Here is a 52,295-nt window from a genome sequence, read left to right as displayed (position 1 = left end):
TGGCTCGAAATTGCACCGCGCCGAGCCCTCTCACCCCCCTAATTCGGATTCTTGCCCAGCCTCGTCGGGCAAATCAGGGTCGATGCGCCCGCACGATGGTCCGTTCATGGCATTCGATCGCCTGCAGACGATGTGTGCGGAAACGCTTGTTTTGGGCGAGGCTTCAACGCATTGCCCCGGTCTGGCCCGCCGGGCCGAAAAATTCTTTCTTTCTCTTTTTCAGAATTCATGATTGTCTACGCGCATCCCGCCTCATGGAGAGGGGCGTATCGCGGTCGTCACGACACGTGGAGGCGGGGAGTGATGGGCGAGCCGGTTTGCAGCGTGGTCATTCGCGCCGACGAACAACACCGGCTCGTACGGTCAAGTCGCGTGGTCCTGATACTCCGATGCCGGTATCAAGCCTGCGCCGGCGCTGACAGCGCCGCGTGGGTGACGGTGACCAACAAGCCCGGCGCACCGGGGAGAACGCGAAGCAGCCGTGAAAACCATCGCGCAGGGAGGGCCGGATCGTTCCGGCTGGACCTGTGGTACCTGCCGCCTGCGTTTTTTGAGCAGGCGGGCCACGGGCCTCAGTCGAGGTCCGGCCTTCCCTGCACCCTCTCGTTTGAAGAGGGTGAGACCACTGTATCACTCGGACGCCTGGGCGCCGCGAGGCTAAGGACGCACATCCCCATATGTCGCTCAGAATTGTTGATCACGACGGCGCCACAGGCGCGGTGCCCACCCTTCCCTGGAGGGGGCCTGGAGGGGGGATGCAGGGGGAGCGCCTCGGCGTCCCCCGCATCCGGTCTCGAGTCTTACTTGTTCGCCGCGCGGGCGCGCGACTTGGCGGCCGCCTTGGCGCGGATCCGCGAGATCTGGCCGCGTGGCAGGGTGACGAAGATCTCGCCGATCCAGTCCAGCTTGACCCCCACGATCGGCTTGGCGTTGAAGCTCTTCAGATTGACCACGGACGGCGATTTGCCGCGTTCGATCGTCTTCAGGTAACGCTCGCCGGACTTGAGGCGTACCACCGCCTCCTCGCCGTAGAAGCTCGACAGCGGGTGGCGCTGCTCGCGGTAGACCACGATCACGTCGCCATTCTCATATTTCGGCAGCATCGAATCACCGGAGACCTCGAAGGCGATGGTCTCCTCGGAGATCGGGAAGGGCAGGGCGACCTCGCCGAGGCCCTCGACCGGCACCTGCTCGTAATCCGGCTCGATCACCGAGCCGGCGCCGACCCGTCCCATGACGGGGACCGAATTGAGCTCGAGATACTCCGTAATGAGCGGAATCTCGGCCGCCTTGATCAGGCGCTGGCCGCCGAGGATCTCGGAGACCGCGCCCGGCCGCACGCCCATGGCGCGGGCCAACCCTCCTTTCGTCTTTCCTGGCTTCTCGAGTGCACGCTCGATCATGGCGACGTCCAACATGGCTTTGACCTCTTTTGCGAATCTCGGAAGGGATTATATGTTTCGAATAATCAGAACTCAAGCTTGACTTTTTGTTCGGAATATCGGAAGATTTGGCCGTCGGGTGAGCCGGCGGGTCCGGCGGCCCCGACCCAGAAGGAAGAGGCGAGAATGCAATCCACCGATTGGCCAGACCAACATTCCAAAATGCTGTGCGAGCTTCATGCCCAGGGGCGGTCCTATGCCGAGATCGCGCGCGCCCTCAATGCGCGGTTCGGAACCGCCTATACGCGGAACGCGACGCTTGGCCGCGGCAAGCGGATCGGGCTGGTGGCGCCGGGCAGGCCGAAAGCCGCTCGATCCGAGCCCCGGCCGATGTCCGCGGCGACCCGAACCCGGCGGCGAAGCCCGGACGCGGCGGCGTGGCCGATGCCGTCCCCGCCGAAGCCTGCCGCGCCGGTCAGGCTGCGCTGCGTCGGCCTCAGCCCGCGCCTGCTGTCCCTCGACCAGCTCGAACGCAACGATTGCCGCTACCCCTATGGAGGCGACCGGGACGACGATCCCATCACCTTCTGCGGTCATCCGCGCCAGCCCGGCTCCTGCTACTGCACGCCGCATTACCATCTCACGCGGCTTCCGCCCGAGGAGACCGCCGTGCGCTCCGCCGGCCCTTTGATCCTGCGGCTGGTCGCCGCCGCGTAGAGCGCGGCAAACCCGACCCGAACTGACCCCATCCATTTTCCGGAGACGAGACATGGCGCGCCCCAGACGCAGCAAGCCCCATCGCATGTCCAAGACCCACGACCGGAGAGCTCACGACCTGCCGCGAAATGCAGACGTGATTCCCGTAGAGATCGACGATCCGCTGGCGCTCGAGCCCGGCGATAAGATCGTCGCATTGCGATCGGTCCGCAGCGACCCGCTCGGCCGGCTGCACGCGCACAAGCAGCTGGATGACGCCCAATACCGGGCCGGACGGGCGTTCCAGAATGATTGGGAGCGGGCCGAGCGGGGCCCGCAGGCGATCGATCCCTCGCGCGAGCACGTCGACGGCGCCCGTGGGCGCGAGCCGGTCACCGAGGGCCAGAGGCAGGCGGTGCTGCGGCTCAACCGCGCCGAGCGCGAGCTCGGCGCCGACGGGGGGGCGATCACCCATGACGTGCTGGTGCACGGCCTGACCATGGAGCAGGTCGGACACAAGCGGGGGCTCGCCAGCCAGCGCTGGAATGATTATTTCGCCCGGCGCTTCAAGGAGTGCCTGGACCGGCTGGCCGTGGTCTACGGGTTTTCCACCGACAGGATCGCCAGGAAATGCGATGGGGCCGTGCGATCGGGCCGTCGGGGCGAGAGCTAACGGCCGGCACGACCGGCGCTCGTACCGTCGTCGACGGGGTACGAGCGCCGGTCGGACAATCGTTTTCCCTCAGGGATGCGGCGTCACGACATAAGTGGTGCTGTAGGGCTCGACGCGCAGCGAGGCATGCGACAGCAAACCGATCTTGGCCGAAGGCGTCATCTGCAGCTCGCCGTTCGGGCCGCGATGAACGTTGTACTGCCAGGCCGCGAGGTCGCCTTTCTGCGCCAGTGCGCGCGCAACGGCGCTGGCATCGCTGCCGCCGATCGTCGCCAACTCGTCGCTATTGAGACCGATGACGATCTCGTCCTTGACGGTCACCACCTTGAACAGCGAGGTCGCGCTGTCGCCGGCCTTCGCCATCGAGGCAGCGAGCGACAGTGTGGCGACGGCGATGAAGATCGGGCGTGTCAGTCTGGAAGGCATGAGGACTCCTGTTGCCGATGGCATGATGGACGGCGTCGGTGTGCAGCCATTGGTTCCCGACGGGCGGCCATCGGTTCGCAGAAATCGATGCGGCGGTGGGTTGAACCAGGGGGCGTGACGTCGCGTCTAAGCGCGATTGCGGGATGCGTACGTGCCGCCTGATGGCCGGGTTGGTCCTGAGTTGACACAGGTCAAGCTGCGCGCCCGGGCATGTTGTATCTGGGAACGAGTGAAGTGAAGGGTGATGCCATGTTCAGCGGGAAATATCGATCTCCTTCGGCCGGTGGAAAAATCGCGATTGCGGCCGTCGCGGCCATCGCCGCGGTGGCGAGCGCGCCGGCGCCAGCCCATGCGGGGGCGGCGGGTCCGGCCAACAAGAGGGCGGTCGCGACGGCGACAGCCGGCGATTTGACCGATCTCAGCGCTCGCCGGCGCTATCGCCGCGTCTACAGGGGCAATCCAGCCGCCGGCTTGGCCATCATGGGTGCAATGATCGGCACCATCGGCGCAATCGCCGCGCATCAGCACGACGACTACTATTACTATGGGCCCGGCTATTATCCCGGACCCGGCTATTACGGGCCGCCGCGGGTGTACTACGCACCGCGGCCATACTATGTTCGCCCGTATTACGGCCCGCCCGGTTACTACTACAGTCCGTACTGACGTGACGCGGCGCTCCGTCCATGTTGCGGTGTCGGCTCAGAAGCCGCCGGCGCTGAAACGGAGCGGCTGCACGACGTCGTACGCCGCCTTGCTGATCGGGACCGCATAGTCGATCGTGAGCGGTCCGAATGGCGATGCCCAGGTCATGCCGACGCCGACCGAGGAGCGCAGCACGTTCCTGTTCGCCACCTGGACATTCTGGGTCGGGCCGCGATAGCCGAACACGGTTCCTGCGTCGACGAAGGCCGATGCACGCAGGCCGTATTCCTGCGGCAATCCAGGAATGTTGCCCTGCAGCTCCGCCGTGGTCGCCCAAAACAGGCTGCCGCCGACATTGTCCATCGTCGATCCCGGCGTCAGATCGCGCGGCCCAAAGCCGCCCGGCGCGAAGCCGCGCACCATGGTGGGACCGCCGAAGAAGCTGTTGAGCAGCGGCGCCTGCTGGCCGCCCCATCCGGTGATATAGCCGCCTTGCGCGCGCACCATGCCGGTCAGGTCGCTGTTGATCGATCGATAATAGCGGACGTCGCCCGTGGTCCGCAAAAAGCGAACGTCGCCGCCGAGGCCGGCGAGATCCTGCGTCAACTGTGAGCGAATGCCGCTGGTCGGCGTCTTGTTGTTGTCGAGGGTGCTGTAGGTGACGGTATTGCCGAGCGAGGACACCGTCTGCCGTCCGGCCGCGACCGCTTGGCGGACCGGCAGGGACACCGCCGCCGGCGAGATCCCCGGCGCGAGCACCACCCTTTGGTCGTAGAGCGAATAGCGCCACAGCATGGCAGTCTGCTCGCTGACCGGCATGCCCAGGGTGAGGGCACCGCCATAGGTGTTGCTGCCGAACGATTGGAATGTGCTGACCATGCTCTGTCGCGCAAACAGCTCCATGCCGGGTGTCGTTCGACCGAGGGCGTAGGGCGAGGTGAAGGACAGGCTGGCGCCGCGCGCGAACTGGCCGTAGGTGAAGGTGGCCTGCGCAGTGTTGCCGGTGCCGAGCACGTTGCGGTCACCGATCTTCACCTCGGCGAGCAATCCGTCCGTGGACGAATAGCCGCCCGAGACGTTGAAGTCGCCGGTCGCCTGATCGACTGCCTCGACATCCAGCACCACGCGATCCCTGGCCGAGCCCGGCCGCGTCGAGATCTTGACGGTCTTGAAGTAGTTGAGGTTGCGCAGGCGACGTTCGGCGCGGTCGATCAGCGTCCTGTTGTAGGCATCGCCTTCGCTGACGTCGAACTCGCGCCGGATCACGTCGTCGTGCGTGCGCGTGTTGCCGTGGATCTCGATGCGCTCGACATAGCTGCGTCGTCCCTGCTCGATCTGGAAGGTGACGTCGGCCAGCCGATCCTGCGCATGCCGATTGATCCTGGGCTCGACCTGCGCAAACGGAAAGCCGAGCTTGCCAAGTTCAGCCGCCAGGACTTCGGAGGTCTTGTCGATCTTGCTCTGGTCGAACGTGTCGCCCTGCTGCGTCAGCAACAATGTGCGCAGGCGGTCGCAGGCCAGCCCCTGCACGTTGCAGGAGACGTCGACTGCGGCGAATTTATAGAGTCCGCCTTCCTCGATCGCAAAGGTGAGGTTGTAGCCGCTATTTGCCGCGTCATAGTCGACGCTCACATTGGAAACCTCGGCATCGGCGTAGCCGTGGTTACGATAATATTGTCGCAGCAGCTCGCGGTCCTCGTTGACGCGATCTGCGTCGTAGACGTTGCCGCCGGTCACGAAGCTCAGCACGTTGGTGGCCGAGGTCTTGATCACCGCGTGCAATTGTCGGGCGCCATAGGCGCGATTGCCTGTGAAGTTGATCGCCCTGACCGGCGTCTTCTTGCCTTCGGTGATGGTGAAGACGAGATCGACGCGGTCGTTGCCGCGATCGATGATCTCCGGGACGACGCGGATGTCGTCGCGTCCAGCGCGATGGTACGTCTGGATGATGCGGGCGACGTCGCCCTGGACGGTTGCGCGCTGCAGGCCGGCTCGCGGCTTTGATAGCACCGCGCCCGTGAGCTCCGCATCCTTCACCTTCTTGTTACCTTCGAAGGCGACGCGATCGAGCACTTTTGCTTCCGAGACGCGGACCACGGTCCGTCCGTCGGCGCGGCTGATCTTCACGTCGTCGAACAGCCCGGTCGCAACCAGCGCCTTCAGGCCGGCGTCGAGCGCGGCGGCGTCGTAGCGCCCGTTGGCGTCAGTGTGGAAATAGGATCGCACGGTGTCGGCATCGACGCGCCGATTGCCCTGTACTGCAAGGGCTTCGGCCGCCACTGCCGACGGCGCGGACGTCACCACCAACAGCGTCGCAACGATCAACGCGACATGTCGCGATCTGCTGTCTCCACGGTGACGGCTGTCTCGGGCGGTCAACATGCGCGCATCTGCCTGCTCGTCATGCCGGGATGCAAGAGCCGGTGGGCGGCCAAATCATGTCGAAGCCGTGGAGACTTGGCGGCCTGCGATCACGCCTGCGAAGGGTGACCGGCAGGGAATCGAGCGCGGCCGCAGAATCGACGCAGAGTCGATTCAAACGGCGTGCAGCATCGTCCTCATCCGTACGCGCCAGCAGATGCTGATGCGGCGAACGTTTGTCGGGAGCAGACCATGCGCGCGATCGCCTTGGCCCTCATCGCTTGCACTTTCGTTCAATCAGCCCTTGCTGCTGCGGTCGTCCCAGAGATCGACCCACGCGCGTCGCTCGGTGTCGTCCAGAATTGGATCTACAACTATCGCACCAAACCCGACTACGCCCATGTGCCGGCGGCGGTGCGGGTGCTGTTTCACTCGCAGACGTTCAAGGAGCCGGAGAACGCGGGCATCTATCTCGGCTTCATCGCGGGGGCGATCGGCTCCAATCCGGCCAAGGCGGAACAACTGGTCAACAGCTTCTTTCCCGTGCCTCCCGAGGAGGAGTGGGTGGTCGTGCGGGCCATCGCCTATTCGGGTCTGCCGGACTGGCGCAATCTCATGCGCAAGGTCGCGCCGAAGATGCCGGGCCGCCGCGTGATGATCGACGGTTATCTCAGCGGCGCACAGCCGACCTTGATGGACATCCCATTGGAGGAAACGAAGCCTGGCGTGATGGACAAGCTGCGTGGCGCATTGACGCAGAATCCGTTCAAGAAGGAGGAGCGCAAGCTCGACACGCGGCTCAGCTACGCGACCCACCAGGATCTGCTCGACATCCTCTGGGGTTATTACTTCGCGACCGGCTCGCGCGTGCCGATCCAGCGCATCGTGCAGATGCTGCCATGGTCGAAGAGCCGCGACACGGTCGACAAGCTGACCATCGGTAGCATGGCGCGCTATACGCTTGCCAGCTACTCGGTGCGCGATGCCAGCCTGCGCGACTATCTCCGGGAGGAGCTGGCGCGGCAGTCGGGACCGGTCAAGGAGCCGCTCAGGGAGGTGGTTGAGGCCGCCGATACGGTGCAGCTCGGCGCCGTCCGCAAGGATGCCGTCGCCGCGGTCGAGGAGCTGAAGACCAAGGGCTCTGACGCCCGGCGCAACATGGATTTCTGGGGACAGCTCGGCGTCGGCGCCCTTGCGCTCGGCTGCGTCTCGGCTGCGGCGCTGGGGCAGGTCGCCGTCGGCATCCCCTGCGTGATCGGTGGCTCGGCCTCGCAGGGCTTGCTCTCGTTCTGGGAGAAGCAGCAATAGGCCGTCGGTGGCGCAGCGGTGGCGTTCGTTGGCGACCGGGGGAAGGGGAGAGCCGGTTGAGCGGAGCGGCGGGGGGCTGACACTCAGGGCGCTCTTGATGCCGAAGCGGCCTGATCGCGCGCCCAACATACACACTCAAGGGTTGTTCGGCTTTTCGTTTCCTCTACGAAAAGTAGAAAAAGTAGTCAGCGCGCAGTCTCTGCTGGCACGCCTATGAAAAAATCAGGACAAGCTGGCCTTCACTGCAGCCGGATAAACCGGCTCACGGTGAACCTCCGCGCCAGATTCGTCGACGACGACGATGGACAGCCTGCGGTCGGTGATGCGCGGGTCGTGCCGGAGTCGCCGGGCCAAGTCCCGGCTGTGCTCGATCGCCCCCGCACTCGTCGCAAATTCCAGGCCGGTCCGGTCTCTGGTCGGAATGCCATCCTTCATATCGAAATAATAAGTGCGCATGGTCTTCCTGCAGCCGCTGTGTGGCGGGAGTGGGCGCGGAGCCCGAGCGGGATCCGCAACCCATTCTTTCCCCAAAGCAAACTATAGAAGACCTCTAATGTGGAGGACAAGCTTACCGCTGCCGTAATCCCCTCGCATTGTTCGGTAAACGACCGTTTCCACTGGTATCGTCAGCCAGAAACTGCCAGAAGACCCAAATTGTGACGCCGAAATCAACCTACCGGTCAGTTCGGCTTGCTGCGAGAGTTGTTCCCTGGCATACTTTCAACCTCATCGGGTTCCGCACGGTCGATTTCCAGGCGGGCCATCCTGAGGATCAGGGTCGCAGTCGTCAGACCGAGACTTTCAGCCTCGATTGCTGCAGTATCTACCTTGCGTGCAAGGCCTTCACGTTTGCTAAGGACTGGCATTACCGTTTCCTGCCAAAGGTGCGAGATGAAGAATTCAACATTCATCGCGGAGCTGCACACGAAGCTCGGAGCCCCATCGAGCGAAGCCGTGGAAAGCCTTCGTCTGCTGAAGGCGTTCCTGAAGCTGGCTCCGGGCCAGCGCATCGAGGTGATCGAGATAGTCGAGCGGTTGATCGCAGACGCCCTTTCGGAGACCGACCGCCCTCTGTCCTGACCTCATCCCTCCCGATTGCATGCAATGGTTGCGGGTGGTCGCGTGGCGATCGCGTAGATTGCATCATCCAGCGCTTCCGATTCGTGCAGCGTCCCGGCCGGCAACAGGATCTTGTCACCGGCGGTACAGATGCGCTCGCCGCCTTCCCAACGAAACGTGAGCCGTCCCTTGATCACGACGAGGATTTCATCGACGGGGTGGGTATGGAAGGCGTGAACCTTGCCGGCTGCATCGTGCTGCAGCTCGATGCAGCCCTGCGCCGGCAACAGCGCCAGGATGTCGGGATCGATCGCGAAGCTGGTCTTGGTTCCTGCGATGATCTGGGTCATGCAGCCTGCTCCTTGTCTGCGATGGACGATGGTTTGGTCTGCGCCAGCTTGTGGAAGGGACAGGCCGGCGGCGGCTGGTTGTCGTCATAGAGGAAGTACTGTTTGAACTCCCGGCCCTCCGGATTGCCGTAGCGTCCGAGCTGGGGCGAAGGCGCCGTCGTGTCGAACGGGACCAGCCGTTTGCGCACCTCGCCGAAGGCCTTGGCCGCCGCCTCGTCCGTGCCGAGCATCCGTTCGAACACCCAGCGCGGCTGGAAGGTCAGCATGAATGCGCTCGATCGGCGGCTTTGCCGCATCACGTGTGCGGGCGTGCTGCAGACGACGAAGATCGGCTCCCCGGCGAACGAGAACTCCCACATCGGATGATCGACGGTCTCGGGAATTTCGGCGGGCCACGGCTGGCTGTCGACGCGCGCCAGCTGATCGAGGATGTGCCAGAATTTCTTGTAGTAGGAGTCGATGGTCTGGACCGGGCGCGGGCGCGTGAACAGCACCAGCGAGGTGTTGGGCCCGTGCGAGCGGCTCTCCGAGACGAACAAGGCGAGCTGCTGGCCGAGCACGTCGATGTCGATGGGGTCGAGAAACAGATAACGAAGCTGATCGTGACGATAGCCCGCGACGCCGAATACGCACGGAAAGGGTCTTGCTTCGCTGCTCATCTGAGCCTCGAATTCCGAAAACAGGACGCTCTGCCAGGTGCCGGCCTGATGGCCGGATCGGACTTCGTCCCTTCTCAAATACAAACGCGGCATACTGACCCTCTCTGTTCTTATGCTTAAGTACGAAGTATCAATTCGCGCCTCATCATCAGCGGCCCAAGGAGTCCAGGAAGCGACATCAGGAGAAGAATCTCGATCAGGGCCGCGTAGCCGGAATCGCTGGCGGCACTGCGCAGGCTTGATCCGATGTCGGGGTCGAGGCCGCTTGCAGTCACCATGGCAAAGGCGATCGCCGGCTGAGCCAGCCCGGCAAAAATGCCGGCGGCTGTCGTATTGATCGATGCGCCGACGCCGATGCGCTCCGCCGTGTAGAGATGCTTCGTGCTTTTCAGGATCAGCGGCACGGTGCCCCCGGCCACCAGACCGAGCACGGCGAACACCGCGCCGACATAGAAGAAGCCGAAGCTGTGCGCCAGTGCCGGCAACAGCATCACGACGAGCACCATGCGCAGCAGGGTGATGGAAATCAGGGCTGCATTGAGCGACTGCATCCGGTCGGCGGCATGGCCGAGAAAGATCGATCCGATGGCGTTGCCGACCATGAAGGCGAGCAGAGGGCCTCCGGCCGCTGACGGCGAGATGCCGAAATAATGCGCGACCATCGGGATGCCCCACACCCCCGCGAGCGTGGTCACGACCGCGAAATGCGCAGCGAAGCTCATGGCGCAGCCCCACGTCGCGGCCGATCCGAGCGCATGCCAGCTTGTGACCAGGACGCTCTTCAGCGTCCGGCTGGTGTAGTTCGCAGGTGCGGATTTCAAGGTCGCGGACGCGCAGGCAAAGTTTGCGACGCCGACGCAGGCGATGAAGAGAAAACAGGCGCGCCAGCCGAAGCCGCTGACCGCAGCGGCAAGCGGGGTCGTGGCGAGGACGCCGCCGACATAGCCCGACACCTGGGAGATGCCGGACATCAGGCCGAAACGCTGGTCGGAAAAGTTCTGCGCGACGAGCTTCAGCAGCGCCGTGAACACCAGCGCGTCGCCGCACGCCACGACCACGCGTGCGACGAAGACGTCGAACAGGGTAGGCGACAGCGCGAAGGCGGCGCTGCCGAGCACCGACGCCGCCATGCTGCACAGGACGACGCGCTTCACACCGTAGCGGTCGACCAGAACGCCCGCGGGGATCTGCATCAAGGTGTAGCCCCAGAAGTAGCTGGAGGCGAGCATCGCGACGCCGGAGGCGTCGGTGCCGAAGTCGCGCATGAAGTCGAGGCCCACGGTCTGCGGCGACATCCGCTGCAGGAAGGCGACGGCGTAGGCAAAAGCGACCGTTCCCCACGCAACATAGGCGCGATCGAAGAACCGGAGCGGAGAGGACGCGACCGCTTGTTGTCCGAGCGCCGCCATCACACCCTCGCATAGCCGACGGAGAACAGGGCGTCGGCGGAATCCGGGATGATCCGCGACATCGCGGTCTCGACCAGCGAGGCCCTGCCGTGATAGTCTTGTCTGATGTGCTGGATGTGTCCGTAGGCGCCGCGCATGATCATGCGGGGCACCTCGAGCGGCTTGCCCGGATAGATCGTCGCGCACATCTCGACGCAGGCGGCCTGCAACTCCGCATCCGCCGCCTCATCGAGCAGCGACGGCGCGACCCTCTCGCAGATCTTGGCGTTGGCAGCCCACACGATCGGGTTGCGCGTACGCCATCCGTAAAGAATTTCTTCGCCGGGCGTGGCCGACCCAGGATGCTTGAGGATCTGCGACGTAAAGAACCCATACAGGCCACGACCCTGATGTGCGGGTAGTACTTCGGTCCCACTGCGATAGATGGCCAGCCGCTGCGCGATGGTCATCACGCGATAGACCGAGAACGCGACCAGTCCGATGTGATCGTAGACTAGAACGAGGCCGTATTTGCTGTTGAACGGCGATGAGGCCGCGGTCCAATGGGGTTCGATTGCTTTCCAGTTAATGGCAATGATCGAATTCATCGCATCCATGATCGGCTGCCGATCAGGCAGCTCGATCTCCGACGCGTCGGAAAAGCTGTAGACGGTGTAGTCGTCCCATGGCGAGGCGATCGTCTTGTATCGGCCGTCCAGGTTGCGCGACATCACGTGAACTCCAGCACTGCAAGGTCGAGCTATACAGGCGGTCCTCCGATGGCTTAAAGGACAATATGCCCTCGAATCCTGCCAACTCTCCCCGGCGTGCTGCGGTGCGTCGAGATGGTGCCGAAAGGCGGCTCGCCATCTTTGCCTTTCCCGGAGTGACGCTGCTCGACGTTTCCGGCCCGGCGCAGGTGTTCGCCGAGCTCAGCGAGATCGAGCTGCCGGGGCCGGGCTATGCGCTCAGCTACGTGTCCAAGGAGGGCGGACTGGTGCCGACCGATGTCGGCCTGATGATCGACACAGCGCCGCTCTCGTCCGTGAAGCCGGATGAGGTCGACACGCTGCTGATCCCTGGGGGGCCGGGCATCTGGAAGCTGCGGCAGGACGAGACGGTGATGCGGTGGATCGGCGAGGTGCTCCCGGGCGCCCGGCGGATCGCATCCGTCTGCCTCGGCGCCTTTGCGCTGGCCTGGGTCGGCGCGCTGGAGGGCAGGCGGGCCGCGACGCATTGGCGCTACTGCCCCCGCCTGCAGGACAGTTTTCCGAACGTGAAGGTCGAGCCCGACGCGATCTTCGTGCAGGACGGCCGGGTCTGGTCATCCGCAGGCGTGAGCGCCGGCATCGATCTGGCGCTGGCGATGATCGAGGAGGATTTCGGTCATACGATCGCGCTCGACGTGGCGCGCCGGCTCGTCGTCTTCCTGAAGCGTCCTGGCGGCCAGAGTCAGTTTTCGACCGTCCTGGCGGCGCAGGCGTCCGACGTCGAGGGTCGGTTCAGTGCGCTGCATGCCTGGATCATCGAGAACATCGCGAGCGACCTGCGCGTCGAGGCGCTGGCCGCGAGAGCCGGCATGACGCCGCGCACCTTTGCCCGCACCTATGTCAGCCGCACCGGGATGACCCCGGCACAGGGAGTCGAGGCGCTCAGGGTCGAGACGGCGCGCCTCCTACTCGAAAGCCGCCAGGTCGAAAACGTGGTCGAAGTCGCCAAACGGGCGGGCTTTGGCGACGACGAGCGCATGCGGCGGGCGTTCCTGCGGCATCTCGGCGTGTCGCCATCGGAGTATCGGCGCCGCTTCTCGGGCTGAGCGGCGCTTGCCGCAACCGGGGCTGACAAGATTCGCCGGAGTCGACGCCTTTTTCTTTGCTTTCGGGTTAGTCTCGCCGTTCGCGTTGAGGCCAGAGCGGCCAGGCCTTATGCGATCGCTCAAAGGCTTCCGTAAAAAGCCACGTGTATAACGCTGAAAATTTGATGCAGATCCGCCTCCGCGGACGGGAAAGGCCAATGACCAACATCGTTCCCTTTCGCACGAGGACACTCTCTCCTTAGGCCGCCTTTGCGACGGCCGAAGAGAAGGCCGCGGTTGTGGTGGCCGGTGCCGGCCACATGGACACCGTGTGAGCCGGTGCATTCGGTGTCAGTGAGGATGCGAGAAGAACTGTCCTCCTCCTCGATCTTGCCCTGCAGCATGCGCGAGAGCTCTCAGGCCTCGTTACGGACCGAGCGCGCGCGGCGGACCTATGATCGTCACCTCGCTTCGATCGAATACGCGCTGCAGATTACGCGCCAACGTATGGCCGCACTCTGACAGGCGCTGGCAGCTTTCTTCCGCATCTATTTGTACGGCGACGCAGGGAGTCGGATGTGGTAGTTGGATCTGTCGTGGAGGACGCAACGATGACCCAAACCAAACTGGAAGTGCCCGCTGAACTGCGGGACCTGGCCGAAAAGACCATCTCGCAGGCGGAAAAGGCGTTCGAGATGTTCTTCGACGCAGCCGGAAAATCGATCGGCACGGTTCCCGGACCTGCCGCCGACATGTCCAAGCAGGCGCTCACTCTCACCGAGCAGAACATCAAGACGGCTTTCGAACACGCTCGAAAGCTCGTTCACGCCACCGAGCTCGAGGAGGCGATGCGGATCCAGTCCGAGTTCCTGCGCAGCCAGTTCACCAACGCCGGTGAGCACATGAAGACGATCACGTCGAGCATCATGTCCGCCGCGAGCAAGGCGACCGAACCCAAGAGCTGAAGCGCGAGCCTCGCCGTCGCGGGAGCGACGGTCTGCATGGACAGAGCTCGGCGGCAGCGCTGCCGCCGAATGGACACGGGCGGACGAGACGGGCGAAAGAGCCCAGCCCTATTTTCGCAGGCTGCCGATATAGGCGGCGATGTCGGCCGCCTCCAGCCGGTTGAGCGGAAAGCTCGGCATCTTCGGATGCGGGTCGAGCAGGAAAAACGCGACCTTCTCTGGCGTGAAATCCGTTTTCTGAGCAATCTGAGCGAAGGTGGGAACGTCCGCGCTCGCCTGCTTCTGCGTCCCTTCGATGAGGTGGCATGAGGCGCACCAGCGACGGGCCAGATCCCCGCCGTGATCCGGATCGGCGGCCCATGCCGGTGTCGACGCCGCAGCCGCGATCGCGATCGCCATAACTCTCATCACCGAGGCGTGCATCAAGGAGCTCCTGATCATTGTCTGTTGAGTGGTGGCATACCTCGCCGGAGTGACGGCGGGTGGCTCACGAAGGAATGTTTCGCCCCTGGAGAGGAGCGATCTTGGCGGCTCCGCCTCGCAGGCACGCGCGGCGCGTCGATGAATCTCGACCTCAATTACAGCATGATTTGGGAAAATGGGACAGGTCGATCCGGCTGACGATTGCCTTCAGGAGCGCGCCGGCGCGGCGCAGCCAGGACATATCGGCCGAGCGAGACACATCGGTCGAGGCGGTGATCGTCAGCTCTTCCGCAACGTAGGACATGTCGAGCCCTCCCTGTCGCTCAGCATCTTTCCGCTCAGCCTGTTGACGAGGTGCGTACCGCCGCATGCTGGGCATGCGGCAGCCTCATAGGCATCGAACTGGTCGGCAAGAGCCGGTGCGGCCAAGCCGATCTGAACGTTCGATCCCGTCTGGGAGCAGCGAAAAATGAGAGTTTCCATCGCCTGAACATGACAAATGCCGGCATCGATGCCTTGATCTGTCTCAACAGGCGATGAGCGGTCCGGCGCACGCCGGACCGCCGGAGAGAGAGAAAGTCAGGTCAGGCCATGCGATGCGGCCTTCGCCATCTCGATCCGTTCGGCGACATTCACCGTGGACACGGAACCCGTTTGGGCCGCACGGAGCGCCGCATCGATCTTCGACTTCACGCGCCGGGCCGCGAGCGCGGCGAGTCTGGTCTGGGTGCGTCCGGTCTTGATCTGATCGCCGAACTCGTACCGCCATTCCCACATGTCCGGTTCAGCAGTCGCCACGACCGTATATTGGACACCTCGGTGGATCACGGAACCCCCCCCCCTGTCAACATTTCCACTACAAGTCAACGTCTAGGCAATCTACAATCAATCCGGGCAAATACGGGACTGGAACAATTGCCAGTCCGGCGGTGGTGAGATGCTTAACACCACCATGCCGACAATGTTCCACAGGCACCCGGCTTCCGTGCACACTTTTCGAGTACGGATATTGGCCGTGCACAATCGGCTGAAATGACGGGGGGCAGCCTGAAGACGCAAACGGGGGGCTGCGCTCAATGGCCAACCTCGAAATCTGCCGGAAGGGTGGACGACGCGTGCGGCGGATTCGAGTTCCGATCGATGACCGGCAGGAGATATTAAGGCACAACATGCATGCCGGAGTCGATGTTGGTCGGCCATCCCGAGACGAGGTCCATCTTGTTTGCCGATGATCAAGAGCTGGCGAGGACGGATAGCGTGGCAGCCGGCAACGGCAACGGAGGTCGTGACCTCCGGGTCGACGCGTTCCGGGGGCTCGCCCTCTGGTTCATCTTCATCGATCATGTTCCGGATAATTCGCTGGCGTGGCTGACGCTGCGCAACTACGGCTTCAGCGACACCTCCGAGGTGTTCGTCTTCGTCTCCGGCTACACCTGCATGCTCGCCTATGGCGGAGCGCTGCCGAAGCAGGGCTGGGCGACCACGGTGGTGCGGGCGCTGCGGCGCGCCTGGGAGATCTATGCGGCGTTCCTGGTGCTGCTGCTCGCCTATGCGGCGCTGGTCTGGGTGATCGGCGGCGGCACACGCTTCGTCGACGAGACCAACACCGGCTTCTTCTTTCGCGAGCCCGGGCCCACGCTGGTGCATGTGGCGCTGCTGCAATTCGCGCCTGTCAACACCGACATCCTGCTGACGTTTGCAATTCTGCACATCTGCTTTCCCGTCATCCTGTGGCTGATGATCACCAGCGCGACGTTGACGCTGGTGCTTTCATTCCTGCTCTACATGATGGTTCAGCTGTTCAGCTGGCAGGCGCCGGCGTGGCCGAGCGGCGAGCTGTATTTCAATCCGTTCGCCTGGCAGTTCCTGTTCGTGATCGGTGCCTGGTACGGCTGTGCCGGCGCCACACGCCTGCGTCCGCTCCTCGACTCGCGAACGCTGTTGATCGTGGCGATCGGCTATCTCGCGTTCAGCCTGTTGATGGCGCTCAGCTGGGAGTTCAAGAGTCTCGAGAACCTGATCCCGTCGGCCATCAGCGGCCTGATCTATCCGATCTACAAGAGCCACCTGGCGCCGGTGCGGTTGTTGCACTTCCTGGCGCTTGCCTTCGTGGTGTCGCGGCTGGCTCCGCGGGACTGGAAGGGGCCAATCCGTCCGCTGATGACGGCCATGATCAGGTGCGGCGAGAACTCGCTCCCGATCTATTGCCAGGGGGTGCTGCTGGCCTTCCTCGGCCAGGTCGTGCTGACCGACGTGGCGAGCGGGTTGGGGATGCAGGTCCTGATCAGTGTCGCCGGGATTGCGATCATGGTCATCGCGGCCACGCTGCTGACATGGGAATCGCAGCTCGACCGGCGCGGACCGCGGCTGTTCTGACCGCCGTTCCTCAACGCCGGCGTGCGACGGTGACCCCGAGCAGGAAGGCGACGAACAGGCTCGCGAGCGGGGCCTCGCGGGTGATCGCGCTGATGGTCGACAGGGCGGTCCCGGGCCGCCGCGCGTCCCTTGCCGCTTCGCTCAGCCGGTCCACGGCCGCACTCAGGGTACCCACCACTTCGCCGAGTGCATGCGACATGTCCGTCGCGGTGTCGAGCGCGCGTTCGGCGACGCCCGGCTGCGGAGGTGTTTCGAACGTTTCGCTGCTCACTGTCGTTGCCTTCTTGCCGCGGCTCGTCGGATTGGCACCCTCGTGCCGACGCGATTCGGCCGAGGGGCGCATGTAACGCTCGTGGGAAATGCCGGCTGATGCGATTGGTTCCCTGGGACCGAGACGCATCGCCGGCGAAGCGCGCGGTGCAAAATCGCGCTACGCTGGGCGCCCGGCCGTCGATGAAAGGATTCCGTCTTGGCTTCTCCAGACCTTAAGCCGCCACATCGTATCGCCGTCCTTGGTGCTCCGATCGATCTCGGCGCGTCGGTCCGCGGCACGCTGATGGGGCCTGCTGCACTGCGCACCGCAGGTCTCATCACCGTGCTGGAAAGCCTCGGGCTCGATGTCACCGACTACGGCGATGTCGGCATCGCCGACATGACGGAGCCCGGTGACGAGCCGCCGGTGAAGGCCAAGCACTATCGCCAGATCCAGCGCTGGTCGCGGGTGCTGGCGCGTCGCAGTCACGAGCTGGCGCAGACCGGCGCCATCCCGATGTTTCTCGGCGGCGACCATTCGCTGTCGATGGGGTCGGTGAGCGGGATCGCGCGCCATTGCCGCGAGATCGGGCGGGAGCTGTTCGTGCTCTGGCTCGACGCACATGCCGACTACAACACGCCCGAAACCACCATCACAGCGAACATGCACGGCATGTCCGCCGCGTTCCTGTGTGGCGAGCCGGGTCTCGACGGCCTGCTCGGCGACGAGGCGCGCACGCCCATCACCCCAGATCAGTTGGAGCTGTTCGGGATCCGCTCGATCGACAGGGCAGAAAAGGAGCTGCTGCGTCTCCGTCGTATCAGCATCGCCGACATGCGCGCCATCGACGAGTTCGGCGTCGGCGTACTGACGCGCCGGATCCTCGACAAGGTTCGTGCGCGGAACGGCGTCCTGCATGTGAGCTTCGATGTCGACTTCCTCGATCCCGAGGTGGCCCCCGGCGTCGGCACGACCGTACCTGGCGGCGCGACCTATCGCGAGGCTCATCTCATCATGGAGATGCTGCACGATTCCGGGCTGGTGCGTTCGGTCGATATCGTCGAGCTCAACCCGTTCCTGGACGAGCGCGGCAAGACCGCGCGGGTCGCAGTCGAACTGATCGCCAGCCTGTTCGGCCAGCAGATTACCGATCGGCCAACGCCCACGAACGCGATCGTGCCGGACCAATAGGCGGATGCCTCCTCGCTCGCCGCTGGTGAGCTCGAGGCATCCGAGGGCGTCGAGCTCAGTAGCGGGCGTCGTACATCTTCGACTCGACGAAGCCGAGCAGATCGTTCGGCGCCGGCCCCGTGGCGAGCCCGTTCTGATAGGCAACGCCGGCCACCGCGGCGCCGATCTGGGCAGACACCTCGCGGATGCGCGGCAGCGCCGGATACAGGCTGCCCTGCTCGAGATCGGCGCCGGTGACGCAGTTCGCCAGGGTGTGCGCGGCAGCCATGAACATCTCGTCCGTCACCAGCCGCGCGCCGCTGGCGATGACGCCAAGGCCGACACCGGGGAAGATGTAGGAGTTGTTGCCCTGGCGCGGCACGAAGGTCTTGCCGTCGAGCTTGACCGGATCGTAGGGGCTGCCGCAGGCGAACAGCGCGCGGCCCTGGGTGTAGCGATAGGCCGACTCCGCCGAGCATTCCGCCTTCGAGGTCGGATTTGAGAGCGCAAAGATGATGGGGCGCTCGTTCAGCTCGGCCATGGCCTGCAGCACTTCCGGCGTGAAGGCGCCGCCGACGGCCGCAACGCCGATGATCGCGGTCGGCTTCAGCGTCCTGATCGCGGTCAGGAAGTCTGCGATCGGGGCCTGGTCGTGCGCATAGCGCAGCTTGTGGCCGTGCAGGTTCTCTCGCCCCTTGATGACGAGGCCGCGCGAGTCCGTCAGCCAGTTGCGCCGCAGCGCCTCGGCTTCGGACAGGCCCTCGGCCATCATGGCGGAGACGACGAGATCCGCGATGCCGGTGGCCGCCTCGCCGGCGCCGAGGAACAGCACGGTCTGGTCGCGCAGCTTGCCGCCAGTGATACGCTGCGCCGAGAACAGGCCGGCGAGCGCCACGGCTGCGGTGCCCTGGATGTCGTCGTTGAAGACGCAGGTGTCGTCGCGATATTTGTGCAGCAGCTTGAACGCGGCGTGGTTGGCGAAATCCTCGAACTGGATCAGCACGCCCGGGAAGGCGGCGCGCGCGGCCGTCATGAACTCGTCGACGAACGTGTCATAAGCTTCGCCCGTAAGGCGCTTCTGGCGCAGCCCAATGTAGTAGGGGTCGGCCAGAAGCTCTTCGTTGTTGGTGCCGACATCGAGCATGACCGGCAGGCACTCCTCCGGATGAATGCCGGCGCAGGCCGAATACAGCGACAGCTTGCCGACCGGAATGCCCATGCCGTTGGCGCCGAGATCGCCGAGACCGAGAATGCGCTCACCGTCGGTGACGACGATCAGCTTGGCGCGATACGGCCAGTTGGCGAGGATCTCCGCGATCCGGCCGCGGTCATTGGCCGAGATGAACAGGCCGCGCGGACGCTGGAAGATCAGGCCGAATTTCTGGCAGGCGAGGCCGACGGTCGGCGTGTAGATCAGCGGCTGGATCTCGTCGATGTTGTCGCAGACCACCCGGAAGAACAGCGCTTCGTTGCGGTCGTGCAGTGCATTCAGTGCCACGTACTTCTCGAGGTCGCTGGACAGGCTGCGAAGATTGACCAGGATCCGCTCGGCCTGGGCCTGCATCGACATCACGCCGGCGGGCAGGAAGCCGCGCAGGCCGAGCGCATCGCGCTCCTGCTCGGTGAAGCCGGTGCCCTTGTTGAGCAGCGGATCGCGCAGCAGCGCGAGTCCGCGCGGGGAATAGGGGGATAGCGTCGGTGCGCTCATGCGTTGCGGTTGGGTCAAGGCAGTCTCCGAGGTCCTTTGTTCGAGCACCGCCATACCGGAGCGCGCCCAGCGTTGATCGGCATCAATCGCGGCGGGATGGCGGGAACGGACTGTTAACACAGTTTACGTCCCGCGTTGCACCAATGACATTGTGCAACTGCGTTGCAGCCGACGCAGAGGGAAACGCGATGGTCGCTAGGCGCGGCCCGTGACGAATGACCACAGCAGGGCCAGCACGGCGATGGCCATGATACCTGTCCCGATCCATCCCAGGGCGATCAGCCAGGACCGTCCGCGGAAGCGGCCCATCAGCCCGGCATTGGACACGATCACCATCATCATCGCCATGATCGGCACGGCGGCGATGCCGTTGAGCACGGCGCTCCACACCAGCATGTGGATCGGGTCGATGCCGGTGAAGCCGAGCCCGAAGCCGATGATCGTGGCGGCAGCAATGATGCTGTAGAAGCCGACCGCCTCGTCCGGCTTGGCCTCCAGGGTCGCGTGCCAGCCGAAGGTCTCGGCGACGGCGTAGGCCGCCGAGCCCGCCAGCACCGGGATCGCCAGCATGCCGGTCCCGATGATGCCGAGCGCGAACAACAGGAAGGTGAGGTCGCCCGCGAGCGGGCGCAGGGCTTCGGCCGCCTGCGTCGCCGAGTCGATCCTGGTGATGCCATGCGCGTGCAGCACCGTGGCGGTCGTCACGATGATGAAGAACGCGATTGCGTTCGAGAAGATCATGCCGATCGTGGTGTCGATCCTGATCCGTCGGAGGTCGGGGTGGTCCTTCTTCGACAGCTCGCGCAAGGGACGGTCGACCTTGCCCTGGTTCATCTCCTCGACCTCCTGCGAGGCCTGCCAGAAGAACAGGTAAGGGCTGATGGTGGTGCCGAGGACGGCCACAACCGTCAGCAGATAGTCGGCCTCCGTCGAGGGGCTGGGCCATACCGCCGCGAGCAGCGCCGTGCTCCAGGGCACTTCGACCATCAAGGCGGTCGCGACGTAGGCGAACAGGCTGAGGGTCAGCACCTTGATGAAAGGTGCGTAGCGGCGATAGGGAAGGAATACCTGGAGCAGCGTCGACCCGGCGGCGAAGATCAGCGCGTGCTCATGGTTGAGACCGCCGATCACCAGCGACAGCGCCTCCGCCATCGCCGCGATGTCGGCTGCGATGTTGAAGGTGTTGGCGCCGACCAGGAGGGCGACGAGGCCGAAGACGATCCCGCGTGGCGCAAGCGCGGTGATGTTGGCCGCCAGCCCTTTGCCGGTGACACGGCCGATGCGCGCGCTCACCAGCTGGATCGCGATCATGAAAGGCGCGGTCAGAAAGACCGTCCACAACAGCCCGTAACCGAACTGCGCGCCAGCCTGGGAGTACGTCGCTATTCCCGACGGATCGTCGTCGGCGGCACCGGTCACGAGACCTGGACCCAAAACCCGGAATACGCTCCAGGGCGACCGTTTCGGTTTGTTCGGTTCGGATGCAACGGTCATGGCCATGGCAGTGCTCCCCCGGCGGTGTATGTCTCTCGAAGTCGCACGCCCTCTTTTCGTTCCCGGCTCCGGAACCGGAGGGGAGTACCAGCGTTCCAGATCACGTCGGATTTCGACCAAGGGGGACGCGTGCCGGACCAGCGGCAAACAGGGCATGATCAGGAGCTCGGCATGGCCGAGCGCCAGAGGCTTTTCGCCGGAGGCAGTGAGCTGGCCGGACTGATGTTGCGGTTCGATTGGGAGAGCACCTCGATCGGAACGCCGGAGCATTGGCCGCAGAGCCTGAAGACGGCCGTCAGGCTCATGCTGACATCCCAACAGCCGATCTGGATCGGTTGGGGAAGGGAGCTGATCTATCTCTACAATGATGCTTACAAGACCATCATCGGCGGCAAGCATCCCTGGGCTCTCGGTCGCCCGACGTCGGCGGTCTGGCACGAGATCTGGGAGGACATCGGTCCGCTGCTGGCAAAGGCCGGCGGCGGTGACCAGGGCACCTATGTCGAGGCGCAGCTCCTGATCATGGAGCGCAACGGCTTTCCCGAGGAGACCTACTACACGTTCTCCTACAGTCCCATACCGGACGACGATGGATCGCCCGGAGGAATCTTCTGCGCCAACACCGATGACACCCAGCGCGTGATCAGCGAGCGCCAGCTCTCGCTGCTGCGCGAGCTCGCAAATGCCGGGGCTGGGGCCCGCAGCATCGACCAGGCCTGCGCAAGCTGCGCGGACGCCTTGGCGCGGGAGTCGCGCGACCTTCCTTTCGCGATGATCTACATGACCGACCCGGACGGCGAGGCGGCGCGGCTGGAGGCCTTGACCGGCATCGACCGCGATCATCCCGCCGTTCAGCCGAGGCTGAGAATTCAGCCGGAAGGAACGTGGCCTCTGGCTGAAGCGCTGAGGCTGCAGGATGCGGTGCTGGTTCGCGATCTTCCGCGGCGGTTCGGCCTCAGCTTTCCGACCGGCGGATGGCGTCAGCCGCCACAGCACGCCGTTGTGCTTCCGCTGCCCGCGTCGGGGGAGGCCGGATGGGGCGGCTTCGTCATCGCAGGTCTCAATCCGTTCCGCCTCTACGACGAGAGCTATGCCCGCTTCCTGAACCTCGTCGCGGGGCAGATTGCAGCGGCCGTCAGCAATGGCGGGGCCTATCAGGCAGAGCGGCGCCGCGCGGAAGCGCTGGCCGAAATCGACCGCGCCAAGACGACGTTCTTTTCCAACATCAGCCACGAGTTTCGTACGCCGCTGACGCTGATGTTGAGCCCGCTGGAAGACCTGCTCGGCCGCGACGAGGCCCAACTCACCTCCGAAGCGCGATCCGTCCTCAGCCTGATCCACCGCAACGGCATTCGCCTGCTGAAGCTCGTGAACACGCTGCTCGACTTTTCGCGCATCGAGGCCGGCCGCATGACCGCGCACTTCGAGCCGATCGATCTTGCGGTCTTCACTGCCGAGCTCGTGTCCAACTTCCGCTCGGCGACGGATCCTGCCGGCCTGCGTCTCATCATCGACCTCAAGCCCCTGTCCGAGCCGGTGTATGTCGACCGCGACATGTGGGAGAAGATCGTTCTCAATCTGGTGTCGAACGCGTTCAAGTTCACCTTCGAAGGTGAAATCGCGGTGTCGATCGGCTTGTCCACCGACCGCAATCATGCCGAGCTCAAGATTCGCGACACCGGCACCGGCATCCCGCCCAGTGAGCTGCCGCACCTGTTCGAACGGTTTCGTCGCATCGAAGGCGCGCGCGGCCGATCCTTCGAGGGCAGCGGCATCGGTCTCGCTCTCGTTCAGGAACTGGTGAGGCTTCACGGCGGGGAGATCGCTGTAGACAGCGCGCTCGGCCGCGGCTCGGTCTTCACCGTGCGAATTCCGCTTGGCTCGGCGCATCTGCCGGCGGGCCAGATCGGACCTTCCCATGTCCTGACCGTTACCAACGTGCGGGCCGAGGCCTACATCGAGGAGGCGCTCGGGTGGCTGAACGGCGGTGTGCCGTTCGAGCTTCCTCACCCGTCATCATCCGACGACCTCGGAGTCCGCTCCGCGACGGCATCGGCCCGTGATCGCGTGGTGCTCGCTGACGACAATCCCGACATGCGCGACTACGTCCGCCGTCTGCTCGGCGAGGATTATGACGTGGAGGCGGTCAGCGACGGCATGGCGGCCCTCGAGGCGGTCCGACGGCGCCGCCCCGATCTGGTGCTGACCGACGTCATGATGCCGGGGCTCGACGGCTTCGGCCTGCTGAAAGCGCTGCGTAGCGATGCGCAGCTTCGCGACATTCCTGTGGTCATGCTGTCGGCGCGCGCCGGCGAGGAGGCCAAGGTCGAGGGGCTTGATGCCGGGGCGAGCGACTATCTCACCAAGCCGTTCAGCGCGCGCGAGCTGCTGGCGCGGGTGCGCGCCAATATCGATCTGTCGCGGGTGCGGCACGAGGCCGAGACCACGCTGCGTGAGCTGAACGAGCGCCTGGAGACGCAGGTCTCCGAGCGTACCGCGGAGCTGCAGACCAAGGAGGCGCGGTTGCGGACGATCTTCGAGGCGAGCTACACGTTCCAAGCGCTGCTCTCGTCCGATGGGACGCTTCTGGATGCCAATGCGACCTCGCTCGAAGCGATCGCTGCGCCCCTGCACGAGGTCGCAGGGCTGCCATTCTGGGAGACGCCGTGGTTTGCGGGGACGCCCGGCACGCCCGAGCTGATCAGATCCCTGGTCGACGCCGTCGCTCGCGGCGACGGGGCCCGCCAGGAGTTGCAGCTCGAGCTGCCGGTCGGCGGCTCACGGTGGTTCGACTTCCAGATGCGGCCGGTGCGGGACGAGACCGGACAGGTGGTCGCCATCGTGCCCGAGGCGGTCGAGTTGACCGAACGGCGCAAGGCGGAGGAGGCGTTCCGCCAGGCCCAGAAGATGGAGGCGATCGGCCAGCTCACCGGCGGCGTCGCGCACGACTTCAACAATCTCCTGACCGTGATCCGGTCCTCGGCCGACCTGTTGCGCCGGCGCCAGCTGTCCCCGGAGCGCATGCGGCGCTACGTGGATGCGATCTCGAACACGGCGGATCGCGCCGCCAAGCTCACCGGACAGTTGCTCGCCTTCGCGCGGCGGACGCCGATGGAGCGCCGCGTCTTCGATGCCGCGGGGCATATCGAGCAGATCGAAGAGATGCTGCAGACCGTGCTCGGTGCGCCGGCCGCGATCGAGCTCGACCTGCAAGCGCGGCCGCTTCCGGTCGATGTCGACATCAACCAGTTCGACACGGCCCTCGTCAATCTCGTTGCCAATGCGCGGGACGCGATGGAAGGCCGGGGCGTCCTGACCATTCGCGGTCAGCTGCTGCCGCAGGACGGCCAGCCCGGGCGGCCGCAATTCGTCTCGATCGCCGTCAGCGACACTGGATGCGGCATTGCGCCCGATCAGATCGACCGCATCTTCGAGCCGTTCTTCACGACCAAGGGAGTCGGGCGCGGCACGGGTCTCGGCCTGTCCCAGGTCTACGGCTTCGTGCACCAGTCCGGCGGACGGGTGTTGGCGGAGAGCGAGGTCGGCAAGGGGACGACGCTGACCCTGCTGCTGCCGCGCACGCACAAGCCGTTGGAGCTGCGCGAGCGGACCGAGCACACTCCGGACATGGTCGTCGCGCGCTGGAACGTGCTGGTCGTCGAGGACAACCCGGAGATCGGCGAATTCTCGACCCAGCTGCTCGAGGATCTCGGCTATCGAACCGTGCTGGCGCGCAGCGCAAACGATGCGCTGCGCTTGATCGACGCGAATCCCGGTGGCTTCGATCTCGTGCTCAGCGACGTCGTGATGCCCGGAATGGACGGAGTCACGCTCGGCCGGGAAATCCGTCGCCGGCTCCCGATGATTCCGATCGTGCTCAACAGCGGCTACAGCCACGCCCTCGCCGACGGCGACCGCCACGGTTTCAGTCTCATCCAGAAGCCCTACTCGGTCGATGAGCTCTCGCGCGTGCTGCGTCAGGTCATGGCCGCACGCGAGGAAGGCGCCAAGTCGGCGTCGTCCTGACGACGCGCGCCGCGGCTTTCCCCTGACGTCGGCATCGCGCTCGTGATCCGCACTTGAAGGATGGTGCCCGGGCGGCGTATTTTTGGGCGCTGGGGGAGGTCTCATGGCAGACGTGGAATCGTTGCCGCGCGGGCGTTGCGTGCCGCGGCGCTCATTTGCTCTGGCCGCGTGTGCGGCGCTGGTCGTCTGCAGCAGCGCGTTTGCCAAGGACGATGATGCGGACGAGCCCGCATCGGGTCTCGCCAATGTCTACATCGACTTCCGGACGAACTATGCCTACGTGCCAGGGGGCACGTTGTCGACCGGCCTGGGCGACACGTCCCTGTTCGGAACCCTCTCGCAGCTCGCGACCTTGCGCAAGCTGCTTGACCGGCCGGCTTTGCCCGGACGGCCGCAACTTTCGGCTCCGACCAACCAGGGCCTTGGCGTCGACGTTCCGCTCACCGTCGATCTCGGCGACGCCTTGTCGCTTTGGGCCGGGTTCACCGGAAGCACCTCCTACAACGGCCTGTCCGGCTGGGCCGACGTGGCCATCACCAGCTGGTTCCTCGGCTTCCAGGCCGACGTCTATCAGCAGAACGGCGGCACGCTTCCGACGCTGACCTTGCAGTCGACGCTGACACGGTCGGTGCCGGACTCGCCATTGGCGACCACCTCGTTCAACACCGTCATCGAAGCCAAATACGCGCTCGATCCGGATGAGACGCGCGGCTGGCTCGCGGGCGTTCAATACACCCATGTCGAGGTCGATTCCGCGCTCGCGCATGTCGGGAGCACGACCGCCGGCTATATCGGCGGCTTCTACCAGTGGGAGAACAACTGGAAGGTCTCCGCGCGCGTCGGCATCCAGTCGTTCGGTGGCGCGCAGCTGCTCGCCATCACGCCGATCGCGTCCTACACGCAGCCGCTGGTCAGGCTCGATCTCGATCGCATGGATGACGATGACAACCGGCTGTTCGGCATCACCGCGCAAATCGCCTGGGCGCCGAAGCCGGTCTATCAGCTGACGGTGAGAACGCCACTCTACGCGATCAAGAACTGACGGGGTGATCGAAGCTGCGCGCCGGCCCGTCTCAGCGCATGCTCACGAACTTGGCCCAGAGGCCGGCGAGCAACGCGCCGGTCATCATGTAGTGCGGCTTGTCGCAGAACAGGCTGCCATATTGACAGACATCGGCGCCGACCGATCCCAGCTGGTGCTGACCCGCCGCGTAGAACAGGGCGGACAAGCCGGCCAGTACGACCGCAACGACATACATCGGAAGACCTCCTCCACCGGCCGCGCCCGACGGGCTGAAGTAGCATTGCCGATCGGCGCAACTATCTGCGCTTGACACGTCGGGCAAATCAGGCGCATTTTGACATCGTCGAAGAAACCATAAAGCCCGCGCCGCGAACTCGGCAGCGGGCTTTTTATTGGCTCGGCCCGGATTTGGAGCGGCGGTTATCGAAATCGCAAAGCCTGACCGCCGCATTTCGATCAAATTTGACATGTCGGGCAAATCACCGGCATAGTGTCATTATCGAATTTTCCGAACAAGATGATGCCGCGTTGTCCGCGGGCATTTTGACTTGAGCAGCGCAGCCCGGCATCGGCTGTCGACCACGATCGTCGGCTATTCATCGCGCGTCGTGCAGCGCGCAGACAACTTCGAACATCCGGATACTCGCCGGCCCGCGCGAACGGGCCGGTGCGTGGGCGTGGCGACCGTCGCTTCACCCGCAGCGGTCCCTTGCTTGAGCCGAGGGATAGGGTTCGCGCCTGAAACGATCGCGCTTTCGGCTGCGATCTGCCGCGCTTTTCCTTCGCCCAGGAGAGAGGAAGATGACCGCCTACCTCATTGCGCTCGCCCTGATCGGCCTGGTGATGGTCGCAGCCGCCGATGCGATCTCGTGACGATCACCACCCTCGCATTCATCACCCATGATATCAGGGACGTGACCATGTTGAAGACGATCACCGAAATTCGCTCGATGGCCCGCAGCCACACCAAGACGGCGATCAACACGCTGGTTGGCGTGATGCGCTCACCGAAGGCGACACATGCCGCGCGCGTATCCGCCGCCAACGCCATCCTCGACCGCGGTTGGGGGAAGGCGCCTCAGGCGCTGCAGAACAGCGAGGACGGCGCCCTCGAGCTGATCCACCGCATCGAACGTGTCATCGTGCATCCGGATGAGCACGATGGGGAGCAGGTGGATGAGTGATCCCGGTGGTGGGTGAGGCGTGAGCGCCTCGCAGGATCGGGAGATCGGCTTTCAATTGGCGTGGCAGCTTGGTGTTCTCTCCCCGGCTCCTGGGACGGTGGCGAAATCAGATCGAGACATGCCGGCCGGAGACAATGAGCCGAGACGGACTCAGCGCCCAAACAGCCGCAAAAATCAGAGCCGGCGGACTTGACGTCGACGCTCGTTTGTTCGATCTTTGTTCTCGGTCTGAACGTCGTTCCTTGGGCAATCGCAATCTGGATATCTTCGGGTCATCAACATGATTGCATCAGCACGGTCGGCGCGAGTCGTGAGTGTCTTGAAGCGGCTGCTTGCTCTCTGGCTGTTGCTCTTCGGATTATCGTGCCGCGCGGCTGTCGCAAGCGATGTCCTCATCAGCTATGCGGTTGAAGCCAAGGGAGAGACGGATAGCGGCAATCTCAACGATTGCGACGAGGTTGGCGTATGCCGCTTCCACGCTGCCGGTCTAGACGTTGAAGTCGTCCTCTATACAGAAGCAGGCGTTGCCATGCTGGAGATGATTGTCAAAGGACCGCCTGGCTGCTGTTATACCTTCGAGGCCAAAGAGCAATTTCGAGCGACCATTAAACCCGGCCTGACGCGGTTGGAGATCTACCAGCGCATGTGGTCACCGCACGATGATTTCGTCAGGACCCCGTTCTCCTGGAATCGACGGATTGGAACCATCTATCTCGCGTTCTCACAAAAGCGCTCCGCGAAGTAATCGGGCGCGTCATGATTAGGAAGGATTGGACATGGCCAGCGGACGAGATTTCGTAGAGCGGGCGCCACTGCCTCCGCCAGGGGCTCCGAAAATCGAGGAGGGTGACCGATCTCGTGTGTTCGGAGCAATTGGAAAACAGATCGACGACATCGTGAACGGACCCGGGTCCTATTATCCTGAGGGGCACAAGAAGAGCCCAGATGCGCTGCTGGAAGACCTGACCAATTTTTATGGTTCTGTTGAACGTCTGAGCAAACAGCTGGATGACCCCTCCAACATCATGGGTGACGTGCTGGACCAGATCAAGAAGTTCAATGACGCGTTTGCCCCGTCAGCAAGGTGGAGTACGCCGAGCTCCCAGAAAGACAAGGCCATCGAGCTGCCATTTAAGCTCGTTCCGGAGACGAGAGATCGTAACGTTATCGATGTGCCGGATGACGGACCATATACGCCGCCCATGCCATGGAGAGCGCCGAGAAAGGATCGCAACGTGTTGTTGAGAGGACCGCAGCGCGTTGCCGGTGGCGTAGATCCGTGGGTCTCTCGGCGTCTCGCAACGCGGCTGGTCTTTCCCTCCTGACCATCCGTCGCATCCAGCCAAACGCAATTGCAGGCCGGGCTGCAAGTGCGCAGGCATCCGCATTCGGTCGTGTCTCCAAATAAGACGCTGGGCGAGGGGCATCATGAGGTTGAACAGGGGTGGGTTGATAGTCTGCGCAATCTATCTGATCTGGTTTGCGATATTGACTTGGCTCTCATGGGAAGCGAAGGATCCAAAGGGAGCTTATTTCCTAGGTCAATTGTCAATCCTGCCGGCGCAGGTTTTTTTGTGGACCTCCGGGGTCGGTCAGGTCTTGGAAGCTCACGTTGCCTCGGAGTCCCAAATCAGCGGACCTCTGTTGACTGTGCCCCTGAGTTTCGCCGTGGTGTATTTGTTTGGCTGGGGAATGAGCGCATTTGGGAAAGTCTGGTCGCAGGCCACGCGCGACGCTGAGCGGGCCGACCGGGAGTAGGTCCGTCGCTTCTGTGTGTGCCTAATTGGATAATCGTGCGCTTACGCTGCTGAAGCGGCTCCAACCGAATGCAAGGCTCCGGCTGCATTCGCGGCGTGTTGGGGCCGTCCTCCTTCGCCGCCGATCAAGTCGACGGAACACCTTTGGTCCGATCACTCACCTTGCCCCGGTTTGCTGGAGAAATCCGATGGCATCACGCTATTCTCAGCTGGCCGAGCCGTCGACTGGTACACAAGATGGGTCAAGTCTCTGGGAACGCCTTAGATGGCCGGAGCATGGCCAAGGATTGCGCCTGCAGTAATAGTTCGAAAGCTCATCCGGAGGTAGACATGCGGCTGAATAGAGGTGGTCTTATCGCGTGCGCCGTCTACACGCTGTGCGCTGCCGGCCTCGTCGGCTCGGCATCCGTCACCGATGTTAAGACGAGCGTGATGCTGTCCTCTCTTGCGGTGTTTCCTGCCGGGATTTTCTGGTCCGTCTGGGCCGCGGTGTCCGGTTCGGGGCGTTTTCCTTTTTCCGTCGATTCCTGGTTGAATAGTTTACTCGCCTATTACCTCGAGTCGCTCTTGCTCATCTACCTGATCGGTTGGGCTGCGAGTGCGCGGACAGCGGCAGGAGCGCGCCTCCGCAACAAGGAAGTCCGGTTGCCTGATCGTCCTGACGTCGATTGATCGATTTCGTCTGGACGGCCGCAGCCATTGATCTGCCTCCAAGCGGAAAGCTGTAGTTCATTCGCACCATCTGGGCACGGGCGACACTCGTTGCGCGGGGGTAAGCCCGCGCGAAGGAGAAGCTCATACAAGGTCGACGCATATGGCATCTCGATACTCGCTGACCGTTCAAATCAATCCTGGTTTTCCGGGACATGCTGCAGTCGTCGTCAACGAGCCTGGGCGACAGACGTTTGCCGGGTTCGGACCCAGCACCCATGGGGTTCCGTTGAGCCACGGGAAATTTGACGTTCATACGCTCCGTCCGGGCGAAACTCCTCCGCCTGATTTCTCCAGCGTCGTCGACGATGGTCAGTACCGCTCGTTTACCGTTCCCATCACGCCAGAACAGGCGGCAAGCGCGCTGAACGAAATCGGTCGGATCCGAAACGCGGGCGAAACTTACAACGGTCTCAAAAGTTACAGCCCGAACGTTTGCACAACGATCGTGAATCGGATTATGGGGGCTGCCGGTCTGGGCGGGAACAGTCTCCCACGCGTGCTGCCGTCGCAAAGCGGCGAGTACCTCGCGAATATCGAGAGAGAGCTGTCCTCCAACAGGAAAGCGAATGTGACCTTCGATGGCGGCGGTTTCGCCAATCGGATTCCCGACGCTCTTCGTGACATCCAGAGCGATTATGCATTTGTCGGTGGTGGCTACGATACACCGTCGGAGCGAACCGGCCGCCTCCCTAGGCAAGCGTCGAACCTGTACGAGACAGCGCCGCCACCCGACGATGCGGTGGGAATGGACCGCGGGTCCGGCCGATATCTGCGGAGTCGTCGGGCGGACTCGGCGACTGCAACGATGTTCGACAGCGGCACGAATCCCATACCGTACATCCCGCGAGTCCTGCTGGGACCACAGGCGACGCGGTCAGGACGTATCTCTGGATCGCCGGACGAATCCGGGCCGGCCGAGCTGGGCTCTTCATATCGGCAGCTGTGGCCGCAGCCCGACGACGGGGACACCACGCCGAGTGATTTCAACGATTGGTACACGCGCTGGGTCAAGCCGCTCTGGGAGCCATAGCAGGCAACCGAGACGGGGCCGCGGACGCGAGGTGAACGGCCGGTAAGAGCAGGTGATCATTGTCCACCCTCAAGATCCCCACCGCGAAAGTGTTTGAGCCGCTGCTCGCGCCGGCCCGCTACAAGGGCGCGTTCGGCGGGCGCGGCTCGGGCAAGTCGCACTTCTTTGGCGAGCTTCTGGTCGAGACCTGCCAAGCCGAGCGCGGCACGCTCGCCGTCTGCATTCGCGAGGCACAGCGCACGCTGGCGCAATCATCCAAGCGGCTGATCGAGGACAAGATCGCGGCGCTCGGCCTCGGCCAGGGCTTCCGGTCGTTCAGCGACCGCATCGCGGCTCCCGGCGACGGGCTCATCATCTTTCGGGGCATGCAGGATCACACCGCAGAGTCGATCAAGTCACTGGAGGGATTTCGCATCGCCTGGATCGACGAGGCACAGACCTTGAGCGCGCGTTCGCTGTCGCTGCTGCGGCCCACCATCCGAGCGCCTCGCTCGGAGCTGTGGGCGAGTTGGAATCCGCGCCGCAAGTCGGATGCCGTGGACGATTTTCTGCGCAGTCGCAAACCGGAAGGCGCCGCCGTGGTCAAGGCGAGCTGGCGCGACAATCCGTGGTTTCCGGCGGTGCTGGAGGAAGAGCGGCAGCTCGACCTCGCGCTCTATCCGGACCGCTACGAGCATATCTGGGAGGGGGACTACGTGCGCGCGTTCGAAGGTGCTTATTTTGCCGATCTGCTGGCGCAGGCGAAACGCGAGGGACGGATCGGCAAGGTGTCCGCGGACCCGCTGTTGCCGTTGCGGGCGTTCGTCGACATCGGCGGCGCCGGCGCCACGGCGGACGCCTTCACGATCTGGATCGTGCAATGGGTCGGCAACGAGATTCGCGTGCTCGACTATTACGAGTCGGTCGGCCAGGTGCTGGCGTTTCACGTCAACTGGCTGCGCGCGCGGGGCTATCAGAACGCGATCCTGTACCTTCCGCACGATGGGCTCGCGACCAATGCAGTGACCGGCAAGCGCTACGCCGATCATCTGCGCGAGGCCGGCTTTGCGGTCGAGCCGCCGATCACGAACCAGGGCCGGGGCGCGGCGATGATGCGGATCGAGGCGCTGCGCCGGCTCGGTCCGGAGCTCTGGTTCAACGAGACGACAACCGAAGCCGGGCGCGAGGCGCTCGGCTTCTATCACGAGCGCAAGGACGAGACCCGCAACGTCGGGCTCGGCCCCGAGCATGACTGGTCGTCGCACGCGGCTGACGCGCTGGGCCTGATGGCGATCTGCCACGAGGCGCCGGGGCGGGTGGCGAGCTTCCATCGTCCGATCCGATATCAAGATGCCGGGTGGAGCTAGCGCTCTTGACAACGACAGGGCATTCTGATGTTCTTTTTTTGTTCCGACGTGTTTACAATGGAAGCTGCAGCGCAAGTGGCTCTGTCCGTTACAGGTGTTGTCGCCCGCGACATCAGAAAGTTGGCGATCGCGAGATCGGCCTTGGGTGTCGGCGATCGGCCGGCTCGCCGTCGTGCGACAGGTCTGAACGGACGGCGCAAGGGAGCGTGTCAGTGAGACTGAACAAGGGAGGGCTGATCGTCTCGGCCATCTACGTCGTCCACTTCCTGGTGTTCAGCTGCTTTTCCTACTTCGCCGGCTTGAAAGCCAGCGTCTTGCTCGCCGAATTCGCGGTGCTTCCGGCGGGATTAATCCTGGGCTCGATTTGGCCGCTGCTCGGTCTTCATGATCCGCCATTCGACGCGGACTCATGGATGAACAGCTATGTGTTCTATTTTCCCGTGAGCCTGTTCATCTCCTACATGGTGGGCTGGGCGCTGCATGCCTTCTGGCGGCTTCTTGCCAGATACGTCGCTCCTCGGCTGGACCGGCTGGACGAGCGCCTGGTCAGGCGCTTCCATCGCGACTGACGCTGCGCGTTCATGTTCGGACGGCGTTCGTCAGAGCGAACATCAGAAGCCTGCACGAGCAATACTGACGCAGAGTCCGCGTTGCTTCCAGCGACGTCGCCACGCTATCTGAAACAAATTCGAGGCCGAGAGCATCACACGTTTGGCGCGACCGACATTGACAACCGCGAGGTGCTGTTGTTCTTTGTCTGTTCCAGGCGCTCCCGCTGGATTTGAGCCGCCGCTCGATGTCCGGTGTAGACTCCGGGCGCATCATTCGTGGAAGGGAGCGACTGATGCCGACGAGCTGGGACCAGCCCCGCGTCGCCTCCTTCTCGCTCATCGTTGGCTGTGTATCCCAGGTCATCTGGGTGACGCTGACCGATATCCTCGTCTACATCGCGAGCCCTCACGGGCTCCCGTTGGATTATCCGGAGTTCGCGGTGCATGTCATCTGGCTCGCCCCGATCCCGGCCTTGTGGATTCTCCGTCGCTCGCCCTCCGTGACCATCCTGTACGCGCTGTCATTGTCCGCGATACTGGCGTAGCGAACCTCGTTTTCATTGCCGTACAGCGAATTGTCGGAGTACTCAAAAATGGCTAAGGGCTATTCTATCACGTTGGTCGTCGGTCCCGGGTTTCCCGGCCATGCGGCGGTTGCCGTCAGATCTCCGATCCAGATTCTACGCTCTCGCCCCGCGGATCAGATGCCGTCCGCGACAGGCATGCCTGCACCGATCGGGACTGTGCCGAATTAGCAGCCTCAGATGAATCGATTGCCGTCCTTCGATGATCTGTTTGGAAGCCGGGCATCGATGGGGAATGCGACCGCGCCGCTCTCGCCCTATCAGCAATTCTCGCCGATCACGGAGCTCGCAGGTTTGCTCGGTGCTCGCGAGGGCGAGGCAATGCCGGACTATCCATTCGAGCTTCCCGCGGATGGAGAACTGACGCCCGGTTTGGAAGAGCGAGCTTCGCTTCGGCGCCAGCGCCCGTTGTGGGATTCGGCGCGCTGATCGCTGCGGCTTTGAACGGCGTAGCAGCCCAATGGATGGTCAGGCCGACTTGTCTCCGTCTGTCTCGCGGAGAGATGGCACCTGAGGCGGGTTGCCGAACACTGCTGAAAAAAATCTGGCGAGGTGAATCGCCAGGAATGATGCGATGCCGGCCAGGATTCCCTTGTCTCCAAACAGGAAATACCAGGCGCCGCACATGAATGCGAGAATGAGGACATTGACCATCATGGATGTCAAACAGCCTCGCATGGCGCTCTTTTGAGTATCTGCCGGCTGATTGTCTGTCGGCGTCATCGACTCGTCAGGTGCTCGCGTGAACGACGAATTCAAGGGAGTATATGATGGCTGCCGAAAAACTCATTGCCAAGCTCATCAACATGATTGCGCAGAGTCAAGCGAAGAAGGAGACGTTATCGCGATATGCCGCGCCACGTCGAGATGATGTTCTCCACGATGGGATGGTCGGATCGGGAGAAACCTGGGGCGGAATCCTGGGCGCAACATTGGGAGGAATAGGGGGAGAGATGGTCGGTGGTCTGCCCGGAGCCGTCGCGGGGTCCGTGGCGCTCGGAACGGGTGGATCGCTGGCCGGCGGGTGGGCAGCCCATGGCGCTTACCGTGAGGGGCAGCTCATCCGAGAGATCCTGTCGAACCCCCAGGACTGGACCGTAGATGCGGCAGGCGCAATCGTGCCGGTGATGCCGCCCGCGGATCGCGATGCCGCACCTCGGCAAGGCGCGGCCCGGCCATCACGGATGGTCGACAATTCAAGTTCACTGCCCTGGTGGGCGCAGCCGGATTTGGAGACTCGATCCGCCAGCGGTGCGGCCGCCGGTCGTCCCGGCAGCTTTCCCGGTCTGATCGCGGGCACCAGCAACACCAGCGCGATGGATCCGGCAAGCCTGCAATCGCCGGCAGGCGGCCTGCTTGGGATGATCCAGGACTACATGCGCACGCATCCGGTCGACGATCGTGCTGCGGTTTCCGCGTGGCCTCCCCGATGAGCCTCGGTCTCGCACAAGGGTTCCGAAACCTGACAATTGCGTTCTCAACGACGTGGATCTGACCATGCCAAAAATGTCGAACTCCGATCTCAAGACGATGCTCGCTGCCGAAAAGGCCGATGCGCTCGCCGCCATCTCGGCGGCACGGCTGGCAGAGGAGCGGGCCGATGCGATGGACTACTATCTCGGCAACATGAAGAAGGACATGCCGGCGCAGGAGGGACGCTCGCGGGCCGTCTCGACCGATGTCGCCGATACGGTCGAAGGCCTGATGCCGCACCTGATGGACATCTTCGCCGGCTCCGACGAGGTCGTGCGGTTCGCGCCCGTCGGGCCGGAGGACGAGGCCGCCGCAGCGCAGGAGACGGACTACGTCAATCACGTCTTCATGCAGCAGAACCCCGGCTTCATGATCCTGTATTCCTTCATCAAGGATGCTCTTCTCTCGAAGGTCGGCATCGTCAAGGTGTGGTGGGAAGAGCGCGAGGAGGAGAGCCGCGAAACCTATTACGACCTCACCGAGGATCAATTCGCGCTGCTGGCGCAGTCGGTGATGGACTCGGACGGCGCGATGCGGATCGTCGCGCATTCGAGGCGATCAGGACTCAGTCTGAAGCCTCTTCCGTGACTCCGACCTGGAGCGGCTCCTGACTTCGTCCGGAAGAGAGGGGCAAGGCGTCGCGCGCGCGACAAAAATACGAACGCTCAAGGTTAGCAGCGCGTTCGGTCCGACGACACGCAAATCGGTCGAAGTGGTGTCCGCGATACGGAACACCGAGAAGCCAATCACACCTTCCGTGTTCGTTCAAAGGAGCGTCGACCTCTTCGTTTGGATGCTCAGCTCAGCGCGCCCAAGATCATCACGATGAGAAAGCCCACGGTCAGCCATACCCATATTACTCGCTCGTGCCGGATCGCGAGCTTCAGGCGTTCTCGACCTGGCTCTGTTAGTTTCGCAGGATCCATTGCCGAGAAGCGAAACCCGAAAAACAGCCATGTTTTATAATAGCCCGGCTTCATGTAGCGCATGTCTGAGGCGCTTGGCGCGATGTGATTGTGAATGACGCGAAGATCATTCAGCCATAGTGCCCACAGCGGCAGGCCCGCGACCGTCCAAACGAGAAGAATGCCGATTGTCGGGTAGGACATGTTTGCAGCGCCGGCAAGGGTATCGATCACGGCCGATCGATTCATTCCAGTTGATGAAGGTAATCTAATGTCGGTGAATGAGAAAGGCAATCTGCGCCCGGACGGGATCTCTCTCGAGCTGCCGTGGTTCGGGCTCGGAGGGACGTACTATTGGAATCCGGGGGCGCCGACCGCGCCGAGTTTCACTTTGACAGGAGGTTTGGGTAAGGGAGGGGGCGGGTTGCACCTCATCCACCTCAGAAAAGGTATGTCATCCGAAGATACTCTTAGGTTCGGTGCGTCAGTTAACGTGCCGTCGTTCAGTGTCAACGCGAGCATTCCGGACGAAGCCGGCATTCCTCTGCCTTGGAAAGCAAAAGTGTCTTCGATCGGAGTAGGAGCCGCCATTCCCGGCGTTGGCATGAACTATACGGCCACGCCGGCGCAGATCGCCGCTTTCATCAGGAAATACGTTCTGAACCCAGTCATGGGTTCGGAAGATCAGCCTTCGGCGCCTGGCCGCATTGCCCAGAGCGCGCCGGTCCGATTGGAGCCCGGTGCTGAACGACCGATACCTTATGCTGGACCTTGGTCCGGCAGGGAGCCATTTGGTTCAGGAATCTCTCCGTGGTGGTCCGACTACATCGGCGGGCGTCACGAGCCGTCAGCTCGCATCTTTTCGGGCAGCCACGCCGATCGTGCATTTTCCGACGGTGCCACGCCCGTTCCTTACATCGGAGACGGGTGGGCAACTCCCGGAGGTCCTTCGGACATGACTGCTTCCGTTATGGGGGGTGGCTCGGGAGCCGGCGGACAGGTGGGGTCTTCCGGCGGCCTTCTCGGCATGATCCAGGATTATCTCCTGACCGACGCGGCTCGAAGCCGCAGCCGTTAGACGCTCCGATTTGTCTCTCCATAACCGAACGAGCCTATCGCCATGAACATACCTCTTCAGTGCGCGCCGCTGCAACCGGTGCCGCAACCGATCACGCACGACGTTACCATCGTCACCACACGAAAACTCGCCCATGCGCGGGTGATGGGCGTGCCGCCGGAGGAGTTCGGGATCGAGCGCGGCGCGCGCTCGATCCGTGACTGCAACTACTGTTTCCACGAGATCGTCACCAAGACCGAGGCCCAGCTGATTGCCGAAGGGTTCGACTCTGCGCAGATCAAGTCGCTCGGCGACTACACCGGGACGACGCAGGTCGAAACCCTTGCGCGCGATACGGTCGACGAGCGTTCGCGGGCTTCGTCGAGCGCGGCCAATTCAGGCACCAGGCTCGTGCGCGTCACCGAGCACTACGTTCGGATCGACTATGAAGGCGACGGCCGACCGTGCCTGTACCAGATCATCACCGGCGGGGACCAGAGTGAGATCCTGCGCAAGGACGGCCAGGACTGCATCACGCCGTTCGATGCGATCCCGTTCGCCGCGACCACGCCGGTGCCGATGACGCACCGCTTCTTCGGCCGTTCGATCGCGGACCTGGTGATGCCGCTGCAGCGCGAGAAGACCGCGCTGAAGCGCGGTGCGCTGGACAATCTCTATCTGCACAACAATCCGCGCGTCGAGGTGGCCGAGCAGAACGCGGGGCCGAACACGCTGGACGATCTCCTGGTCTCGCGTCCCGGCGGCGTCGTTCGAACAAAGACCGCAGGCGGCCTGAACTGGCAGGTGGTGCCCGACATTACGAGCTCGATCTATCCGATGCTGCAATACATCGACGCCGAGCTGGAGAGCCGTTCGGGGCTATCGAAGCAGGCGCAGGGCATCGATGCCAATGCGCTGCAAAATCAATCGGCGACGGCGGTGGCTCAGGTGTTCTCCGCCTCGCAGATGCGCATCAAGCTGATCGCGCGGATCATGGCTGAAGGGGTCCGCGACATGTTCGGCCTGCTGCATGCCACCATCCGTAAGCACGGTCAGCAGCGCCAGACCGTGCGGCTGCGCAACGCCTGGGTCCAGGTCGATCCGCGCGAGTGGAAGACGCGCGACGACATGACCATCGAAGTCGGGCTCGGCTCCGGTGGCAAGGCGCAGCAATTCGCGCAGACCATGGCGATCGCCAACGTGCAGAAGGAGCTGGCGATGGCCGGCAAGATCAACCTGGTCGGCGATCGCGAACTCTACAACACGGCGGCCGAGCTGACACGGATCATGGGGCACAAGAATCCCGGACGCTTCTTCAACGATCCGGCCGCGGTGGATCCGCAGACCGGACGGCTGCTGCACCCGCCGCCGGCGCCGCAGCAGCCGCCGCCGGACCCGAAGCTGCTTGCGGCGCAGGCGCGGGTGCAGACCGAGCAGGCGATCGCCGCGCACAAGGCGCAACTGGCGCAGCAGCAGGCTCACAACGACCTCATCCATCAGCAGGTCAAGGTGCAGGCCGAAATCGAGCTGGCCAAGATCAGGGCCGGGCTGGACGCGAAGATTGCGTTGCTCGACGCGCACCTCAAGACGGTGGAAGAGGTGCAGAAGCGCGAGCAGGCGCAGGTTGCTCACGAGATGAAGATCGCCGAAATGGCGATCGGCATGGCCGCAGCGTCGGGCCGGGCCGAAAGGGAGACGCATGGCAAGATGGAGCGGCGCGATGATTGATGAGAGCCTCCTGCAACAGACCGCCGCGCGCGGCACCCGCGCCAAAGCGCTGCTCGACGACGAACTGCTTGCCGGCGCGTTCGATGCGCTCGAGGCGAGCTACAGCTCGGCCTGGCGGCAGACGCTGATCGACGACGTTGCCGGCCGCGAGAAGCTGTTTCTCGCCATCAACATCGTCGGCAAGGTGCGCGACCATCTCGGCGCGATGGTCGCCCATGGCAAGCTGGCGCAAGCGGAGCTGAAGGAGCTGGCGCAAACGGCGGAGCGCAGGAAGCGGTTCGGCGTGCTTTGAGCCGTCTCGACATCCTGCGAGAACAATCAAAAGGCGTATTGACTTGTTCGTTGTTTGTTCTAAGATCGACAGAGGAGATTTTTGGCCCAGTTTCGCAGGAATCGTCGGCTTGCGCTCGTTGAAGCGGAGGGCAGATTTCGCACGTCTCGAAGCTGATTGGCTTGAGGACGACGCTCTTGTCGACACCAGCGACTAACAGCGGGGAAAAAGAGGGAATGTGGATCCGAGCTGCGAGATGCATTCTGTCGCGTGACTTATTACATCCATTTTCGATAGGTGCGCTCGTTGTTGGGTTGTCCATGGCGACGGGAGCGGTGGTTGGCATCCTTTCTGTCTTGGACTCCCTATCGAGTGACGCTGTTGCACAGCAGGTTGCTTCCACCAAGTTGAGCCTCGTATGGAGTTCGTCTCTCCCCGGCATCCCCCAGTTCTGTTCCGGGGCGGAGCCGGCCGTTGTTTATATGGAGTATGATCCTGCGCGAAAGACGACCTCGATCTTCAAGAGCACCTTGCGAGGCGAGGAGAAGCTTCTCGCCGAGGTTCCCGGCAATGCCGACGTGAGATCGTTGTCCTGCTCGCAGGACGGCCGGACGATTGTCGCCTACGACTCCGACCCGCCGATGCTCTTCCTATTGCGAGACTCGCAACTGGCGACGTATCGGCTGTCGGGCTATCGACCATTCGCGAGGGCGGGCCTGTACTCTTTCTTGTCGCCGGACGGACAAAGCATCAAGCTTCCGGAAAAGCCGGTCCTGGTCAGTGGTCCGGATCTCATGGCCGACATTTCCGTGTTTCCCGACGAGCAACATAGCTTGTTCTTCATGGAAGGGCACGTCTATGTCGACGATGCGATCGGCATCCAGAAATACGTTCCGGCGGATGGCGGTTGGACCAAAGTGGGTCATGAGATCAAGCTGCCCAAGGACTTCAGCTCGACGGAGATCGTCCGGTGCGGCGATCATGAAGTTGCGTCCCTAGTCGGGGTCGAGACATCCCGCTACATGGTGCTCGGTGACCGCTCCAGCCCACAGGACTGGCTGGCCGATATCGGTGTTCGAAGGCTGTTTCGAAGATACAACGAGCCGTTCCTGATCAGTGGTGACTACGGAACCTGCGCGTTTCCTCTCCTCGATCGTAAGCACTGGCACACGACACTCGGAATTGCGCGCATCGAGCGTGCCGGCGTGCGAACATTCTCGCTACCGTATCCAGAATTCCGGATTGCCAACGACAACCTCTCCTTCAGCAAGGACGGCTGTTACCTGCTGCTTCAGGGAACATGGTCGGGAGGGGTGGTTTCGGGAAACACACATCTTCTGGCCGTCCAGAGTCCAGAATGCAAACGATGAGAAGCAACAATGCCAAGATATGAGTACCCAGGTTATGGCCCATCTGGCGACGGCTGGTTGACCAAGCGCCCCGGCACCAAGGGGGGATATCACGGGGGTACGGACAATCCGGCCAAACCAAATACTCCCGTGTATGCCGAATACAGCGGCAAGATCTTCAGAAGTGGCGTGATCGCCGGCTATGGCCGAGCGGTTGTTGTCGAGTCGGTCGCGCCGGACGGAACGAAGTTTCGCGCTCTCTATGGCCATTTGGGGCCGGGAGACTTGCCGGAGCCTGGCACCCCGATTGCAGCAGGACAGCCAATCCCGGGCGCTGTGATCGGAACCAAGGACTATGTGCAGTCGATGGGCGGTTTGTCCACTGGCCCTCATCTGCATCGGGAGATCATCTCTGGAAACGTACGTCTCAAGGCCGACGGTCCGTTTGGGATATACTCAAGCGAGGTCGACCACAAAGCCGATCCTGATACGTTCGACATGAGCCATCCATTTTTTCCTTATGAGCAGCAAGGCCAGCAATCGGCGCCTCGGTCAAAGTCGGGGAACGATGTATCGAAGCGAGCGCCTGGAAGTGACAGAATTGTTATCTCGCCTCCTATCGCCCCGTCGGACTCTCTGCTCATGCCAGGCATGCCGATCCCCGGCGCAGAGGGGCCAACTTCCATCGGTGGTCCGGGTGGACCGCAGCCGGTTGTCCCGCCACGTTCGTCGTTGCCATCGACGCATTCGCGGGGATCGCGGAGAAATGGTGGCGTCCTAGGGCCACTCGATCTCGGTCTAGAGCCGCTGGCGGCAGCCAGCCTTCCTCTGCCTTGGGGGACGCCGCCGGCAGACCTTTCGCCTGTGCAACAGCAAGCCGCACGTTACTTCACCGCTCCGTTTTCGCCCGCCGGAGCAGAAGACGGCGGGCAGCCCATAGACGGGCGCGCGACCCTCTCGCCGGTAGGCAGTTCCGGAGAGATGTTGTCTGGAGCCCAGCCGGAGCAAACCTACCCGGTAAGGCGGCTGATAAGCCGTATTGCCCGACAGTGAGTGAATTTCATTTCTTGGATGTATCGGCCACTTCCGAACAAGCTCAACATGAAAGTCGGCAACGCTGGTGGCCAACGCATGTACCAGAGGCCGGTTGATCGGTTCAATCCAGGAGAACCGGTCGGAAGGACGGCATAGTCGGGGGCGCCGGTTGAAACGTCGATCCGCGTCGACAGCGGGGATGGATCACTGATGATGCAGGACTTGTTGACAACAATGCTACGTTCAATAGGAGGCTCGTCGCCGGTCATTTTAGCATGCGGATGCTGAATCTGTCTCGATTGGTCGTCCCCGTCCTTCTCCTTTTGTACCCTCACGATCTCGCGGCTCAGAACGTAACGCCGGATCCAGAAGCTTATCATCGCGCCGTCGATTATTGTCGTGGCGACGTGCCGCAGCCGACGGCGATAAGCCCTGACCGGACGATCGTCTGCTTCAGCGAGCAGACCGACCTCGATGTCGACGTGTCCACGGTCAATCCAAGATACCACGTCTTCTTCAAGACGAAGATCATCTATGAATCCTATCCCGAAAGCCAAGACGAGGTCGACGCGCTCGCCGCGCGGCATCGTCTCGGGCGGGTGATCCATGATCCGTGATCGGATCAGGCGGCTATCAACTGATCAACAAGAATACGGAAGCGCGGCCTCAAGCCTATCGTTGCTTACTTGTGGAGTCACGAAATGAAGGACCTGTTTGAGATTCCAAAGACGATGCCGTCGGTTCGTGGTTTGACTTTCATCGAAAATGGCCGGGCCATCAATGGGCTCGGAGAGATTCCAGCGATCAATCAATTTACGGACGGTGACAAGTCAGGGCTTCCATCGTGGTTTCCGTCCGCTCCGCTTGGCCGGCTGTCAGCCGGGCGCGATCCGTTTGGACCGATACCGCATGCGCCAAACAACCAGGGGCCGCCGACTAACATTGAGCCGCTGATGGTTCCCGATCAGCCGGGGCTTCCGCAATGGATGCCGTCCGGCCCGATGGCCGCTTCCAGCCGGACCCAAACCCTTCGGGCCGGTCCCCGACAGACCACGCATCGAGCGGCGGCCGATCGATGTAGATCCTCCGTCTCGTCCTCCCGAATGGATGTTCGGTCCACCTGAGCTTGCCGAAGCGCTGACACAGTCAGCTTTGCGTCATGCGGCAAGACATGGTGATGTGTTCAATTATCCTGATCCACGCTCGAAGGCCGTCGAGGCGCTCTCATCAGAACTCGCGGCACGTCGACAAGTCGTCCCTACGAGGCGACTTGTCAGTCGTCTGGCAAAGTAGCGCTGCTTGCGGGCAAGAAACGTGACGCCCAGGGACATCGTGAACGTATCGACGCGGGCAGCGCCGGAGTCCGATTTCGATTGAGCTCGCAACAATCGTCATTGACACGTCGGGCAAATCAACTCCATAAAGGCAACATCGCAAGACTTGCACGAGCCCGCGCCGGACACACCGTCGCGGGTTTTTTCGTGAGCCGTGACTTGGTCCGGCTCACGGCCAATGTGCCGTGCTGTTGGACGTCACCGCGCCAAACAAGGTGCGGTCGTGACAGGCGGTTCTGCCGACCCCGTTCATCACGGGCGCCACGGCATCGACGTCTCGCAGAAGCCGAACCGGGAGTGATCTCTCGCGCCATCGCGCCAGCGGGACCTGAAAGTGTCAGACCATCTCCAGATCTGCGCAGCGTCGATCGGCGCAACGCGCGGTCGTGACCTCCAAGCGGCGGCACGATCGCGGCGAACGCCGCGTGCCGTGCAAGCCAACATCAAGGATCATCGATGACCACACCCACGTCCACTTTCGTCACCTACCAGGCGGTCGGCAACCGCGAAGATCTCAGCGACATGATCTATCGCATCGATCCGGTCGACACGCCGTTCATGAGCGGCGTCGACAAGGAGAAGGCGACCGCCGTCAATCACGAATGGCAGACCCAGGCGCTGGCGCCCGCCGACGGCACCAATGCCCAGCTCGAAGGCGACGACCCCAACACCAATGTGACCACGCCGACCGTTCGTCTCGGCAACCAGTGCCAGATCTCCTACAAGGTCGCCCGCGTCTCCGGCACCCAGCAGGCGGTCGACCATGCCGGCCGCGACAACGAGCTCGCCTATCAGGAAATGCTGAAAGGCCTCGAGCTCAAGCGCGATCTCGAGACCATTCTTTGCGGTACCAACCAGGCCAAGCTGATCGGCAATACGACGACGCCGCGCAAGACGGCTTCGATCCTGTCATGGATCGTCTCCAACACGTCGAAGGGCAGCGCCGGCGGCGCGGCCGATCCGGCCGCGGCCGACGGCTCGGGCACGCGCACCGACGGCACTCAGATCGCCTTCACCGAGGCGCGCCTGAAGACGGTGCTGTCGTCGATCTGGATCAACGGCGGCAAGCCGGGCACGATCCTGACCGGCGCGTTCAACAAGCAGGTGTTCTCGACCTTCACTGGCCGCTCGACGGCGATCGAGGAGGCGAAGTCGAAGAAGATCGTGGCCTCCGTCGATGCCTATGAGTCCGATTTCGGCAAGCTCAAGGTAGTCGCCAGCCGCTTCCAGCGTGCGCGTGACGTGCTCGTGCTCGAGATGGACAAGTGGGCCGTGGCCTATCTCAACGGCCGCAACATGATCTCGATCCCGCTCGCCAAGACCGGCGATTCCGACCGGCGCCAGATCCTCGCCGAATACGCGTTGGTCGCGCGCAACGAGAAGGCCAGCGGCGGCATCTTCGACAACACCACCGCATAGCCCGATCTTTCATCACCCTGATCTGCAGGCGGCTCTCGGGCCGCCTGTTTCTTTTGGAGGTTCATTCATGCCGCTTCCCGACAATCGCCCACTGAACACGGCCGATCTGACGGCCTACACGCCTTCCTGCGGCGCGAATCCTGTCGCCGCCTATGTCCGCGCGCCGTTCCGCGGTCGGCTGCTCAAGGTGGCCGGTATCCTCGGCGGCGCCATCACCACGGCCGACGGCACCGTCACCGTCACGGTAAACGCCGCGCCGGTCGCAAGCTTCACTGTGCCGCAATCAGGCTCCGCGGCGGGGCAGCTGTTCTCAGTCGTTCCGGCCTCGCCGGTCTACCTCAACGAGGACGATGTCGTCGCACTGACACCCTCCGGCGCGTCGGGAACCTCAGTGCCGATGCATTTTTCGCTTGCAGTCAGGGGAGCCTGAGATGTCGTTCTTTCCCAAACAGCCATCATCCCGGATCGGCAGCACGCAGACCATCGCCTATGACGGCAGCGTCGGGGCCACCAACAAGTTCGGTCCGGGCACGTTCCAGCTTCGGCTCGCCGCGAGTTCGGCCTGCTGCTACCGGATCGGCGACGGCGCTCAGGCCGCGACCACGGCCGACGTCTTTCTCCCCGCCAACACGGTCGAATACGTCACCGTGACACCCGGACAGAACATCGCGGCCATCAAGGCCGCCAGCAACGGCCTGGTCACGGCGACGGCCGGCACGCTGTGGATCACGGAGCTGTCGTGATGGATGGGCTGACCATTCGCCCGCATCTCGATCGCGATGGCTCTGGTCTCGTGATCGAGCATCTCCAGGATGTCGCGCCCATCCTGGAGTGGAACAGCGAAGCGCGCCGCGACGAGCAGCACAGCGACTGGGGCCGCCACGTCGCGCGCATTCCGAACGTCATCTACGTCAAATGGCTGAACGAGGAATATGCCAGGGGCAACACCCGGCTTCGCCTGTTCACGTCCGAGTTCGACGCGATCGTGCAGACGAAGCTGAATGATCCGGATTGGGCCTATCTGCGCACCGACAAGCCTGCGCTGCAGAGCGGATGGAGGGCGAAGACGTCATGCCGCTGATCTCGAACTATTCATCGTTGCAGTCCGCAGTGACCGAATACCTGGCGCGCGACCAGGACACGACCTTGGTGGCTCGGATACCGAGCTTCATCCAGCTCGCCGAAGCCAAGTTCAACCGGCAGCTGTTCGTGCGGCAGATGGAACAGCGGGCGATTGCGGTCGTCGATCTCGGCGCCAGAGAGCCGGAGTTCATCGCGTTGCCGTCCGACTTTCAGTCGATGCGGCGGATACGGCTGACCAGCGTGCGCGGCCAGCCTGCGCTGGAGTTCAGGTCCGGAGTGCAACTCGACGAGTATCGCTCTCGTGTCTCGGACGTCGCGGGCCAGCCGCGTTACTTCTCGGTTTTCGGCGACCAGATCGAGCTCGCGCCGCGGCCTGACGCGGCCTACACGATCGAGATGGTCTACCGACGGACCATTCCGCCGCTGGCATCGAACGATTCAAACTGGCTGCTCACGCTGGCACCCGATCTCTATCTTTACGGCGCTCTCCTCGAGTCGGCGCCGTATCTCAAAGAGGACGGGCGGATTCAGACCTGGGGTCTCGGCTTCACCAGCGCTCTCGCCGATCTCAATGCTCTTGGCCTGACGTCGACCTTCAACGCCGGTCCGATGACGATGCGGCTCTCCGGCCAGGTCGTCTGAGACGCTGTCCAACACAGAGGATCACATGGCTGCCTTCAACAAATTCAATTGTTTCGTTCAGGATGTCGCACATGCCCTGCACGACATGCTCACCGGGACATCGCATGTCTACAGGATCTATCTCACCAGCACGGCGCCGGTCGCAACCAATACCGTCTACAACACGCCGGCCGACCTGGCGACGGGGAATGGCTACACGGCAGGTGGCGTCTCGATCGGCGCGATCACCGGCGGACAGACCTCCGGCACCTTCCGCTTCATCGGCGGCAGCGATCCGTCGTGGACCGCGGCCGGCGGCTCGATCGGGCCTTTTCAGTATGCCGTGCTCTACAACGCGACATCGGCGACCAAGCCACTGATCGGCTGGTGGGACTACGGCACCTCGATCACGCTTACCAACGGCAACACGTTCACGGTCGACCTCGACCAGGTGAACGGCATCCTGACGATCACCTGACATGGCAGCTTTTCTCGACATATGCAGGTTCCTGCCGGCCGCCGGCGGCACGACGGACTGGACCTATGCCGCGGCCGTCCAGGGCTATCAGGGCCCGGCCGCGGCCGGCGCGGTCAATGGCCGGCTCTACAAATACAGGGCCGAGAGTGCCGACCTGACGCAATGGGAAGTCGGCGAGGGCGCCTACACCTCGTCCACTGGCACACTGGCTCGGACGTCGATCCTGTTCACCTCGGCCGGCACGACAGCGAAGGTCAATTTTGCCGCCGCGCCGCAGGTCGCCATCGTCGCGCTGAAGGAGGATCTCGTTTCGATCGAGGAGGCGAACGCCTTCACCAGCACGCAGCAGGCGCAGGCGCGGAGCAATATCGCCGCGGCAGCAGCGCCCGGCAACTGGACGCGCACCGTCCTGGCTTCAGGATCCGGCACCTACAATCTCAAAGCCGGATGCAAGGCGCTGCTGGTCCGCATGGTCGGTGGCGGGGGCGGTGGGGGCGGCGGGGGCACGACGGGAGCCACATTTGGTGGTGTCGGCGGTGACACGACGTTCGGCTCGTCGTTCCTGACTGCCTCGGGAGGAGCAAACGGCGGCCCGTACGGCAACGCTTACGCGAGTGGTGGAGGCGCGGCGGGCGGTGACCTCAATATCAGAGGTGGTCACAGCACGCCGACCGATGGTGCGGGCGGTTCGACAGGCGCGGTGCTTCAAGGAAGGAATGGCGCTAACTCTGCATTCGGCGGCTGTGGAGCAGGCGGATGGATTGGCTCTGCAGGAAGTGCCGCGGCGACAAATAGCGGCAGCGGCGGCGGAGGAGGCGGAGGCACTGACGGCGGTTCGGGCGGGCGCGGTGCTGCCGGCGGCGGCGCCGGAGGATACGTGGAGAAGTACATTGCCGCTCCGGCCGCGACATACGCGTATTCGGTCGGCGCAGCGGGCAGCGGCGGTTCTGCGGGGGCGAACGGCACGACTGGCGGCGCCGGTGGCTCCGGCATCATCATCATCGACGAGTACTACTGATGTCACTGCTCGGATTCGACGCCGTCGGTAGTCTGGCGATCGCGCAACTCCCGCGCGGCTCCGCAACGAATACGATCTTCCTCGCGAGTCCGGCCGCCGTCACGCTTGCAGGTCGAGCAACCAGCTTCCAGTCTGCGCTCACTCAGATCACCGCGGCGCTCGTCTATGCCGGCGGCTCGGCGGTTGCGCGCATCGGTCTTCTCAGTGCGCAGAACGGCTGGCTGACGGCGGGCACTACGGTCCTGTATTCGTTCGGTGCTTTCGCCGCCCGCGGCGATTTCGTCGCGGCGGGGAACTCCATCGCGACGGTCGGCAAGATGCAGGCCGCGGGGCGGACTCATATCGTCAGCGGCCAATCATCGGCCTTCGTCGGCGCAATGACCGGCGACAAGTCCTCATATCAGCTCGTCGGATACGACGTCGGCTACGGTCGCGGCTTCGAGGCCTGGTATCCTCTCGGCACCGGGACAATCGGCTGGAGCGGCAGCAGCGCTCCTGAGCAGTCCTGGTCGCCGCAGCCAAGTATGGCCGACCATTGGCTGGGTGTCCCGCCATTGCCATTTTCGTGGAATGCGGTGTCTCCATCGACGCCGCCCTGGACGAGCGATTGATGTCCTCGTCGTGGCCATCATCTGTTCGAGCCTGATGCGCGCGGCCGTTTGAAGGCCCGGGCACCATCGACGTTGTCGATCTTTTCTGTTTCCTCTTGACCGCGGCGGAGGTCCGCCGGCGGCAATCGATGATTGGAGGTGACATGCCTCTTCTTGCCTTTGGCGAATATCGGCCCGACGTGAGCGACTACGAAGGTCAGGCTACCCGGAACATTCAGAACGTCGTGCCACGTGGCGACGGCTATGGCCCCTTTCCGTCCTTCTCGGCCTACACGTCCGCTCTGCCTGACCCGTGTCGCGGTGCCTTCTACGCCTTGAAATCGGACGGCACCGTCGTGACCTTCGCCGCGACCGCGACGAAGCTCTACCGCCTCAACAACACGGACTTCACCTGGCTGGATGTCTCGAGGGGCGGCGCCAGCTATTCGCAGCTCTCCGCGGCAGCGCAGTGGCAGTTCGCACAGACCGGTAATCTCGTGTTCGCCACGCAGGCGAATGCGCTGCTGCAGGTGTTCGATCTGACGTCGTCGACCGCGTTCGACAATGCCCTGGGCTCGCCGCCGCAGGCCGCCTATATCAGCGTGGTCGGACGCTTCCTGGTGCTCTCCGGCCTGCTGTCGACGCCCTATCGCATCCAATGGTCGGGTCTCAACAACTTCAATTCGGCGACGTCCTGGGATGGCCTCACGGCAGGGTCCGATCATCAGGACTTTCCGGACGGCGGCATCGTCCGCGGCGTTGCCGGCGGGGAAGCCGGGATCATCTTCCAGGATCAGGCGATCCGGCGCATGTCCTACGTCCCGGGATCGCCGATCATCTTCCAGATCGATCGCATCACCCAGGACAAGGGTCTCTATGCGCCGTACTCGATCATCCGTGCCGGCGAGCGGATCTTCTTCTATGCCGGCCAGGGCTTTCACAAGATCGAGCCCGGCGGCCTGCCGCAGCCGATCGGCCGCGAGAAGGTCGACCGCACATTCCTTGCCGATCTCGACAAGGGCAATCTGCAATTGCTGATCGGGGCGGCAGATCCGCGCTCGACGCGGGTGTTCTGGTCCTACAGGTCGATTTCCGGCGCGATCGGCACCTATGACAAGCTGTTGGGCTACGATTTCCTGCTCGACCGCTTCTTTTCGATCGCGGCAACCGGCGAATACCTGCTCGGCATGTCGCAGACGGGCCTCACGCTCGAGAATCTCGACAGCATCTCGTCGTCGATCGACGCGATGACCTTGAGCCTCGACGCCTACGCGACGGCCGTCCAGCCGGAGATCGCGCAGTTCTCCGCAAATCACGTGCTGGGCTTCTTCCGTGGCAACAATCTCGAGGCGACGATGGAGAGCGCCGAGCAGGGTACTGACGAGAACCGCATCATGATCCGCGGCTTTCGGCCGGTGACCGATGCGACGACGCTGTTCGGATCGGTCTCCTCGCGTGACAAGCCATCGGCTGCCGCTGTCGCGGGGACAGAGGTCTCGGTCAACACGCGGACGGGTCGCTGCGACCTTCGCAAGGACACGCGCTATGCCCGCTTCAAGGTCCGGATTCCGGCCGACGCGTCATGGAGCTTCTGTGCAGGCGTCGTGCCTGACCTCACCCCGAGCGGCACGCTATGACAGCCTACGTCCCCGGCATCACGGAAACCGATCTCAAGAAGATCATCCTGGCGCTGCAGCAGCTCGCCGCCGGGCGATCCAACGCTGTCGGCAGCGTCACCCTATTGCCGGGGGTCGCGACCACCGTGGTTGCCGACATGAACTGCTCTGCCGCGTCGACCCCGATTCTGACGGCGGCGAGCCCCGGCGCCGCGGTGGAGCTCGGCAACGGCACCATCCATGTCAGCGCCGTGACCAACGGATCGTTCACGCTCACGCACGCCAACAGCGCGGCGGCGCGGACGTTTCTCTATGCATTGCTCGGCTGAACTCGCCTGCGTCGATCCCGGTCAGGTTGGACTTATCTGGCCCAAGGTCGCGCCGCGGCTGCGGCGGGCGATCCTGCGGACCGGTCTGTCTGCCTTCGCCGATGTGGAGCGCGACGTTCTCGACGGCCGCGCGCTGTTGTGGCTGGCGCTGAGCCAGGAGGGCGACATAATCGCGATCGATGCGGTGGCCACGACACGGCTCGAACTGACGGACGCCGGCAAAGTGTGCGTCATCGTCGCCTGTGAGGGCAGGGGGCGATACCGTTGGCTCCCGCTGATCGGCGGCATCGAAACTTACGCGAAGACAGAAAGCTGTCGCGGCATGCGCATCTACGGCCGTAAAGGCTGGCTGCGCGCGCTCGCCGACTATCGGCACACGCATGTGATTATCCAGAAGGAGTTGAGGTGACAATCAGCGTTGATGGTCTCGATAGCGCTTTTCATACGCTGATCAGACAAGATGATCCTATCACGGATAAAATCAGCTCTGCCCCCGGCACGCGCAAAGGCGACCTTTGCACTTGACAGGATGTTCTTGATATGTTCCTTTTTAATTCAGAGGGCATGTTGCGTCCCCAAATTGCGCAGTTGCCGGACAAAACGCATGTTTTATCAGACAAGTGCAGATCGCACCAAAACAGCAAGAGTCTTAGCAGGCTTTGTGCAGTCGGGAGCAAAAGCCGCTCTCGTGGCGCTGGCACTCACGATGAGAATGGACTCGACTCGTGCCGAGCAGATTGACTTCAGCCCTTATCGCGCTGCTGCAGAATACTGCGCTCGCGAAGTCGCGGGTCCGCTGGCACTTTCGCCGGATCAGCGGATTCTTTGCTTTGACGGCCATCTCTATGCCCATCAGGATCTGTCGCTCGTCGACGAATTGCAAGTCGGCGGACTAGTCGTTATCCGCAGTTTTGGTGGTGACGACGTTGCAATGATGGAGCTTGCGGAGCGCCTACGTGGTCGGAATGCGACCGTCGTAGTTCGTAGCTACTGCTTGCTTGGGTGCGCCAGTTATATCGTGGTTGCCTCCGGGATGACGATTATACTGAAAGATGCGTTGGTTGCATGGGGACCTTTGGTGGTGGACGGATTCTGCTTAGGTCTTCGGAATGCACTCGACGAAGGTTTGCCACGCCTTGACATCGGCCCCTGTGGGAAACCGCTTCTGCGGACGCCAGGTCCAATCTATGAACTGAGGCTGGGATTCATGAGCGTACGGCGCGTCAATGATAATTTCGAGGAACCGCCGGAGAGTACATTTATCAGGAGAGCTCTAAGGAATATCGATTGGAAAAGGGCGACCGAGACAACTGGTCTGATGTGGACATGGCATCCTCGCTATCAACAAAGTTCAGTCAAGACCAAGATCGTTTACGAACGCTATCCCGATAGCCAGGAGGAAGTTGCGGCTCTTGCCGAGCGATTGCGGCTCCGTGCTCGAGTTGTTTACGATCCATGAGGGCTCTTTCCGAAATGTCAGCCGAGCTGTTCTGACACCCGAAAAAGCCTTGATAGTTGACGGCGCGCTGACGTGGCGCGCTTTTTTTTACCTCGGGGAATGAAGATATGGTGGGAAATCCAAGAGAGAAATCAAGTGATTGGCCAAATATAGTGCGTGAGGGGATCGAGCCAGAAGTATTGCGTGTGCCTGATTGGAGACGTTATCTTGATGGCAGAGATTATACCCGTCCTTTCCAGGGTATTCCGCTGCCAGGGTCGAGGACGCCAAGCTCGCCACCAAGATTGCCCTCCTGGTTCGAAGATCCATCACAGCCGGGCCTGCCGCCATCGTTGAAATATCCGGCACCCGGCAATCCTAGCCCGGGTTTTCCTCCTATTCCGGCACCAGTTCCCGCACCGTCACCCATCCCTGGAAGGCCGATCCGCGACTGGCTGTTTGATTATCTGCTCGGAAACAATCTTCTGGACCAACGGCCATTTCAGCAGACCTCACAGTCGGCATTGAGAAAAGATGCCAGTCGCACCGGACTTGATCCGGACATGAGACTTGCTGCCGCACAGCAGGCCGATCAGGGTCATCCGACCCGGGCATCGCAAACGGGTTCAAGCGAAGAACCATCGAAGCCGCAGAAGCGCTTGAGATCGCGCGTTGAGTAACGTTGATCTGCACGAGGACGACTGAACTCTCCGTGTGCCGCTGCCTCCTCCGGACGGATCGCAGACTTGCTCACGGCGACGCCTTGTTCGAGGACTGCGATCTTGCAGTTGCGCCAACTCTTAGCATTGTCAAATCAAGGAACGTGCCCAATGGGCGGACAATCATCCAGCACCCAGACTCAACAATCCCAGACGCAGCCGTGGCAGCCGGCGCAGCCGATGTTGCAGAACATCCTGTCTCAGGTCGGCAACGGCCTGAACAATACCGTGCTGACCAGCGCCGAGACCGGCGCGCTCGATACGCTCAAGCAGAATGCGGCGTTGGGCAATCCCTATGCCGGCGGTATCGGGGCCTATGCGCAGTCGCTGCTCAATGGCGGCAACGCACAGGCGCAGGCGCCGGCTGCCCAGGCCAATCTGCAGACGTTGCAGGGCCAGCTGACGCCCTACGCCAATGGCAGCATGATCGGCAACAATCCTGCGCTGGCGGCGCAACTGGCGCAGCTCCAGAACGACGTCGGCAC

59 protein-coding genes (1 of these 59 only partly in view) are annotated in these 52,295 nt (G+C 63.1%); 41 read left to right on the top strand and 18 right to left on the bottom strand.

All coding sequences use genetic code 11. The features are described from left to right. On the top strand, positions 1 to 232 hold a 232-nt coding region (locus tag QX070_RS21820), incomplete at its 5' end, for a hypothetical protein (protein WP_315739120.1). Between the two features lie 568 nt (positions 233 to 800). Here QX070_RS21820 and QX070_RS21815 read toward each other — a convergent pair. Next, positions 801 to 1,418, bottom strand: coding sequence for a helix-turn-helix transcriptional regulator (locus tag QX070_RS21815; protein WP_315739119.1), 618 nt, complete (start codon positions 1,416 to 1,418; stop codon positions 801 to 803). Between the two features lie 150 nt (positions 1,419 to 1,568). Between QX070_RS21815 and QX070_RS21810 the strand changes: the two genes are divergently transcribed. Both QX070_RS21810 and QX070_RS21805 read left to right on the top strand, forming a co-directional pair. Next, positions 1,569 to 2,099, top strand: a complete 531-nt coding sequence (locus QX070_RS21810) for a GcrA family cell cycle regulator (protein ID WP_315739117.1) — start codon at positions 1,569 to 1,571, stop codon at positions 2,097 to 2,099. 52 nt (positions 2,100 to 2,151) lie between these two features. After that, complete coding sequence (locus QX070_RS21805; protein ID WP_315739116.1) at positions 2,152 to 2,751, top strand: DUF6456 domain-containing protein; 600 nt, start codon at positions 2,152 to 2,154, stop codon at positions 2,749 to 2,751. A gap of 69 nt (positions 2,752 to 2,820) precedes the next feature. On the opposite strand, the gene QX070_RS21800 is transcribed toward QX070_RS21805, so the two are convergent. After that, the gene (locus QX070_RS21800; RefSeq protein ID WP_315739114.1) at positions 2,821 to 3,177 is read right to left on the bottom strand and encodes a hypothetical protein; all 357 of its coding nucleotides are present in this window, start codon (positions 3,175 to 3,177) and stop codon (positions 2,821 to 2,823) included. Between the two features lie 249 nt (positions 3,178 to 3,426). Here QX070_RS21800 and QX070_RS21795 point away from each other — a divergent pair, with 249 nt between their 5' ends. Beyond that, positions 3,427 to 3,843, top strand: coding sequence for a hypothetical protein (locus tag QX070_RS21795; RefSeq protein WP_315739112.1), 417 nt, complete (start codon positions 3,427 to 3,429; stop codon positions 3,841 to 3,843). A gap of 36 nt (positions 3,844 to 3,879) precedes the next feature. Here QX070_RS21795 and bamA read toward each other — a convergent pair whose 3' ends face one another. After that, positions 3,880 to 6,204 (bottom strand): outer membrane protein assembly factor BamA, encoded by a 2,325-nt coding sequence (gene bamA, locus QX070_RS21790; RefSeq protein WP_315739111.1) that lies wholly within the window; start codon positions 6,202 to 6,204, stop codon positions 3,880 to 3,882. Between the two features lie 231 nt (positions 6,205 to 6,435). On the opposite strand from bamA, the gene QX070_RS21785 reads away from it, so the two are divergent. Continuing rightward, entirely contained in the window at positions 6,436 to 7,491 is a 1,056-nt protein-coding gene (locus QX070_RS21785; protein ID WP_315739110.1) for a hypothetical protein, read from the top strand. A gap of 222 nt (positions 7,492 to 7,713) precedes the next feature. Here the strand turns inward: QX070_RS21785 and QX070_RS21780 are convergent, their stop codons facing one another. Both QX070_RS21780 and QX070_RS21775 read right to left on the bottom strand, forming a co-directional pair. Then, positions 7,714 to 7,947 carry a DUF6894 family protein gene (locus tag QX070_RS21780; RefSeq protein WP_315712992.1) on the bottom strand — a complete coding sequence of 78 codons (234 nt, stop codon included), beginning with the start codon at positions 7,945 to 7,947 and terminating at the stop codon, positions 7,714 to 7,716. A gap of 224 nt (positions 7,948 to 8,171) precedes the next feature. Beyond that, complete coding sequence (locus QX070_RS21775; RefSeq protein WP_315739109.1) at positions 8,172 to 8,402, bottom strand: hypothetical protein; 231 nt, start codon at positions 8,400 to 8,402, stop codon at positions 8,172 to 8,174. Here QX070_RS21775 and QX070_RS21770 point away from each other — a divergent pair. Continuing rightward, entirely contained in the window at positions 8,383 to 8,571 is a 189-nt protein-coding gene (locus QX070_RS21770; protein ID WP_315739107.1) for a hypothetical protein, read from the top strand. The genes QX070_RS21775 and QX070_RS21770 overlap by 20 nt on opposite strands. A 2-nt stretch (positions 8,572 to 8,573) precedes the next feature. Here QX070_RS21770 and QX070_RS21765 read toward each other — a convergent pair whose 3' ends face one another. The 4 genes from QX070_RS21765 to QX070_RS21750 all read right to left on the bottom strand — a co-directional run bounded on the left by QX070_RS21765 (position 8,574) and on the right by QX070_RS21750 (position 11,678). Continuing rightward, a complete protein-coding gene (locus tag QX070_RS21765) occupies positions 8,574 to 8,900 on the bottom strand; it encodes a cupin domain-containing protein (protein ID WP_315739106.1) in 327 nt (108 codons plus the stop codon). Further along, positions 8,897 to 9,559, bottom strand: a complete 663-nt coding sequence (locus QX070_RS21760; protein WP_315739105.1) for a YqcI/YcgG family protein — start codon at positions 9,557 to 9,559, stop codon at positions 8,897 to 8,899. The genes QX070_RS21765 and QX070_RS21760 overlap by 4 nt, the downstream gene beginning before the upstream one ends. Positions 9,560 to 9,675: 116 nt before the next feature. After that, positions 9,676 to 10,968 carry an MFS transporter gene (locus QX070_RS21755; protein ID WP_315739104.1) on the bottom strand — a complete coding sequence of 431 codons (1,293 nt, stop codon included), beginning with the start codon at positions 10,966 to 10,968 and terminating at the stop codon, positions 9,676 to 9,678. Beyond that, positions 10,968 to 11,678: a hypothetical protein gene (locus tag QX070_RS21750; RefSeq protein WP_315739103.1), complete on the bottom strand. Its 711-nt coding sequence runs from the start codon at positions 11,676 to 11,678 to the stop codon at positions 10,968 to 10,970. The genes QX070_RS21755 and QX070_RS21750 overlap by 1 nt, the downstream gene beginning before the upstream one ends. Positions 11,679 to 11,743: 65 nt before the next feature. Here QX070_RS21750 and QX070_RS21745 point away from each other — a divergent pair, with 65 nt between their 5' ends. Together QX070_RS21745 and QX070_RS21740 are read left to right on the top strand one after the other, a co-directional pair. Further along, positions 11,744 to 12,763, top strand: coding sequence for a GlxA family transcriptional regulator (locus tag QX070_RS21745; RefSeq protein WP_315739102.1), 1,020 nt, complete (start codon positions 11,744 to 11,746; stop codon positions 12,761 to 12,763). Positions 12,764 to 13,353: 590 nt separating this feature from the next. Beyond that, positions 13,354 to 13,707 carry a phasin gene (locus tag QX070_RS21740; protein ID WP_315739142.1) on the top strand — a complete coding sequence of 118 codons (354 nt, stop codon included), beginning with the start codon at positions 13,354 to 13,356 and terminating at the stop codon, positions 13,705 to 13,707. A gap of 108 nt (positions 13,708 to 13,815) precedes the next feature. Here the strand turns inward: QX070_RS21740 and QX070_RS21735 are convergent, their stop codons facing one another. The 3 genes from QX070_RS21735 to QX070_RS21725 all read right to left on the bottom strand — a co-directional run bounded on the left by QX070_RS21735 (position 13,816) and on the right by QX070_RS21725 (position 14,958). Next, a complete protein-coding gene (locus QX070_RS21735) occupies positions 13,816 to 14,130 on the bottom strand; it encodes a c-type cytochrome (RefSeq protein ID WP_315739101.1) in 315 nt (104 codons plus the stop codon). Between the two features lie 151 nt (positions 14,131 to 14,281). Further along, complete coding sequence (locus tag QX070_RS21730) at positions 14,282 to 14,434, bottom strand: hypothetical protein (RefSeq protein ID WP_315739100.1); 153 nt, start codon at positions 14,432 to 14,434, stop codon at positions 14,282 to 14,284. Between the two features lie 275 nt (positions 14,435 to 14,709). Beyond that, positions 14,710 to 14,958: a hypothetical protein gene (locus QX070_RS21725; protein ID WP_315739099.1), complete on the bottom strand. Its 249-nt coding sequence runs from the start codon at positions 14,956 to 14,958 to the stop codon at positions 14,710 to 14,712. A gap of 429 nt (positions 14,959 to 15,387) precedes the next feature. Between QX070_RS21725 and QX070_RS21720 the strand changes: the two genes are divergently transcribed. Next, positions 15,388 to 16,506 (top strand): OpgC domain-containing protein, encoded by a 1,119-nt coding sequence (locus QX070_RS21720; protein WP_315739098.1) that lies wholly within the window; start codon positions 15,388 to 15,390, stop codon positions 16,504 to 16,506. Positions 16,507 to 16,516: 10 nt separating this feature from the next. Here the strand turns inward: QX070_RS21720 and QX070_RS21715 are convergent, their stop codons facing one another. After that, positions 16,517 to 16,777 carry a hypothetical protein gene (locus tag QX070_RS21715; RefSeq protein WP_315739141.1) on the bottom strand — a complete coding sequence of 87 codons (261 nt, stop codon included), beginning with the start codon at positions 16,775 to 16,777 and terminating at the stop codon, positions 16,517 to 16,519. A 198-nt stretch (positions 16,778 to 16,975) separates the two neighbouring features. On the opposite strand from QX070_RS21715, the gene rocF reads away from it, so the two are divergent. Beyond that, complete coding sequence (gene rocF / locus QX070_RS21710) at positions 16,976 to 17,950, top strand: arginase (protein WP_315739097.1); 975 nt, start codon at positions 16,976 to 16,978, stop codon at positions 17,948 to 17,950. 55 nt (positions 17,951 to 18,005) lie between these two features. Here the strand turns inward: rocF and QX070_RS21705 are convergent, their stop codons facing one another. Further along, a complete protein-coding gene (locus QX070_RS21705; RefSeq protein ID WP_315739140.1) occupies positions 18,006 to 19,637 on the bottom strand; it encodes an NAD-dependent malic enzyme in 1,632 nt (543 codons plus the stop codon). A 195-nt stretch (positions 19,638 to 19,832) separates the two neighbouring features. Continuing rightward, positions 19,833 to 21,137, bottom strand: coding sequence for a divalent metal cation transporter (locus QX070_RS21700; RefSeq protein ID WP_315739096.1), 1,305 nt, complete (start codon positions 21,135 to 21,137; stop codon positions 19,833 to 19,835). A 165-nt stretch (positions 21,138 to 21,302) separates the two neighbouring features. On the opposite strand from QX070_RS21700, the gene QX070_RS21695 reads away from it, so the two are divergent. Together QX070_RS21695 and QX070_RS21690 are read left to right on the top strand one after the other, a co-directional pair. Further along, positions 21,303 to 25,157, top strand: a complete 3,855-nt coding sequence (locus QX070_RS21695; RefSeq protein ID WP_315739095.1) for an ATP-binding protein — start codon at positions 21,303 to 21,305, stop codon at positions 25,155 to 25,157. Positions 25,158 to 25,260: 103 nt separating this feature from the next. Further along, the gene (locus QX070_RS21690) at positions 25,261 to 26,199 is read left to right on the top strand and encodes a hypothetical protein (protein WP_315739093.1); all 939 of its coding nucleotides are present in this window, start codon (positions 25,261 to 25,263) and stop codon (positions 26,197 to 26,199) included. A gap of 31 nt (positions 26,200 to 26,230) precedes the next feature. Here QX070_RS21690 and QX070_RS21685 read toward each other — a convergent pair whose 3' ends face one another. Then, positions 26,231 to 26,416, bottom strand: a complete 186-nt coding sequence (locus QX070_RS21685) for a hypothetical protein (protein WP_315739092.1) — start codon at positions 26,414 to 26,416, stop codon at positions 26,231 to 26,233. A 685-nt stretch (positions 26,417 to 27,101) separates the two neighbouring features. Here QX070_RS21685 and QX070_RS21680 point away from each other — a divergent pair. The 8 genes from QX070_RS21680 (at position 27,102) to QX070_RS21645 (ending at position 33,308) form a co-directional block, all read left to right on the top strand. Then, positions 27,102 to 27,365 carry a hypothetical protein gene (locus tag QX070_RS21680; protein WP_315739091.1) on the top strand — a complete coding sequence of 88 codons (264 nt, stop codon included), beginning with the start codon at positions 27,102 to 27,104 and terminating at the stop codon, positions 27,363 to 27,365. 319 nt (positions 27,366 to 27,684) lie between these two features. After that, the gene (locus tag QX070_RS21675) at positions 27,685 to 28,110 is read left to right on the top strand and encodes a hypothetical protein (protein WP_315739090.1); all 426 of its coding nucleotides are present in this window, start codon (positions 27,685 to 27,687) and stop codon (positions 28,108 to 28,110) included. A 31-nt stretch (positions 28,111 to 28,141) separates the two neighbouring features. Further along, entirely contained in the window at positions 28,142 to 28,690 is a 549-nt protein-coding gene (locus QX070_RS21670; RefSeq protein WP_315739088.1) for a hypothetical protein, read from the top strand. Between the two features lie 762 nt (positions 28,691 to 29,452). Then, entirely contained in the window at positions 29,453 to 29,794 is a 342-nt protein-coding gene (locus tag QX070_RS21665; protein WP_315739087.1) for a hypothetical protein, read from the top strand. Between the two features lie 142 nt (positions 29,795 to 29,936). Continuing rightward, a complete protein-coding gene (locus tag QX070_RS21660) occupies positions 29,937 to 30,866 on the top strand; it encodes a hypothetical protein (RefSeq protein ID WP_315739086.1) in 930 nt (309 codons plus the stop codon). Between the two features lie 59 nt (positions 30,867 to 30,925). Further along, the gene (locus tag QX070_RS21655) at positions 30,926 to 32,212 is read left to right on the top strand and encodes a PBSX family phage terminase large subunit (RefSeq protein WP_315739084.1); all 1,287 of its coding nucleotides are present in this window, start codon (positions 30,926 to 30,928) and stop codon (positions 32,210 to 32,212) included. A gap of 212 nt (positions 32,213 to 32,424) precedes the next feature. Beyond that, a complete protein-coding gene (locus QX070_RS21650) occupies positions 32,425 to 32,781 on the top strand; it encodes a hypothetical protein (protein WP_315739083.1) in 357 nt (118 codons plus the stop codon). A gap of 275 nt (positions 32,782 to 33,056) precedes the next feature. Beyond that, on the top strand, positions 33,057 to 33,308 hold the full coding sequence (locus QX070_RS21645) for a hypothetical protein (protein WP_315739081.1): 252 nt from the start codon (positions 33,057 to 33,059) through the stop codon (positions 33,306 to 33,308). 507 nt (positions 33,309 to 33,815) lie between these two features. On the opposite strand, the gene QX070_RS21640 is transcribed toward QX070_RS21645, so the two are convergent. Continuing rightward, positions 33,816 to 34,070: a hypothetical protein gene (locus QX070_RS21640; protein ID WP_315739080.1), complete on the bottom strand. Its 255-nt coding sequence runs from the start codon at positions 34,068 to 34,070 to the stop codon at positions 33,816 to 33,818. 47 nt (positions 34,071 to 34,117) lie between these two features. Between QX070_RS21640 and QX070_RS21635 the strand changes: the two genes are divergently transcribed. Together QX070_RS21635 and QX070_RS21630 are read left to right on the top strand one after the other, a co-directional pair. Further along, positions 34,118 to 34,780, top strand: a complete 663-nt coding sequence (locus QX070_RS21635) for a hypothetical protein (protein WP_315739079.1) — start codon at positions 34,118 to 34,120, stop codon at positions 34,778 to 34,780. 64 nt (positions 34,781 to 34,844) lie between these two features. After that, positions 34,845 to 35,408: a hypothetical protein gene (locus tag QX070_RS21630; RefSeq protein ID WP_315739078.1), complete on the top strand. Its 564-nt coding sequence runs from the start codon at positions 34,845 to 34,847 to the stop codon at positions 35,406 to 35,408. Between the two features lie 209 nt (positions 35,409 to 35,617). On the opposite strand, the gene QX070_RS21625 is transcribed toward QX070_RS21630, so the two are convergent. Further along, a complete protein-coding gene (locus QX070_RS21625) occupies positions 35,618 to 35,959 on the bottom strand; it encodes a hypothetical protein (RefSeq protein ID WP_315739077.1) in 342 nt (113 codons plus the stop codon). 886 nt (positions 35,960 to 36,845) lie between these two features. On the opposite strand from QX070_RS21625, the gene QX070_RS21620 reads away from it, so the two are divergent. From QX070_RS21620 to QX070_RS21535, 19 genes are all read left to right on the top strand, one after another. After that, a complete protein-coding gene (locus tag QX070_RS21620; RefSeq protein WP_315739076.1) occupies positions 36,846 to 38,510 on the top strand; it encodes a hypothetical protein in 1,665 nt (554 codons plus the stop codon). Then, on the top strand, positions 38,503 to 38,802 hold the full coding sequence (locus tag QX070_RS21615; RefSeq protein ID WP_315739075.1) for a hypothetical protein: 300 nt from the start codon (positions 38,503 to 38,505) through the stop codon (positions 38,800 to 38,802). The genes QX070_RS21620 and QX070_RS21615 overlap by 8 nt, the downstream gene beginning before the upstream one ends. A 299-nt stretch (positions 38,803 to 39,101) precedes the next feature. Continuing rightward, entirely contained in the window at positions 39,102 to 40,151 is a 1,050-nt protein-coding gene (locus QX070_RS21610) for a hypothetical protein (RefSeq protein ID WP_315739074.1), read from the top strand. Between the two features lie 9 nt (positions 40,152 to 40,160). Continuing rightward, the gene (locus QX070_RS33055; RefSeq protein ID WP_409999179.1) at positions 40,161 to 41,183 is read left to right on the top strand and encodes a M23 family metallopeptidase; all 1,023 of its coding nucleotides are present in this window, start codon (positions 40,161 to 40,163) and stop codon (positions 41,181 to 41,183) included. A 257-nt stretch (positions 41,184 to 41,440) separates the two neighbouring features. Beyond that, entirely contained in the window at positions 41,441 to 41,782 is a 342-nt protein-coding gene (locus QX070_RS21605; RefSeq protein WP_315739073.1) for a hypothetical protein, read from the top strand. Between the two features lie 84 nt (positions 41,783 to 41,866). Then, complete coding sequence (locus tag QX070_RS21600; protein ID WP_315739072.1) at positions 41,867 to 42,289, top strand: hypothetical protein; 423 nt, start codon at positions 41,867 to 41,869, stop codon at positions 42,287 to 42,289. 666 nt (positions 42,290 to 42,955) lie between these two features. After that, entirely contained in the window at positions 42,956 to 43,918 is a 963-nt protein-coding gene (locus QX070_RS21595) for a DUF5309 domain-containing protein (RefSeq protein WP_315739071.1), read from the top strand. Between the two features lie 67 nt (positions 43,919 to 43,985). Beyond that, positions 43,986 to 44,348 carry a hypothetical protein gene (locus QX070_RS21590; RefSeq protein WP_315739069.1) on the top strand — a complete coding sequence of 121 codons (363 nt, stop codon included), beginning with the start codon at positions 43,986 to 43,988 and terminating at the stop codon, positions 44,346 to 44,348. 1 nt (position 44,349) lies between these two features. After that, positions 44,350 to 44,661: a hypothetical protein gene (locus tag QX070_RS21585; protein ID WP_315739068.1), complete on the top strand. Its 312-nt coding sequence runs from the start codon at positions 44,350 to 44,352 to the stop codon at positions 44,659 to 44,661. After that, positions 44,661 to 44,999: a hypothetical protein gene (locus tag QX070_RS21580; protein ID WP_315739067.1), complete on the top strand. Its 339-nt coding sequence runs from the start codon at positions 44,661 to 44,663 to the stop codon at positions 44,997 to 44,999. The genes QX070_RS21585 and QX070_RS21580 overlap by 1 nt, the downstream gene beginning before the upstream one ends. Next, on the top strand, positions 44,990 to 45,643 hold the full coding sequence (locus QX070_RS21575; RefSeq protein WP_315739066.1) for a hypothetical protein: 654 nt from the start codon (positions 44,990 to 44,992) through the stop codon (positions 45,641 to 45,643). Before QX070_RS21580 ends, QX070_RS21575 begins: the two co-directional genes overlap by 10 nt. 25 nt (positions 45,644 to 45,668) lie before the next feature. Continuing rightward, on the top strand, positions 45,669 to 46,100 hold the full coding sequence (locus QX070_RS21570; RefSeq protein ID WP_315739065.1) for a hypothetical protein: 432 nt from the start codon (positions 45,669 to 45,671) through the stop codon (positions 46,098 to 46,100). Position 46,101: 1 nt separating this feature from the next. Beyond that, positions 46,102 to 47,118, top strand: coding sequence for a hypothetical protein (locus tag QX070_RS21565; protein WP_315739064.1), 1,017 nt, complete (start codon positions 46,102 to 46,104; stop codon positions 47,116 to 47,118). Continuing rightward, positions 47,118 to 47,729, top strand: a complete 612-nt coding sequence (locus QX070_RS21560) for a hypothetical protein (RefSeq protein WP_315739062.1) — start codon at positions 47,118 to 47,120, stop codon at positions 47,727 to 47,729. Before QX070_RS21565 ends, QX070_RS21560 begins: the two co-directional genes overlap by 1 nt. A 143-nt stretch (positions 47,730 to 47,872) precedes the next feature. Next, positions 47,873 to 49,345 (top strand): hypothetical protein, encoded by a 1,473-nt coding sequence (locus QX070_RS21555; protein ID WP_315739061.1) that lies wholly within the window; start codon positions 47,873 to 47,875, stop codon positions 49,343 to 49,345. Beyond that, the gene (locus QX070_RS21550; protein ID WP_315739060.1) at positions 49,342 to 49,653 is read left to right on the top strand and encodes a hypothetical protein; all 312 of its coding nucleotides are present in this window, start codon (positions 49,342 to 49,344) and stop codon (positions 49,651 to 49,653) included. The genes QX070_RS21555 and QX070_RS21550 overlap by 4 nt, the downstream gene beginning before the upstream one ends. Further along, positions 49,637 to 50,062 carry a hypothetical protein gene (locus QX070_RS21545; RefSeq protein ID WP_315739059.1) on the top strand — a complete coding sequence of 142 codons (426 nt, stop codon included), beginning with the start codon at positions 49,637 to 49,639 and terminating at the stop codon, positions 50,060 to 50,062. The genes QX070_RS21550 and QX070_RS21545 overlap by 17 nt, the downstream gene beginning before the upstream one ends. 195 nt (positions 50,063 to 50,257) lie before the next feature. Next, entirely contained in the window at positions 50,258 to 51,112 is an 855-nt protein-coding gene (locus QX070_RS21540) for a hypothetical protein (RefSeq protein ID WP_315739058.1), read from the top strand. An 809-nt stretch (positions 51,113 to 51,921) separates the two neighbouring features. Beyond that, positions 51,922 to 52,295, top strand: the start of a protein-coding gene (locus QX070_RS21535; RefSeq protein ID WP_315739057.1) for a tail fiber domain-containing protein. Its footprint extends 493 nt past the window's final position; 374 of the gene's 867 nt are visible here — the first part of the coding sequence; the start codon lies at positions 51,922 to 51,924; its stop codon lies off the right edge, out of view.

This window comes from Bradyrhizobium sp. SZCCHNR1093 (genome assembly GCF_032381175.1).
In the GTDB taxonomy this organism is placed as follows: Bacteria; Pseudomonadota; Alphaproteobacteria; order Rhizobiales; family Xanthobacteraceae; genus Bradyrhizobium.
This window is presented reverse-complemented; position numbering and strand designations above follow the sequence as displayed.

Bases quoted from the DNA above. Each gene is read 5' to 3' on its own strand.
- QX070_RS21550 (WP_315739060.1), top strand. From the start codon at position 49,342: ATGACAGCCTACGTCCCCGGCATCACGGAAACCGATCTCAAGAAGATC.
- QX070_RS21560 (WP_315739062.1), top strand. From the start codon at position 47,118: ATGTCACTGCTCGGATTCGACGCCGTCGGTAGTCTGGCGATCGCGCAA.
- QX070_RS21635 (WP_315739079.1), top strand. From the start codon at position 34,118: ATGGCTGCCGAAAAACTCATTGCCAAGCTCATCAACATGATTGCGCAG.
- QX070_RS21735 (WP_315739101.1), bottom strand. From the start codon at position 14,130: ATGCACGCCTCGGTGATGAGAGTTATGGCGATCGCGATCGCGGCTGCG.
- QX070_RS21640 (WP_315739080.1), bottom strand. From the start codon at position 34,070: ATGACGCCGACAGACAATCAGCCGGCAGATACTCAAAAGAGCGCCATG.
- QX070_RS21805 (WP_315739116.1), top strand. From the start codon at position 2,152: ATGGCGCGCCCCAGACGCAGCAAGCCCCATCGCATGTCCAAGACCCAC.
- QX070_RS21745 (WP_315739102.1), top strand. From the start codon at position 11,744: ATGCCCTCGAATCCTGCCAACTCTCCCCGGCGTGCTGCGGTGCGTCGA.
- QX070_RS21575 (WP_315739066.1), top strand. From the start codon at position 44,990: ATGCCGCTGATCTCGAACTATTCATCGTTGCAGTCCGCAGTGACCGAA.
- QX070_RS21695 (WP_315739095.1), top strand. From the start codon at position 21,303: ATGGCCGAGCGCCAGAGGCTTTTCGCCGGAGGCAGTGAGCTGGCCGGA.
- QX070_RS21775 (WP_315739109.1), bottom strand. From the start codon at position 8,402: ATGAATGTTGAATTCTTCATCTCGCACCTTTGGCAGGAAACGGTAATG.
- QX070_RS33055 (WP_409999179.1), top strand. From the start codon at position 40,161: ATGCCAAGATATGAGTACCCAGGTTATGGCCCATCTGGCGACGGCTGG.
- QX070_RS21565 (WP_315739064.1), top strand. From the start codon at position 46,102: ATGGCAGCTTTTCTCGACATATGCAGGTTCCTGCCGGCCGCCGGCGGC.
- QX070_RS21645 (WP_315739081.1), top strand. From the start codon at position 33,057: ATGCCGACGAGCTGGGACCAGCCCCGCGTCGCCTCCTTCTCGCTCATC.
- QX070_RS21600 (WP_315739072.1), top strand. From the start codon at position 41,867: ATGAAGGACCTGTTTGAGATTCCAAAGACGATGCCGTCGGTTCGTGGT.
- QX070_RS21815 (WP_315739119.1), bottom strand. From the start codon at position 1,418: ATGTTGGACGTCGCCATGATCGAGCGTGCACTCGAGAAGCCAGGAAAG.
- QX070_RS21795 (WP_315739112.1), top strand. From the start codon at position 3,427: ATGTTCAGCGGGAAATATCGATCTCCTTCGGCCGGTGGAAAAATCGCG.
- QX070_RS21750 (WP_315739103.1), bottom strand. From the start codon at position 11,678: ATGTCGCGCAACCTGGACGGCCGATACAAGACGATCGCCTCGCCATGG.
- QX070_RS21540 (WP_315739058.1), top strand. From the start codon at position 50,258: ATGTTTTATCAGACAAGTGCAGATCGCACCAAAACAGCAAGAGTCTTA.
- QX070_RS21665 (WP_315739087.1), top strand. From the start codon at position 29,453: ATGCGGCTGAATAGAGGTGGTCTTATCGCGTGCGCCGTCTACACGCTG.
- QX070_RS21770 (WP_315739107.1), top strand. From the start codon at position 8,383: ATGAAGAATTCAACATTCATCGCGGAGCTGCACACGAAGCTCGGAGCC.
- QX070_RS21570 (WP_315739065.1), top strand. From the start codon at position 45,669: ATGGCTGCCTTCAACAAATTCAATTGTTTCGTTCAGGATGTCGCACAT.
- QX070_RS21765 (WP_315739106.1), bottom strand. From the start codon at position 8,900: ATGACCCAGATCATCGCAGGAACCAAGACCAGCTTCGCGATCGATCCC.
- QX070_RS21585 (WP_315739068.1), top strand. From the start codon at position 44,350: ATGTCGTTCTTTCCCAAACAGCCATCATCCCGGATCGGCAGCACGCAG.
- QX070_RS21630 (WP_315739078.1), top strand. From the start codon at position 34,845: ATGCCAAAAATGTCGAACTCCGATCTCAAGACGATGCTCGCTGCCGAA.
- QX070_RS21785 (WP_315739110.1), top strand. From the start codon at position 6,436: ATGCGCGCGATCGCCTTGGCCCTCATCGCTTGCACTTTCGTTCAATCA.
- QX070_RS21590 (WP_315739069.1), top strand. From the start codon at position 43,986: ATGCCGCTTCCCGACAATCGCCCACTGAACACGGCCGATCTGACGGCC.
- QX070_RS21605 (WP_315739073.1), top strand. From the start codon at position 41,441: ATGCGGATGCTGAATCTGTCTCGATTGGTCGTCCCCGTCCTTCTCCTT.
- bamA (WP_315739111.1), bottom strand. From the start codon at position 6,204: ATGTTGACCGCCCGAGACAGCCGTCACCGTGGAGACAGCAGATCGCGA.
- QX070_RS21740 (WP_315739142.1), top strand. From the start codon at position 13,354: ATGACCCAAACCAAACTGGAAGTGCCCGCTGAACTGCGGGACCTGGCC.
- QX070_RS21595 (WP_315739071.1), top strand. From the start codon at position 42,956: ATGACCACACCCACGTCCACTTTCGTCACCTACCAGGCGGTCGGCAAC.
- QX070_RS21555 (WP_315739061.1), top strand. From the start codon at position 47,873: ATGCCTCTTCTTGCCTTTGGCGAATATCGGCCCGACGTGAGCGACTAC.
- QX070_RS21755 (WP_315739104.1), bottom strand. From the start codon at position 10,968: ATGGCGGCGCTCGGACAACAAGCGGTCGCGTCCTCTCCGCTCCGGTTC.
- QX070_RS21690 (WP_315739093.1), top strand. From the start codon at position 25,261: ATGGCAGACGTGGAATCGTTGCCGCGCGGGCGTTGCGTGCCGCGGCGC.
- QX070_RS21780 (WP_315712992.1), bottom strand. From the start codon at position 7,947: ATGCGCACTTATTATTTCGATATGAAGGATGGCATTCCGACCAGAGAC.
- QX070_RS21545 (WP_315739059.1), top strand. From the start codon at position 49,637: ATGCATTGCTCGGCTGAACTCGCCTGCGTCGATCCCGGTCAGGTTGGA.
- QX070_RS21670 (WP_315739088.1), top strand. From the start codon at position 28,142: ATGGCCAGCGGACGAGATTTCGTAGAGCGGGCGCCACTGCCTCCGCCA.
- QX070_RS21705 (WP_315739140.1), bottom strand. From the start codon at position 19,637: ATGAGCGCACCGACGCTATCCCCCTATTCCCCGCGCGGACTCGCGCTG.
- QX070_RS21615 (WP_315739075.1), top strand. From the start codon at position 38,503: ATGATTGATGAGAGCCTCCTGCAACAGACCGCCGCGCGCGGCACCCGC.
- QX070_RS21810 (WP_315739117.1), top strand. From the start codon at position 1,569: ATGCAATCCACCGATTGGCCAGACCAACATTCCAAAATGCTGTGCGAG.
- QX070_RS21580 (WP_315739067.1), top strand. From the start codon at position 44,661: ATGGATGGGCTGACCATTCGCCCGCATCTCGATCGCGATGGCTCTGGT.
- QX070_RS21685 (WP_315739092.1), bottom strand. From the start codon at position 26,416: ATGTATGTCGTTGCGGTCGTACTGGCCGGCTTGTCCGCCCTGTTCTAC.
- QX070_RS21680 (WP_315739091.1), top strand. From the start codon at position 27,102: ATGTTGAAGACGATCACCGAAATTCGCTCGATGGCCCGCAGCCACACC.
- QX070_RS21760 (WP_315739105.1), bottom strand. From the start codon at position 9,559: ATGAGCAGCGAAGCAAGACCCTTTCCGTGCGTATTCGGCGTCGCGGGC.
- QX070_RS21610 (WP_315739074.1), top strand. From the start codon at position 39,102: ATGGCGACGGGAGCGGTGGTTGGCATCCTTTCTGTCTTGGACTCCCTA.
- QX070_RS21700 (WP_315739096.1), bottom strand. From the start codon at position 21,137: ATGGCCATGACCGTTGCATCCGAACCGAACAAACCGAAACGGTCGCCC.
- QX070_RS21730 (WP_315739100.1), bottom strand. From the start codon at position 14,434: ATGTCCTACGTTGCGGAAGAGCTGACGATCACCGCCTCGACCGATGTG.
- QX070_RS21660 (WP_315739086.1), top strand. From the start codon at position 29,937: ATGGCATCTCGATACTCGCTGACCGTTCAAATCAATCCTGGTTTTCCG.
- QX070_RS21800 (WP_315739114.1), bottom strand. From the start codon at position 3,177: ATGCCTTCCAGACTGACACGCCCGATCTTCATCGCCGTCGCCACACTG.
- QX070_RS21620 (WP_315739076.1), top strand. From the start codon at position 36,846: ATGAACATACCTCTTCAGTGCGCGCCGCTGCAACCGGTGCCGCAACCG.